This is a genomic window from Sphingomonas sp. Sphisp66 (assembly GCF_047324325.1).
In the GTDB taxonomy this organism is placed as follows: domain Bacteria; phylum Pseudomonadota; class Alphaproteobacteria; order Sphingomonadales; family Sphingomonadaceae; genus Sphingomonas.
In genome coordinates this window covers 58,049-114,870 of record NZ_CP168508.1, presented here as the reverse complement: position 1 = coordinate 114,870, position 56,822 = coordinate 58,049, and the positions used below count along the sequence as shown (strand labels likewise).

Below are 56,822 nucleotides of genomic sequence, written 5' to 3'. Positions count from 1 at the left end.
GGGGCATGTTCCAACCAAAAAGGGGATGTCCATGAAGCATATCGTCATGCTGTTGCCGCTGGTGCTGGCGGCCTGCAATTCCGGGCCGAATGTCACGGCGAAGAATGCCTCGGTCGAGGAAGTCTCGAACAAGGTCGCCGCCGCGGCGGCATCGGGCAGTTTCATTTCTCCCGGTGCGTGGGAGAGCAAGATCGTCGCCGATATCGACATGCCGAACATGGACAAGATGCCGGCAGAGACGGTGAAGGCGATGAAGGAGAAGATGCAGCAGGGCCAGACGGTCACCAGCTGCGTGACGCCGGAAGACGTCAAGTCGCCCAAGGCCGGCATGTTCGGCGGCGACCAGAGCTGCCGCTACGATCACTTCACCCTGGCCGGCGGCACCATCGATGCGAAGATGACCTGCACCCGCGAGGGCAAGAAGCAGGTGATGACGGTCAAGGGCAACTATACGGCCACCACCTATCACACCGAAGTGAAGACCGAGGGCGACGGCGCGAAGTTCTCGGCGACCGTGGATGCCAGGCGCACCGGCGAGTGCACGGGCAAGGAACAGGGCTGACAAAGCCAATGGGTCGCCGGGCGGCGGGGCCGGGAACGCTCGCCCCGCCCGCCCGTTTCCCGTCGAAACCCCTTGAGTCAGAGAGGAATTTCGATGGCCACCACGCGCAAGTCTTCCACCGGCACGCCGGCCAGGCGTCGCACCACCACCGCCGCCAAGCCCGCGGCGCGCAAGCCCAGGGCCAAGGCACCGGCGGCAAGCAAGGCTCCGGCGAACCGCACGGCGCATTCCGCCGGCGTCGCCTCGCTCGGCGCGCTCGCCGTGGCGGTGCTGGGTGCGGCGGCGTTCGGGGCATGGCGGCTGCTGCGCCGCCCGGCCGAGGGCACCGAGCCGACCGACCTGATGGGCGATACCCATCCCGACGGGTCGGAGCGCGCCCTCGACGCCTTCCGCCCCGATCCCACCGCCCCGGTCCCGGCGTCGGAGCGCGAGCAGTTCCGCCCCGCCCTCGCCACCGCGGGTCCGGGTGCGGAGTCTTTGTAATGGCTGCGAAACTTTCGGCCTCCCCGTGCATTCCCCAATGCGAGCGGGTCCATGGAGGAGGAGAGAGATGCGTATCCTGATTCTGGGCCTCGCCGCCGCGGCGACACTGGCCGGCTGTACCGATTATGGCGGCCGCCCCGGCAGCGGCTATGGCTATTCCAGCTATGACTATAACCGCCCGGATCCGTCCTATGGCGGCTATTATGCCGATCGCTACTATCGCGACGACCGCAGCTACCGCGAGTATCGGCTGAGCCGCAACGACCGGGTCTATCGGGGCCAGGACGGCCGCTATTATTGCCGCCGCTCGGATGGCACCACCGGCCTGGTGGTCGGCGCCGCGGCGGGTGGCGTGCTCGGCGCGATCATCGCTCCGGGTGGCTCCGAAGTGCTCGGCGCACTGATCGGCGCGGCGGCCGGCGGCGCGGTCGGCACCTCGGTCGACAAGGGCGAGATGCGCTGCCGCTAACCCGAACGGGGACCTTCAAGCCGGGGCCCTGATGCCCTAGATCAGGGGCCCGGCCATGAGGGAGAACCGAGACATGACGACCCGTACCGCCACTGCCCGCTACGAAGGCTTCGGCAAGGAAGGCAAGGGCCACATCACCACCCAGTCGGGGGTGATGACGGACCAGTTCTACGGCTTCAACACCCGGTTCGGCGACGAGCCCGGCACCAATCCCGAGGAACTGATCGCCGCGGCCCATGCCGGCTGCTTCACCATGGCGCTCAGCTTCGCCCTGGCCCGCGCCGGCTTCAGCGAAGGCAATATCGAGACCAGCGCCGCCGTGAAGCTCGAGCAGGACGGCGACGGCTTCACCATCACCCGCTCGGACCTGACCCTCAAGGCCAGCGTCCCCGGCCTGGCCCAGGAGCAATTCGAGGCGCTGGCCGCCGGCGCCCATGCCAATTGCCCGGTCTCCAAGCTGCTCAAGGCAGAGAGCAAGCTCGACGCCACCCTGCTCTGAGACACCCCACCCCATGGCGCTTGCAATGTAGGATTTCGCCTGCTTTGCCGGTGCCATGGGGCAAGCGGCAGTCTTTCGGACAAGCTTCTCCCCGGCGAAGGCCGGGGCCCAGACTTGCGAATTCTTGCGCAGATCGATGGCGCGCACGGCGTGCGGAAAGGCCTCCGAAGCCACCAGCCTTCGCCGCGAAAGAGAGCGAGAAGCCCCCCGAGCGCCCGACCAAACGCCACGCCCCAGAACGCAAAAGGGGCCCGGCATTGCTGCCAGGCCCCGTGTCGCCGGACTGCTGCCGTGGACCCGGACGGATCATCGGCATGGTTTCGGCGGCTCCTCCACTCGCGCCGGCAAGGGCATGCGAGCTTCGGGTCGGTCGTCGAGGCTGGCCGTTCTCCACTCACCCCGAAGGGGAGTTGCGGTTACCAGCCTCGGCGGCCCGCTTCGTCTCTCCGGCCGGGGGCCGGAAGTCGGAAGCCTTGCTGGATGCTTTTCTCCGCTCGATCCTTCCAGGTCCTTCCGCATCGCTTGCGCGCTGCATCCGGCTGGCCGGTCTCCCGGCGGTCCGTTTCCCCGCCCCCGAAGCCGGGCACTTGCGCACCCGTTTCCGCGAACCGGGACATCGTCCCTTTCCGTCCCGCCCTTCTCGCTTCGAACCGCACTTGCGTGCCGCTTTCCGCATCCGCTTCGAGCCGCGCTTGCGCGCTGCCTTCCGCTTCGTTTCCCGCTTCGCTTGCGCGCCGCGGTCCACCTTCGCTTCGCACGCCGCTTGCGCGTCATGCTCCGCTTTCCGGTCGAGCCGTGCTCCGCCGTCCCTCGAAACCTCGGCAGCGCCTGGGCGGCACTTCGGTTTCGCAACCTGCAGGAACTTCACATCCCCGAACCGTTCCCGATGCGGTTTCCCGAAGGCACCTGCACCGTTTCCGGCCCGTGTAAGCTTCTGATCTTGCTTTGGTTTCCCGCCGCTGGACCGTTCTGCTTACAGATATGATGGTGTCATCGAACCCGAGTCGCGCAAAGCAGGATTTTCACCTGCAAACCTGTGAAGACTGTGGATAACGTGGAGAACTAGGTAATAATCTTGCGGGGAGCCCAATCAGGAGGTGCCAATTCGAACCCGGCGAAATCGAAGCCCGGAACGACGATGCAGCTCACCAGCGCCCAGCCATGGGGCGCCTCGGTCGCCTGCCAGCGATTCGCCGGGACGAGGCACTGGGGCGCATAGCCGGCGATCACCTCGCCGCCAAGCCGGGTCGTCGCCGGATCCTGGTCCGCAGCGTCGGCGATGTGGAGGTCGAGCGGGCTGCCGGCATGCCAGAGCCACCATTCGTCGGCATCCACCCGGTGCCAGTGCGAGCGCTGGCCCTGTTCGAGGAGGAAATGGATCGCCGTGCCCTTCGACCGCCCGTCCCCGCCCGGTGCCGCGCGCCACGTCTCGCGGTACCAGCCGCCCTCGGGATGCGGCGCCAGGCCGAGCCGCTCGATGATCGCCCTTGCTTCGTCCATTGCTGCCTCCGGGATGAACGGCTTGTTGTTTTCGGTTAATGAAACCAGTGCGGATACGAAACGTTCATGGTCCGGTTTGCCCGAAACTGCATCATCAGGAGTGAGACATGCGTAAATTGATTCTGGCGCTCGGCGCCCTCGCCGTGGCGTTGCCCTCGGCCAGTGTCGTGCCGGTCGCGGCCAATGCCGCCCCCATCGCCAAGGCGGGTGCCGACGGCGCCTATTCGCAGGACCGCCGCTATCGCAAGCGCTATGCCTATCGCGAGTGGAAGGGCCGTGACGGTCGCCGCTATTGCCGCAAGCCCGACGGCACCACCGGCCTGGTGGTCGGCGGTGTGGCCGGCGCGCTGGTCGGCCGCACCATCGACACCCGTGGCGACCGCACCGTCGGCACGCTGCTCGGCGCCGCCGCCGGCGCAGTCGCAGGCCGCGAGATCGAGCGGAGCGGCGATCGCAAGTGCCGCTAAGCCCGGCATGAAGGCGGGCCGCCCGGCACCGCGCCGGGCGGGCCGCTTCTACCGGGAATGCGGACATTAACCCTTGCGCGCTATAGCGCTGGGCCATGCTCCGCCTGCTCGTCCTCTCGACGCTCTTCCCCGATGCGTCGCGGCCCAATTTCGGCATCTTCGTCGAGCGGCAGACGCTCTCGCTGGCCGCACGGGACGATGTCGAGGTGCGCGTCGTCGCCCCGCTCGGCCTGCCCCCCTTCCCACTCTCCCGCCTGTCCCGCTACGCCGCGCTCGCCGCCCTGCCCCGGCACGAGCAGTGGAAGGGCCTGACGGTCGACCGGCCCCGCTTCCTCAACCTGCCCGGCACCGGCGGCCGCTTCCATGCCCGCGCCCTGGCCACGGCGCTGACCCCGCTGCTCGAAGATATCCGCAGGGACTTCCCCTTCGACGTGATCTCCGCCGAGTTCTTCTTCCCCGACGGCCCCGCCGCGGTCGCGCTCGGCAAGCGCTTCGGGGTGCCCGTCTCGATCAAGGCGCGGGGGTCGGACATCCATGACTGGGGCAGGCGCAGGCATGTGGGCCCGCAGGTGATCGCCGCTGGCCAGGCTGCCCAAGGCGTGCTGGCGGTGAGCGAGGCGATGCGCGACGACATGATCGCCATAGGCATCCCGGGCGACAGGATCGAGGCGATCGCCACCGGCGTCGACCTCGCCCGCTTCGCGCCGCGCGACCGCGCTGCGACCAAGGCCGAGCTCGGGGTGACCGGCCCGCTGGTCCTCTCGGTCGGCGCGCTGATCCCGCTCAAGGGCCACGACATCGTCATCGACGCAGTCGCCACCCTGCCCGGCGTCGCGCTGTGGATCGCCGGCGAGGGCCCCGACCGCAAGCGGCTCGAAGCGCAGATCGAGCGGCTGGGCCTTGGCGAGCGGGTCCGGCTGCTCGGCTCTGTCCCGCCCGAGCGGGTCGCGGCTGCGCTGGCGGCAGCCGACGCGATGGCGCTGGCCTCGGAGCGGGAGGGGCTGGCCAATGCCTGGCTCGAAGCGCTGGCGAGCGGCACCCCCATCGTCATCCCCGATGTCGGCGGTGCCCGCCAGGTGGTGACCAGACCGGCGGCCGGCCGCGTCGTCCCGCGCACCGCACCTGCCTTTGCACGGGCGCTGGCCGAACTGATCGCCACGCCGCCCGCCCCCGCCGACACCCGCGCCGTCGCCGAGCCCTTCACCTGGGCCGCCAACAGCGCCCGGCTCCACGCCTTTCTCACCCGCCTCACGGGCCAGGGCGGAACCGCCTAGCCCCGCTCGCCGTTCGTTCCCGGGGCGGGACGGAGAGAAAGTCGATGAATCCCTTTCGCAACCTGACGCTGCCGCCTGCCGATGCGCCCCCGATTGTCTATTACATCCTGCCGCAGGAGGAGGCGCCGATCGGCCCCGGCGACCTGGAGATCGAGTTCGAATTCGATCCCGATCTCGACGCGGACGACGAATGATCCATTTCCGCGTTGACTAGCCCGCGCCGCTCCATGACATTCGTGACAGTCAGGTTACTTGCGGTGGAGACCGAGTGATGGCGGGCAAGAAGGACAAGAAGGCCAGCGAGCCGAAGACCGAGAAGAAGGGTTTCCTTCCCAAGAGCATCGGCGGGCTGAAGCTGCCCAAGGAGCTGCGCAAGCAGCTCGACGCGCTGGCCAAGCATCCGGTGGTCAACGACCTGCTCGCTGCCGGGCTGGTAGCGCTCGCCGCCAAGCTCAAGCCCGAAGCCAGGAAAGCCGAACCGGCCGAAGCCGCGCCGGCGCCCGCACCCCAGCCAGCCGCCGCCGAGGCGAAGCCGGTGGTGAAGCGTGCCCGCAAGGCGCCTGCGGCCGCCAAGCCCGCCGCCAGTGCTCCCGCCAAGACGGAAGCCAAGCCTGCCGCCAAGGCGCCTGCGAAAGCTGCTCCAGCAAAGGCCCCGGCCAAGCCCGCGGCTGCGAAGCCCGCCAAGGCCGCCCCGGCTAAGGCACCCGCTGCCAAAGCCGAGGCCAAGCCTGCGGGCCCCAAGGCCGCCGCGAAGCCCAAGGCTGCCCCTGCCAAGGCCCCCGCCAAGGCCGAAGCTGCCGTGGCGACGGTCGAGGCAGCCAAGCCTGCACCCAAGCCGCGCAAGCCTGCCACCGCCAAGGCCCCCGCTGCCCAGCCCCGCGCCACCACGCGCCGCACCAAGGCAACGCCGCCCAAGACGACGCGCTGATCCTCTGCTAGGCACCGGGCCCAACAGGGGGCAGATCGATGCAGGATAGGGAAACGCCGCACGCCGCCGCGCCGGCGCATGGGCTGGAGCGCATGGCGTTCTTTTCGGACGCGGTGTTCGCGATCGCGATCACGCTGCTGGTTATCGAGATCCACGTGCCCCATGTCGCGGCGCCCTATACCGACGAAGCGTTCCTGCAGGGGCTCGCCAAGCTCATCCCGAACTTCATCGGCTTCTTCGTGTCGTTCTTCGCGATCGGCCTGTTCTGGATCGGCCATCACCGCGCCTTTGCCTGCGCGCGCCACTGGAGCCCGAAGCTGTTCGGGCCCAATTTGCTGCTGCTCAGCGCGATCGCCGCGATGCCCTTCTTCACTGCCTTCGCGTCGGAATATTATGGCCACCGCGTGCCGGCCGCCTTCTATTGCGGCTGGATGGTGCTGATCTCGATCTTCAACATCCTGGTCCAGCGCATCCTCACCGCGCCGCCGGTGGTCGATGAACACATCCCTGCCGAGCAGCCCCGGATGATCCGCCTGCGCGGGCTGGCGGCGCTGCTGGGCTCGCTGACTGCGTTCGTGACGAGCCTGTTCGTGCCGCCGCTCGGCCAGGTCGCGCTGATCACCATCCCGCTCTGGCGTCTGCTGCTGGCGCGGGTCGTGCCGGCGCGCTGATCTCCAACCGCGCGCGCCGGGCGGACTCGCCAAAGTCCACGAAGTACACGCCAGAAGCGGGTTTTCGCGGCGCTTAAGTTGACACGGTTGCCGCGAGCGCGCCGCATCTCGCAGCTTTGTTGCGCGGACGGAGTCCTATCTTTCCTACTGCCTCAAAAAGCGGCCGGGCTCTGGGCTCGGCTGCGCGAGTGCAACAGGCGGAATCCTACATTGCAACCCGTGGCGCGGAGGACAGCAAAATATCCGTCATCCCGGCGAAAGGCGGGATCTCGTGCGGCTCTTGTCCCGCGTCCCGCGCCTTCGCCTGAGATCCCGGCTTTCGCCGGGATGACGGTGTGGTGGGATTCGTCGGCCGCGTGGCGAGGCCTCAGCGCGTCTTCGCCCAGGCGCGGTATTGCCGGGCGCTCAGGTCGACCAGGTCGCCCTGCACGACGTTCATGTCGATCAGGTGCAGGCCCCAGTCTTTGAGGATCGCGGTACCCACCTTGATGTCGCCGGGGATCGTGTCGGTGCGCGGATCGGCGGGGTCGGCGTTCACCGTCACCGCCAGATAGTTGAACCCGTCCTTGCTGACGCATTCGGTGGAGATCAGCCCGGGCAGGCTCACAAAGGGCGTCGTCACCGCGCCGCCGTCCTTGCTCCACGCCTCGGCCGGTCCCTGGACCAGCATGTTGCCGCCGGCATTGAGGTAGGCATGCGCCACCGCCTTGCCGCCGCCCAGCGCCGCGGGGTTGGTGCAGCCCGCCTCGACGCCCGGCCGGTCGCCCTTGGCGAAGCGGCTGCTCGGCGGCGGCGGGGAATCGGCGCGGAAGCTGGCATAGGTGACGATGCAGCCCGCCTGGTCGGCACTGCGGCACAGGGGGATCGTCCGGTACAGGCCGCCGACATCCTTGCCGATCGGGACCGGCACCGAGCTGCCGATCAGCATCGCCGAGACCAGCTGCTTCTGCGCCGGCGTGCCCTCGATCGCGCGGCCGAGCAGCTGGGTGAGGACCAGCGAGCCCTGGCTGTGCCCGATCAGCACCACGCCGCGGCCCTTGTTGTCATGGGCCAGATAATCGTCCCACGCCGCCTTCACGTCGTTGTACGCCATCTCGCGGTCGATCGCCGGCGTGCCGCCGCCCATGATGCTGCGCAGCGCGGTGAGCGTCACCTGGCGATAGACGGGCGCGAACACCCGGCAGTTCTTCGCGAAGCGCGCGACCTGGAACTGGGCGACGCGCTGCTCCTCGGCCCCGGGCACCAGGTCGCTGTTCGGCGTCGTGTCGAGCGAGATGGTGGGATAGACGTAGAAGCAGTCGAACCTGGGATCGGTCGCCGCCTTGAACGGCTCGACGCTGCGCTTGCCGTCGGCCGCGATCACCGTGGTCGAGAGATCGGCGGCGCAGGCATCCTGGCGGCCCGGACGGCACAGCCAGTTGGCGGTGTTGCGATAGTCGGGCGTGTCCGACGCAGCGGCCATGGCCAGCGCAAGCGCGAGAATCATCTGGTCCCTCCCTCTCTCTTTGAGGGGGAGCCTAGCCCTAAAATCCTCCCTCGCGAAGCGGGGGAGGGGGACCGCTTGCCAAAGGAAGTGGTGGAGGGGCCCCGGCCCCAGGCGACATTGCCCGCGGAGATGCCCCCTCCACCATTTGCTACGCAAATGGTCCCCCTCCCCCGGCTCCGCCGAGGGAGGATCTAGAGAAGGTCAATCCAGCGGGTAGAGGGCGCCGGCGATCCAGCGCAGTTCGGCGCGCAGTACGCCCCAGGCGCGGGCGGCGGCGCGGCTGTCCATTGCCTCGATCCCGATCCCCTTCGCGCCCAGCGCCGCGGTGAGCGCGCGCGGCGGGCGGACCAGCGTCTTGCCGGTGCCGAGCAGCAGGAATTCGGGCCGGGGATCGAGCCCCAGCACGGGTGCGAGATCGGCTTCGGTCAGCTCGGCGATCGGCGGCGGGGCCCAGCCATCGGCGCGCTCGGGGGTGATCAGCAGCCCCTCATACACGCCTTCGTCGACGCGGAAGCCGCGCCCGGAGAAGCCGGAGATGACCGGCCCCTCCGCGCTGGCGCGCTTCACTTCCATATTATGCGCCTTCGCGCGGACCCACGCGCTCGGCGCCGGTCGCCGCCGAGGGCTTCTCCTCGCGCGGACCCGGCTTCAGGCCCAGCGTGATCAGCAGCGACGACGAGACGTAGATCGACGAATAGGTGCCGACGACGATGCCGAGCATCATCGCCGCGGTGAAGCCGCGCAGCACCGGGCCGCCGAAGATCAGCAGCGAGGCGAGCGCGAGCATGATCGTCAGCGAGGTCATCACGGTACGCGGCAGCGTCTCGTTGACCGACAGGTCGATCAGCTCGCTCATCCCCATCTTGCGGTACTTGCGCATGTTCTCGCGGATACGATCGTCGATCACCATCTTGTCGTTGATCGAATAGCCGATGATCGTCAGCACCGCGGCGACGATGTTCAGGTCGAACACCATGCGGGTGAGCGCGAAGAAGCCGAGCGCCATCAGCACGTCGTGGATGATCGCCACCGCGGTCGACACGCCGAACTGCCATTCGTAGCGGAACCACGAGAAGATCGCGATGCCGACGATCGCCAGGATCACCGCCAGCACGCCCTTGTTCACCAGCTCGCCCGAGACCTTGCCCGAGACGGTGGAATAGGTGTTGAACTTCGCGCCGGGGAACTTGGCCGCCAGTGCCGCCTTCACCGTCTCCACCATCTTGTCGACGGCGTCGGGCGCAGTCGAATGGGGCACGGGCAGACGGATGGTCACCGTGTTGGCGCCGCCGAGCTGCTGGAGCGCAGCCTCGCCGAAGCCGAGTTCGTTCACCGTCTCACGTACCTGGTCGAGATGCGGCGGGCTCTGGAACTGCTCCTCGATGGAGACGCCGCCGACGAAGTCGACGCCCATGTTGAGCCCGCGCACGCCCACCAGCGCCACGGCGGCGATGGTGAGCAGCATGGTGATCGCGAAGGCGATGAAGCGGACGCGTACGAACCCGATGTTCGTGTTGTCCGGGATGATCTTGAGGAGCCGCATGCGCGTCGCTTCCGTTAAATGTGGATTTCGGTCGGCCGATTACGGCGCAACCAGATCGTGACGAGCATGCGGGTGAACACGACGGCGGTGAACACCGAAGTCGCGATACCGATCAGAAGCACGATCGCGAAACCGCGCACCGGGCCAGAACCGAGGATCACCATGATCAGGCCCGCAATGGCGTGGGTGACGTTCGCTTCGAAGATCGTGCGGCTGGCTTCCTTGTAGCCGAGCTCGACCGACTGGCTCACGCTGCGCCCGCGCCGCCGCTCTTCGCGGATGCGCTCGTTGATCAGCACGTTGGCGTCGACCGCGGTGCCGATGGTCAGCACGAAGCCGGCGATGCCCGGCAGCGTCAGCGTCGCGTTGATCAGGCCCATCACGGCCAGGATGATCAGCACGTTGATGGTCACCGCCAGCGTCGCATAGATGCCGAAGCGGCCATAGGTGAGGATCATGAAGGCGATCACGGCGACGATCGCGATGATCGAAGCGGTGATGCCGGCGCGGATCGAATCGGCGCCGAGCTCGGGGCTCACCGTCGATTCCTGCACGACCTTGAGCTCGACCGGCAGCTTGCCCGAGCGCAGCGCGATGGCCAGCTGGTTGGCGCTGTCGACGGTGAAGCCGCCGTTGATCACGGCGCTGCCGCCGAGGATCGGCTCGTTGATGTTCGGGGCCGAGATCACGACGCCGTCGATGATGATCGCGAACGGCTTGCCGCTGTTCTCCTGCGTCACCTTGGCGAAGCGCTTGGTGCCGGCGCCGTTGAGCTCGAGCGTGACGCCCGGGGCGCCGCTCTGCTGGTCGTAGCTCTGCTTGGCATCGACGAGCATGTCGCCGGTGATCATCACCTGGCGCTGCACGGCGACGTTGCCGCCCGCCTGATAGGGCATGATCACCGAGCCGGCCGGGGCCTCGCCGCGCTGGACGGCGTTCTGGTCCGCGGTGGTGTCGACCAGGCGGAACTCGAGCTTGGCGGTCTTGCCGACCAGCTCCTTGAGCGCCTTCGGATCCTGCAGGCCGGGCACCTGGACGACGATGCGGTTGCTGCCCTCGCGGATCACGGTCGGCTCGACCGTGCCGAGCGCGTTGATGCGCGTCTCGATGATCTCGCGCGCATCGCTCATCGCGGTGTCGATCGCTTCGGTGATCCCCGCATCGGTCGGCGTCAGCACGAAGCGGCTCGAATCGACCACGGCGACGTCCCACTGGCGCTGGCCGGTGTTGCCGACGCCGGTGCCGGTGATCGCGAGCAGCTTCTCGCGGGCGGCATCGACCTTGGACGGGTCGCGGAGCATGAAGCTGACCTTGCCGCCCTGGATCGAGATGTCGCCGATGTCGATCTTGGGATCGCGGCGCATTTCGGTGCGAACCTGCTCCTGCATCTGCGTGAGCTTGGCCTGGCGCACGTCATCGGTGTTCGCCTCGAACAGCAGGAAGCTGCCGCCGGCGAGGTCGAGGCCGAGGTTGATCGCGGGCTTGGGCACCCAGCTCGGCCAATGATCGCGCGCGCTCTTGGGGAAGAAGCTCGGCACCGACAGCGCGATCATGATCGCGATGCCGGTGAGGATCGTCGTGATCTTCCAGCGAGGAAAGTCGAGCATCAGTCGTTCGCGGGCTTGGCGCCGCCGGCGGGCAGCACGCTGGTGAGCGTGGCCTTGATCGCGCGGACCTTCACGTTCGGGGCGAGCTCGACCTCGACCTCGTTCTCGTCGACCTTGGTCACCTTGCCGACGAGGCCGCCGCCGGTGACGACCTGGTCGCCCTTCTTCACCGCGTTCACGGCGTTCTGAAGATCCTTCATCCGCTTCTGCTGCGGGCGAATCATCAGGAAGTAGAAGGCGATGAAAATGAGGACGAGCGGCGCTAGGCCGAGGATACCGCCCATCGGGCTGGCTTGTCCTGCCGCGCCTGCGGCCTGTGCATGTGCTGGCGTGATGAGCATGAGGTCCTGATGATGTCTTTTCGTGGGCGGTGGAATCCGCCTCCGTTCAAGCGCGGCGCGCTAACATGCGGCACAGGTCGGCGCAACTATTGTCGCCAATGGCTTGCATCCCGCGCCGGTCCGGCCTAGAGGCCGCTCCCTCGGTCGGGGCGTAGCGCAGCCTGGTAGCGCATCACACTGGGGGTGTGGGGGTCGCAGGTTCGAATCCTGTCGCCCCGACCATTACAACAAATCAAGCCAAGACAGCCCCTTAGGGGGCTCCCGCCCGGTCAGGCCCCATCTTGTTCAGGCATAGACCAGGCGGATAGGTCCCGGGCGCGGCACCTGCGCGGTGCGTGCGGCATAGATCGTGTAGCCGCAGAGCAGGCCGTACATCGCCAGCCCCTCCACCTGCCAGAAGGGCATCGTCGCCATGTTGAGCAGGAAGAAGGCGAAATGCGCCGCGAGCAGCTTGAACCGCTCGCCGCGCGCCGCGATCGCCGCGGTGAACATCACCGTCCAAAGCGCCAGCATCGCCGCCACGCCGAACCAGCCCAGCTCGTAGAGCGTGCCGACCAGGGTGTTGTGCGGATAGACCTTGAACAGCCCCTCCCAGCTTTCCGGCCCGAAGCCGAACAGGTGCTGGAGCGGGGTGCCGTCGGCCCAGGCATAGATGTAGCTGCTCCAGATCAGCGGGCGGGCCGACATCACCTGGCGCTCGAGATAGTCGAAGTCGCGCGGCGGCTTGATCAGCGCGGTGGGGTCCGAGAGGAAGGCGCCGAGATCGGCGAACTTGGCGCTGTAGAGCAGCACGCCGACCGAGACGAGCAGCAGCCCGCCCACCGCGGCGGTAACCGCCATCGGCACGCGCTGGTCGCGCCGCACGCTCAGCGTCAGCCCGCTCAGGAACACCGCCAGCGCCAGCGGGGCGAAGGCGAGGATCGTCGTGCGATAGCCGGCGAGCAGGATGCCGAGAAAGGTCGCGGTGAGGAACGCCACCCGAATCGGGCGCGGCGCCGACTTGGCGAAGCAGCCGACCAGGAAGCCGGTCATCATCGCGACCGAGAAGGCGGCCTCATGGTTGTAGCCGCCGATCCACACCAGCCCGTCACCATCCTCCGATCCCTTGGGCAGGTGCAGTGCCAGCGACAGCGCCTGGAAGACGAGCAGGGGCAGGAACGAGACCATCGCCCAACTGAGGAAGCGCGCGGCAGGGTCGATGCGCAGCGCCTGGAACACCGCGACGATGATCACGGTCATGTACGCATATTTCACGCCGGCATTGATGCCGCCCGCCGGATCGCCGTTGAGCACCGCGCTGACCAGCGCCAGCGCCACCAACGCATAGACCGGCAACAGCCATTTGAGCGCCAGGTTCGCCGGCCGCACGACGAAGAGCAGCCCGAAGCCGGTCACCCCGATCGAGAGCAGCGCGTTGCCTGACAGCCCCGCCGCGAACGGCTTGAACATGTAGAGGTGATAGGCGCCGGCGATGTAGCGCAACCACAAGGCCACCACCACGAAGGCGCCGGCCATGCTGCCCGCCCGCCGCGCCGCGATGACGAGGGGGACGAGCAGCAGCGCCGTGACCGGTAGCAATATGCCGAGCCCGAAGGCCGGGCCATAGGGCAGCGCCTGCGCGTTCACGACGCCGCCCGATCAATCGGCATAATAATGGCGATAGGCCTTCATGAAGTTGCCGCCATGCTCGTATCCGGCCCGCTCCTGCTCGCGCACATCGACCAGCGTCAGCACCGCGCCGAGCAGCTCGGCATGGACGTCGTAGAGCCGCCGGAGCGCCACCGATGCCGCCTTGGACGGCGTCCGGCGCCAGCGCACCAGCAACACCACGCCGTCGGCCATGCTGGCGATCACCCGCGCCTCGTCGACCGGCAGCACCGGCGGCGTGTCGAGGATCACCAGGTCGTAGCGCTCGCGCACCTGCTCGATCAGCTGGGCCAGCCTCGGGCTCTCGGCCAGGCTGATACCCTTCGAATCGAGCCGCTGCGGCAGCACGCAGGCATCGGACAGGCTGTCCTTGACGATCGCCTGCTCGAGTGTGGCGCTGCCCGCCAGCACTTCGTCGAGCCCCAGCTTCACATTGTCGGTGAACTGGCGGCTGGACGCGCGCCGGCGCGCATCGGCGTCGATCAGCAGCACCTTGCTGCCTGCCGCCGCCGCCGCCCGGGCCAGGCCCATCGCAGTGGTGGTCTTGCCCTCGCCCGGCACCGAGGAGGTGATCGCCACCACCCGGATCGGCTTGCTCGCCTCGGCGAACTGGATCGAGGTGCGCAAGGTCCGGAACGCCTCGGCAAAGGTCGATTGCGGCCGCTTGAGCAGCAGCTCCGCCGGCGGCGCCGGCGGGCCCGACTTGCGATAGCCCGGCAGCGTGTTCGCATCGGGGATCGAGGCGAGCGTCGGCAGGGCCAGCGTGTCCTCGATCGCGTCGCTGGTCTCCAGCCCGCGTTCGAGCAGCTGCAGCAGCACCACGAGCAGCACGCCGATGCCGAGGCCGCCGACCACGGCCATCGCCGCATAGATCAGCGCATTGGGCGAGCTCGGCGCACTGGGCACCCGCGCCCGGCTGACGATGTAGGAATCGCTGCGCTCCAGCCCCGACTGGGCGACGGTCTGGCGGTAGCGGTCGAGGAACGCCTGGTAGAGCGTCCGCGACGATTCGGCGTTGCGCTCCAGCTCGCCCAGCCGCACCGAGGCTTCATTGTCGCTGGCCAGCTTGCCCTGCGACTGCGCCACCGAGCCGGCGAGCGAAGCCGCGCGCTGGCTGGCGATGTTCGCCTGGATCGAGACGTTGGAGACGATGCGCTGCACTTCCGCGGCGATCGCCTGGTCGGCGACGCGGAGCTGGCTCTGCGCGCGGACCAGGTCCGGGTGACGCGGGCCATAGCGCTTCTCCAGCGCCACCACTTCGCGCGCCACTTCGGCCCGCTGCGAGCGCAGCTGGCTGACCACCGGCGAATCGAGCGAATCGCCCAGCTCCTCGCCGCTACGCCCGCCGCGCAGCTGGGCCCTGGCCGCCGAGAGGCGCGCCTGGGCCGCGGCATTTTCCGCCTTGGCCTGGGCGAGCTGGGTCGACAGGCCCGAAAGCTCCTGCTGGGTCACCGTGCTCGCATTGGAGACGGCGAACAGATTGTGCGCCGAGCGATAATCGGCGACCGCCCGCTCGGCACCCAGCACCTGGGCGCGCAGCTGCTGGAGCCGCTGCTCGAGGAACTTGCGCGCGCGCATCGTCGCATCGGCCTTGGAGCCGGCCTGGCCCGAGACATAGTCGTCGACGATCGCATTGGCGATCTGCGCCGCCTGCACCGGGGTGCTGCCTTCGAACGACACGCTGATCGCATAGGACAGGCCGTCGCGCTTGGCGGTCAGCCCGCCCAGCAAGGTGCCGATCGCGCGCTGGCGGCCGATCAGGTCGGGCTGTGCCGGTGCCGGCTGGCCCGGCACCACCGCCTTGTTGAACGCAGGATCGCGATCGAGGCGCAGGCGATCGACCACCCGCCCGATCAGCTCGGGCGAGCGCAGCGCCTGCACCTCGGTATCGACCGCGGCGGAATCGGGATCGGTGGTCGGCACCACCGAATCGACATTGATCACCCGCTCGGCCGTGCGCTCCAGCGCTACCTGCGCGGTGGCGAGGTAGCGCGGCTCGGCGACCAGATAGGCGGCCGCGGCGACTGCGATCGCCGCGACCATTGCCGCACAGAGTATCATCCATCGTCGGCGCAGCACCGCGCCGACATGGCGCAGGTCGATCAATGCACCGCGATCGACCTGCGGATCCGCCTCGATGCGGGGCGGCGGGCGCCTCGTGATTGCGTCCATATCACGCCGTGGCCATGAAGGCGCGCACCGCCGGCGCAAGGTCCGGCCGGGCGAGCGCAAGCGCGAGCGTCGCGGTCACGAAGCCGCTCTTGTCGCCGCAATCATAGCGCTTGCCCTGGAAGGTGACGCCGTGGAACGGCTGCTGGCCGATCATCCGCGCCAGCGCGTCGGTGAGCTGGATCTCGCCGCCGGCACCTTCCTCCTGGCTGCCCAATATCTCCATCACCTCGGGCTGGAGGATGTAGCGGCCGATGATGGCGAGCGTGGACGGTGCCACCTCCGGTGCCGGCTTCTCGACCAGGCCCAGCACCTCGGTGATCGCGCCGTTGCGCGCGCCCGGGGTGACGATGCCGTACTTGCGGGTGTCCTCGGGCGCGACTTCCTCGGTGCAGATCAGATTGCCGCCCACTTCCGAATAGGCGTCGATCATCTGCTTGAGGCAGCCGGGCTCGCCGACCATCAGGTCGTCGGGCAGCAGCACCGCGAAGGGCTCGTCACCGACGATCCTGCGCGCGCACCACACCGCATGGCCGAGGCCCAGAGGCTCCTGCTGGCGGATGATGGTGATGTCGCCCGGCGAGGTCCGCGTGCCATGCAGCACGTCGAGCGACTTGCCGCGCCGGGTCATCGTCTCTTCCAGCTCGAAGGCATGATCGAAATGGTCGTCGATCAGGCTCTTGCCGCGGCTGGTGATGAAGATGAACTGTTCGATGCCCGCCTCGCGCGCCTCGTCGACGGCGTACTGGATCAGCGGCCGGTCGACGACCGGAAGCATCTCCTTGGGCATGGATTTGGTCGCCGGAAGGAACCGGGTTCCGAGGCCACCAATGGGGAAAACCGCTTTGCGTACTCTTCGCATCTTCCACCCTTTCATGGGTGCTGGGTCCCCCCGGAAGACCAGCAACATCCATCAGGGCGAGCCGAACTCGCAGATACGCAACCCATACAGGTCAGTCGGATCCACAAACACGATCGCCAAGCCCTGACAAACAAACGCTGCGCCTTTCCGCTGCATTGCAGCAAGGGGCTGGCGTCGAAGCGTGTCCGAACTGCGTCCGGACCATCTCAAAGCTTTGGCGGCGTACCTGCGAAGGAGACGCCGCCCGGCACCGAGCCCTTGCCACGCGGGCGGACCAGCGGCGTGCCCGGCGGCACCTGGATGTCGTGCGAGCCGATGACGATGCGCGCGGGCCCGTCATGCACGTCGAAGATCGGCCAGGCCTTGTCGCTGCGGACCACCAGATGCTCGATATGGATCACCAGCGGCACGCGCAGGCCCTGCGCCGCCATGATCGCGAAATGATTGGTGTCGCCGATCCCGCCGATCTTCTGCGGGTTCACGCTGGTGAGCCGGGTGGCGCGGATGCTCGACCAGAGGCGAAAGTTGCGCGCGTTGCGGCCGCTGGTGCAGTCGTCGAGCAGGCTGTCGGTCGACTTCAGGTCGAACCCGCCATCGCTGTTGTCCCAGGCGGCGCACTGCTTGAACAGGATCCGGGCATTGCCGCGCTCGGTCGAGAAGCCATCGCCATTCCAGTATTTACTGTCGCCGCGCTTCCAGCGGAACCCGCGCATCGTGCAGCGATCGAGCCGGAAGTCGTGCGCGGTATCGGCGAAGGCGATGCCGACCGGCAAATCGTGCGCGCCGGTGGTCAGCGTGCCGCTGGCGGTGACGTCGGCGATCACTCCGTCATGGCTGCCATAGCGGATGCGGGCGAAGCTGCGGCGCAGATCGCTCGCCTTCGCGCCCTGGACGCGCAGCCCGACGATATCGGCGCCCGCCTCGCGCGGGACCGACGTGTTCTCGATCACCCGGTAGCCGCCGGCGACCTCGACGTCGGAGATCTGCACACCGCGCACCGAATCGCGGATCACGAACAGGCCGTTGCCGACATCGCGGGCATGCACGCCGCGATAGGCCGCGCCCGAATGGACGACATAGACGGGCTCGCCCTCGGCGGCGATCCGGACCAGGCGGGAAGTCATGCACTGGGCTAGTCAGGCGCCGGTCTGGGACGCCAGCCGCTTGCGGCGCGGCGTGGCGCCGCCGGGGTCAGTGCAGCGCGGGCGCCGCGCCGCCGAGATCATCGCCGCCCTCGCGCGGGGACGCGCGCGAGCGCGGCGCGCGGTAGACATGCCGCGCCTGGCTGAACCAGCGGAACCCGGCCTCGCCCTCGCCGATGTTGAGCGTCATCCCCGCCCTGCGCGCGCCGACCGCACCCGCGTCGATCGCGATCGCCGAGGAGAGCGTGCGCTCCAGCACATGCCGGCGCTCGGCCGCATCGCGCCCGAAATAATAGATGGCGAGCGGCGGCGGGCGGCGATGGATCGCGGCGATCGCGTCGCCGATCCCGGCATAGTTGCGCAGGGGCAGCACCGGCCCGGCAATCTCCTCGCGCATCACCAGCATGTCCTCGCTGGCGTGGCGGATGATGTGGAGCGGCATCCCGCCGCCGCGCGACTCGGCGGTCAGCACTTCGCCGCCCCGCGCCCGGGCATCGTCGAGCAGCCGCGTCACCCGTGCCTGCTCGGCTGCGGACAATGTCCCCGCCTCGCCCGGCTGCATGGCGGCGCGCCACAGCCAGTTGGCAACCGCCTCTTCCTGCTCCTCGGGCACCAGCAGATGATCGGGCGCGAGCGGTACGCGCCCGCCCTTCACCCGCTTGGCGGCGATCACCTGGCCGGCCGCCTTCCGCAAATCGGCCGAGCGTCCGACGATCACCGGCGACTTGCCCGAGCGGGGAATCGCGATCCCCTCGGCCTGGGGCTCGCTCGTCACCAGCAGGTCCGTTCCCGCAAGGTCGCCGGCCACCGCCAGCTCGAGCGGATCGAAGAATGCCGGGGCCAGCTCGGCGATCAGCCGGCCCAGCCGCGGCGCGGCATCGAAGCCCAGCGCGACCCGGTTCCCCGCGGCGAGCACGCTCGCCAGGATGCTCGCCGTGCGGAACAGCGGCAGCGCCGCCGGGGCCGCGATGCCGACCACCCCGATCGGCTGATATTCGACATAGTCGCCGCCCAGCCCCAGCCAGGCGCGCAGGCCCCGCCCGCCCTTGGGCCGCATCCAGGCGGCGACATTCGCCATCGCCTCGCGCAATGCCGCGAGCGCCGGCGCCACTTCGGTGCGCATCGCCGATTCGGCATCCTGATTCGGCTGGTCGCCGGCGAGCGCGGCGCAGAGTGCCGGCGCATGCTGCTCGATCATCAGGGCGGCACGCCGCAGCCGATCGCGGCGGATCGCCGGCAATACCGGCAGCTCGGCGAAAAACGCCGCGCGTTGCGCTTCGAGCATCCTCATCGTCCCACGGCTTGTCGCATTCGATCCTACTCCGCCGCCCATGCGTGGCAAGATCAGGCCGAAGCGTTTGCGATGGGCGGAGCCGAATTGCCACGCCGCCGTTCTAGCAGAGGCGCAAGCCATTCGTTGCGAAGGCGCAATATTTGTGCGCCGCAACCCAATCGACCGGTAAAATGAAGCACAATTCATTTCGCCGCCGATTTCCCTCAGCTCAAAGCTGGCAAGTTGACGGCACCACGACACAGGATGAGTGTTCGCAGGCGCAACAGAATTAGTATCGTCTCCGCGTATCAGGGAGCAGTGCGTAATGCGTATCGTTATGATCGGGTCCGGCTATGTCGGGCTGGTTTCGGGCGCGTGCTTTGCCGATTTCGGCCATCACGTGACCTGCGTCGACAAGGACGCGAACAAGATCGGCCGGCTCCGTGCCGGCGGAATCCCCATCTATGAGCCCGGGCTGGACGAGCTCGTCGCGCGCAACGTCGCGGCAGGCAATCTCGAATTCACCACCGAGCTTTCCGAAGCGGTCGGCGCGGCGGACGTCGTGTTCATCGCGGTCGGCACGCCCAGCCGGCGCGGCGACGGCCATGCCGACCTCTCCTATGTCCACGGCGCCGCCCGCGAGATCGCCGGCGCGCTGAACGGCTTCACCGTGATCGTCACCAAGTCGACCGTGCCCGTCGGCACCGGCGACGAGGTCGAGCGGATCGTCCGCGAGTGCAATCCGGCGGCCGAGTTCGCCGTTGCCTCGAACCCCGAATTCCTGCGCGAAGGCGCCGCGATCGAGGACTTCAAGCGCCCCGACCGCGTCGTCATCGGCATCGAGGACGACCGGGCCCGCGCACCGCTGGAGGCGGTCTATCGCCCGCTCTCGCTCAACAAGGCGCCGATCGTCTTCACCCGCCGGCGGACCAGCGAGCTGATCAAGTACGCCGCGAACGCCTTCCTCGCGATGAAGATCACCTACATCAACGAGATGGCGGACCTGTGCGAGGAAGTCGGCGCCGACGTCCAGGAAGTCGCGCGCGGCATCGGGCTCGACAACCGGATCGGGGCCAAGTTCCTCCATGCCGGCCCGGGCTATGGCGGCTCCTGCTTCCCCAAGGACACGCTGGCGCTGATGAAGACGGCGCAGGATCACGACGCGCCGCTGCGGCTGATCGAGGCGACGATCGCGGTCAACGACCAGCGCAAGCGCGCCATGGGCCGCAAGGTGCTGGCGGCGATGGACGGGCGCGTGCGCGGCCGGACGGTCGCGGTGCTCGGCCTCACCTTCAAGCCCAATACCGATGACATGCGCGACGCGCCGTCGATCGCGATCATCCAGGCGCTCCAGGACGCCGGTGCGAAGATCCGCGCCTATGATCCCGAGGGCATGTCCGCCGCCGAGGCGGTGCTGAAGGACGTGGAATACGCCACCTCGCCCTATGCCGCGGCCGAAGGGGCGGCGGCGACGGTGATCGTCACCGAGTGGGACGCCTTCCGCGCGCTCGACCTCAAGCGCCTCGCGACGACGATGGCCGAGCCGGTGCTGGTCGACCTGCGCAACATCTATCCGCCCGCCCAGGCGGAGGAAGCGGGCCTGCGCTATGTCAGCGTCGGCCGGCCGGGCAAGCGGGAAGACGCCGAAGCCGCGAACGACAGGCAGGCAGCGTGAGCGCCGGCGGCCCCGTCCTCGTGACGGGCGCCGCTGGCTTCATCGGCCATGCGGTGTCCGAGCAGCTCCTCGCACGCGGCGAGCGCGTGATCGGGCTCGACAATTTCACCGACTATTATGACGTGTCGCTGAAGGAGGCGCGGGTCGCGCGGCTGGTCGACAATTTCGACTTCCGCCTGGTCCGCGGCGACATCGCCAGCCCCGAGCTGCTCGCCGAGCTGGTGGCGGGGAACGGCGTGCGCCGGATCGTCCATCTCGCGGCACAGGCGGGGGTGCGCTACAGCATCGAGAATCCCTTCGCCTATGAGCACAGCAACCTGAAAGGGCATCTCGCGGTGCTCGAGGCGGCGCGCCAGGCGGGCAATGTCGAGCATCTCGTCTATGCCTCGTCCAGCTCGGTCTATGGCGAGCGGCCGCTGGGTGGCGAAGGTTTCCGCGAGGACGAGCCCTGCACCGCGCCGGTCTCGCTCTATGCGGCGACCAAGCGCAGCTGCGAGCTGATGAGTCAGAGCTATGCGACGCTCTACGGCTTGCGGATGAGCGGCCTGCGCTTCTTCACCGTCTATGGTCCCTGGGGCCGGCCCGACATGGCCTATTTCGGCTTCGCCCAGAAGATCCTGCTCGGCCAACCGATCGAGGTCTATGGCGAGGGCCGGATGGCGCGCGACTTCACCTATATCGACGACATCGTCGACGGGGTGGTCGGCGTGCTCGACAAGCCGCCGGCGGCGGGCGAGCACCGCTTGCTCAACATCGGCGACTGCGATCCCGTGGGCCTGATGGACATGATCGCCACGCTCGAGCGCGCGCTCGGCCGCCAGGCGGTCAAGCTGATGCGCCCGATGCAGCCGGGCGACGTGACCGCGACCTTCGCCGACATCTCGGCGATCCGCGCGCTCACCGGATACAGCCCCAAGGTCTCGCTCGCCCAGGGCATCGAGCGGTTCGTCGACTGGTATCTGAGCGAAATCGAACAGGGTGGAAGAGGGCCGATGGCAGCGGTGGCCTGAGCCGGGAAAACCGGCCGGGCGAGTACGGAGTATCGACATGCTGCAACGGACAAGTGCGTCTACCGGCGGTGCCGATGGCCCGCCGACCATCTGCGTGACGGGGTTGCGCGGCTTCCCCCATGTCATGGGCGGAATCGAGAGCCATTGCGAGGAGCTGCTGCCGCGGATCAAGGCGCTATGGCCCGATCACCGTTCGGTGGTGCTCGGCCGCGCACCCTATCTTCCCGAGGCCGTGAACGAGCATCGCGGCGTCGAGATCATCGGCATCCCCTGCCCGCGCCAACAGCATCTCGAGGCGATCGTCTCGACCTTCCTCGCGGTGCTTTCTGCCCGCAAGCGCCGCGCGGACCTGATCCACATCCATGCGATCGGCCCCGGCCTGCTCGCCCCCTTCGCCCGGCTGCTCGGGCTCAAGGTGATCGTGACGCATCACGGCACCGATTATCACCGCGCCAAATGGGGCAAGATCGCCCGCACCGCGCTGCGCAGCGGCGAGTGGCTGGCACTCAACTTCGCGCATAGAGTGATCGCCGTCTCGCCGTCGCTGGCGACGCAGCTCAAGCGCCAGTTCCCGGCCCGCGCCCAGACGATCAGCTACATCCCCAACGGCACTTCGGACCTGCCCGGCGATGCCGATCCCGATCTGGTGCTGGAGCGGATCGGCGTCGAGCGCGGCAAGTTCCTGCTCGCCGTCGCCCGGCTGGTGCCGGAAAAGGGCCTGCACGACCTGATCGAGGCGTTCGAGGCGTCGAACTCCAGCGCCAAGCTGGTCATCGCCGGCGCCACCGATCACGAAAGCGACTATGCCCGCGCGCTGCTCGAGCGCGCCGGCGACCGGGTGATCTTCGCCGGCGTCCAGTCACGCGCGACGCTCAAGTGCCTCTACGAGAACACCGCGCTGTTCGTGATGCCCAGCTATCACGAGGGCCTGCCGATCGCGGCGCTGGAAGCCGCGAGCTGCGGCGCACCGATGCTGCTGAGCGACATCCCCGCCAATCTCGACATCGCCCTGGACGCGCGAAACTATTTCCCGGCCGGCGACGTCGCGACGTTGACCGAGCGGCTCGATGCGGACTGCGCGGAGTTCCAGATCGACCGCGACACGGTGCGGGCGCGGTTCAGCTGGGACAAGGCGGCGGAGGACACGCTGGCGATATACCGCAGCGCGCTGGCGCCGGGCCGGGAGACGCCGCGTGCCTCGGGGCAGCCGGGTGTCGCTAAGGGCTAACCCCTCTCAAGAACGTCACCCCGGCCTTGTGCCGGGGTCCACAGCGCCGCACCGGAGACGCTAGAGCCTCTTGTCAAACGCTCGCCTCCCGGTGGACCCCGGCACAAGGCCGGGGTGACGATTGGAGACGGGGAGAGCCCTAGGCTCGCAACCGACCCAGCACCTCCGCCCGGCTCGCCGCATCGATCTTCCCGGAAACCGCAATCCCGCCAGCCCCCAGCACCGCCCGCGCGATCGCCGGCCGCCAGGCATCGCCGCGCCATTGCCAGCTGCGGATCCGCCAGCGACCCGGCCCTTCGGCCTCGACGACCAGGCTCGGACGCAGCGCAGCATCACCCTCCTGGGGCCGTGCGGTGCATGCACTTCCCGCTGCAAGTCCCGCAATCGCAACGATAAGTTCCCGACGGTCCACCGCAATAACCCTTCGGCTGATCAGCATAATCCCGGCTTAACCACGCTGCGACGCACCACGGCATCTAAATTGATCGATGTTAAGCATCGAACAACCACGGGGTCGCCGAGCCATGCCCAGCCTGTACATTTCGCCTGCCGGATCCGGAGACAAAAGCGGCCGGGACATCAACAACGCAGCGTCGATCGGTTCACTCAACACGCTGATCGGAAAGGCCGGTCCGGGCGGCGAAGTGCTGCTGCTCGCCGACCAGGGTGATTATGGCGTCACCGGCATCCTGGGCATCACGCGCGGCGGCACCGACGGCAATCCGGTGACCGTGCGCGGCATCGATTCCGCCGGCAATGCCATGGAGGCGCATTTCAGCGGCTCGCGCCCGACCGACTGGCAGGCGGGCGACGTCGCCGGCAACGAGCTGTTCAAGCTCGGCACCGGCGCCAGCAACCTGGTGTTCCGCGACCTGCAGATCGACAATGTCGGCACCGCCTTCCGCGTCACCGCCGACCTCAGCAACCTGCGCATCGAGGGCGTCGACGCCAGCAATGTCCGCCGCTTCTTCGAGGATTATTCGAGCGCGGCCTCGGGCACCGCGACGATCACCGGGCTCACCCTGCGCGACATCGACGTGAAGGGCTTCTCCAAGGCGGCGATCCGCCTCCAGTACGACACCAACAACGTGCTGATCGACAATGTCCGCGCCGACATGGCCGGGCAGCTCGGCGGCGACCTGCCCGAAGGCGTGCATCTCGACGGCACCGTCCACAACGTCACGCTCAACCAGGTGACCATGGAGAATGTCCAGAGCACCGCCGGCGCCTATTTCAACGGCGACGGCTTCGCGACCGAGCGCGGCGTCTATGACGTGCGCTTCATCGACACGGTCGCGCGCGGCAACAGCGATGGCGGATACGACCTCAAGTCGACGGGCACCGTGCTGGTCCGCGCGCTCAGCGAGGAGAATGGCCGCAACTTCCGGCTGTGGGGCGAGGCGACGCTGATCGATCCGACCGGCCGCAACCCGGTGCTGCGCGGCGGCATCTCCGAGCAGAACCAGCTCTGGCTCGACACCGCGGCCAACGTCACTGTGATCGGCGGCCATTTCGACGATGCCGGATCGCGCACCAAGGTGATCTCGTCGAACGGCAAGCTCACGCTGCAGGGCGTCGAGATCACCCGTTCGGAGCTGTCGATCCTGGCGACCCAGGCCAGCCTGCCCGGCCTCACCGGCGCCGCGACGATCCGCGAGACGCTGGCGGTCGATCAGGGCGCCGCCTCGCCCGGCGCGACCAGCTACATCGCGCTGCTTCCCCTGCCCGCCATCGCGACCGCGGACATCATGACCGGCACGTCGCGCGACGACATCTTCCTGGTCGACCATGCCGGCGACCGGATCACCGAAGCCGCCAATGCCGGCATCGACCGGGTCGAGACGACGCTCGCCAGCTACACGCTCGGCAGCAACATCGAGAATCTGATCCGCCGCGGCGCGGCCGACTTCACCGGCACCGGCAATGCGCTTGGCAACATGATGATCGGCGGCGCGGGCAGCGACACGCTGAACGGGCTCGACGGCAATGACGACATCGCCGGCAATTCGGGTGCCGACGTGCTGAGCGGCGGCAATGGCGAGGATCTGCTACAGGGCCAGGCCGGCGCCGACAGCCTGCTCGGCGGCTGGCAGTCGGACACGCTGATCGGCGGCACCGGCGCGGACCGGCTGGTCGGCGACCTCGAATGGCTGAGCAGCCAGGGCGCCAATGACCGGCTCGACGGCGGCGGCGATGCCGACCTGCTGATCGGCGACGCCGCCAACATCTATGGCAGCGGCAAGGGAGGCAACGACAAGCTGACCGGCGGCGCGGGCGACGACATATTGATCGGCGACGGCGACGTGATGAAGGACAATGCCAAGGGCGGCGCCGACACGCTGGAGGGCGGCGACGGCAATGACTGGCTCTATGGCGACGGCCGCGATTCGACCGGGACGGTGGCCGGCGGTGCCGACAAGCTCTATGGCGGCGACGGCCCCGATCACTTGATGGGCGGCGGCGGCAACGACCAGTTGTTCGGCGGCGCCGGCGCGGACTGGTTCGTCTTCGAACCGGGCTCGGGCGCCGACGAGATCGGCGACTTCGCCTCGGGCCAGGACCATATCGACCTCAGCGCCTTCGACATCGCCTATGAGCAGCTCAGTTTCACCACGAGCGCGGAGGGAATCCGTATCGGGGTGGGTTCCGAAAGCATCTTCCTGCGCGGCACCCAGAGCGTGAGCGCGAACGATTTCGTGTTCGGCTGACCTTCTTCTCCCTCTCCCCTCCGGGGAGAGGGGAAGTGCGGCACACTCTCCCCTCCTGCCCCTCTCCCCAAAGGGAAGAGGGTTATCAATCAAGGCGCCGCCAGTTCCTCCGGCACCGTCTGGCGCGACCGCATCGCGCTGCCGGTAGCCCGCCGGATCACCGCCTTGCCCAGCTTCTGCCCGGGCAGCTCGACCAGCTTGTAGGTCACGAACGCCAGCGCATAGGTGACCGGCACCACCACCGCGCCGGTCAGCACGAACCGCCCGGCCGCGCCGAGCCCGGTGCCGAAATGCCCGATCACCGCCGCCGCCACCGGCTGCAGGATCAGCAGGTGGATGAGATAGGTGCCGTAGCTGAGCTCGCCCAGCCAGTGGAACGGCCGGCTCCCGAGCAGCCGCGAGACCCCGTCGATCGCACCCAGCGACCGCAGATGGACCAGCGCGAAGAAGCCGAGCACCAGCAGCTCGCGCACCGCGAAGTGGAGCAGGTCCTGCTCGCCGCCGATCGGGATCGCCGCGAGCAGCACCGCCAGGCCGAGATGCATCCAGCTCCGCCCGCGCCCCTCGCCCGGATCGGCGGCGATCAGCATGCCGCACAGGAAGAGCTGGAGCTTGAGCGCCAGGAAGGACGGCATCGGCCAGTCGAGCCCGGCCGCGCCCGCGAGCAGCGCCACGACAACCCCGCCCGCCGCGGCGACCAGCGCCATCGGCATCCAGCCGATCCGCCGGGCGAGCAGCACCAGGAAGGGGAAGAGCGCGTAGAATTGCATCTCCAGCCCCAGGCTCCAGTCCGGCAGCGCGGTGCGGAAGGCATAGTCGGGCAGCAGCCCGAACACGAAGCTCAGATGCGCGGCGATATTGGCCAGGCTGGCATCGGTGTAGCGCTCGTGCGGCTGGAGCGCCTGCCCGAGGAAACTGTCGATCGCCACCCGGCTCTCATAGATGGCCGGCCCGGCGATCAGCGCCGCCGCCAGCGTGACGTAGAAGAGCGGGGCGAGCCGGAAGAAGCGCCGCGTCCAGAACGCCGTCCAGGTGCCCGGCGCGGTCCAGTCCTCGCTGCCGGCGCGCAGCTGATACTGGAACACCATCAGGAAGCCCGAGAGCAGGATGAACAGGTCGACGCCCAGGTCCGGCTTGCTGACCAGCGGCAGGCGGAAGCCGGTGAGGATCATCATGTGCCCGATCAGCACCCATAAAGCCGCCAGGCCGCGCAACCCGTCGAGACATTCGACTCGCCGAATGGCCATGATGCTTCTCCGAAATCGTCCCTGAACGCCCGGTTGTTAGCGGGGCATCCGGCCCCCGCGCGCCGCCTAAGCGGTCAGTTGCCCCGCCCGGACGACGGGGCGGTCGCGCACGTGGTGCATTGCAGCAAATCCGCGTGGTACGCCCTTGGGCAAGGGGGCCGGATTTCGCGCGGAAGCGCACGAGGGACGATGCCGGACAACAAGCGAATAGTCTTCGCGATCAATTCACTCGCCGGCGGCGGTGCCGAGCGCGTGCTCACCACCCTGCTCGGCGGATCGGCGCCGTGGCGCAACCGGTACGACGTGCACCTGGCGCTGCTCGACGACGAGCCGCGCGCCTATCCGGTGCCTGATTGGGTGGAGGTCCACCAGCTCGATGCGCGGCACAAATTGCTGCCCAGCCTCAAGCAGATGCGCGCGCTGGTCGACCGGCTCTCGCCCGATGCGACGCTGAGCTTCCTCACCCGCGCCAATGTCGCCAATGCCTGGGCGATGGCGGGGCGCGGCCGGCCCTGGCTGATCAGCGAGCGGGTCAACACCAGCGCGCATCTCGGCAAGGGGCGCGGGGCGATCACCGCCAAGGCGATGGTCCGCATCGCCTATCCCCGCGCCGCGCACGTCATCGCAGTGTCGGAGGGCGTGGTCGACGATCTCGCCGACAATTTCGGCGTCGCCCGCACCCGCATGTCGGCGATCGCCAACCCGATCGACCATGACCAGATCGCCGCGCTCGCCGCCGAGCCGCCGGCCTTCACCCCCGCCGACCCCTATATCGTCGCCGCCGGCCGGCTGGTACCCAACAAGAACATGGCGCTGCTGCTGCGCGCCTATGCCAGGGCCGATCCCGGCGCGCGCCTGGTGATCCTCGGCGAGGGCCCGGAACGCCCCGCGCTCGAGCGGCTGGCAGCCTCGCTCGGCATCGCCGGCCGGGTCGACATGCCGGGCTTCGTCGCCAATCCCTTCGCGCTGCTCGCCCGCGCCCAGGCCTATGCCATGCCCTCCAATGCCGAGGGTTTCCCCAATGGCCTCGTCGAGGCGATGGCCTGCGGCGTGCCGGTGGTCGCGACCAACTGCGCCTCGGGCCCGTCCGAAATTCTGGCGGACCGCCCCCGCAGCGCGGTGACCGGCGGGATCGATGTCGACGCCGGCGCATTGGTCCCCACCGATGATGTCGATGCTTTCGCTGCGGCGCTGCGCCGCGTGCTCGTCGAGCCGCGCCGCAGCGCTTGCGGCGCGCGCGCGCGCCCGCTCGCGAGCATATGGCGTCGAGCAGGCAGCCGCCAATTACTGGGCCAGGATCGAAGCCGCGCTCGCCGCGCCGTCCCGCCCGCAACCCGTTGACAATGTACGTCGCGTTCAGGGAGCAAATCGATGAAGTGGCACATGCAGATCGCGCTGGCGGGGGCGCTGGCGCTACTCGGCGGATGCGCCGGCCAGACCCCGCTAGCCGGCAGCGGCGACGCCCCGCCGCCCGCCGCCGCCTTCACTCTTTCGCCGGGCGACAAGGTGAAGGTCGCCACCTATGGCGAAGTCTCGCTCACCGGCGATTTCGAAGTCTCCCCCGGCGGCACCATCGCCTTCCCGCTGATCGGCGAGGTCAAGGCTGCGGGCATGCAGCCGGACCAGCTTTCCAAGGCGATCGAGACCCAGCTGCGCGAAGGCTATCTGCTCGAGCCCAAGGTCTCGGTGCAGGTCGCCAGCTTCCGCCCGGTCTACATCCTGGGCGAGGTCAACAAGCCCGGCGAATATCCCTATACCCAGGGCCTCACCATCCGCGGCGCGGTCGCCAAGGCGGACGGCTTCACCTACCGGGCCAATGAGAAGCGCGTCTTCCTCAAGCGCACGGGCGAGCCCGGCGAGCGCGCCTATCCGCTGACCGCCGATTTCGCGGTGCTGCCTGGCGACACGATCCGCTTCGGCGAGCGCTATTTCTGATGGAGATGGCCACCGCATCGCTCGCGCCCGAGCTGGCGCCCGAACTGGCACACACCGAGCCCTTGCCCGAAAGCGGCAAGCCCCATACGCGCGGCTGCCCGGTCAGCTTCGCCAAGCTGAAGGCGCTGCTCGCCGCCGACCTGTACCGCTATGCCGGCCGGGTCAGCACGGGCGCGTTCCTCAAGCACTATGCCTTCACCCCGGGCTATAAATACACGGTGCTGATGCGCACCGCCGGCTGGCTCAAGCTCAAGCCGGCCAAGGCCTTCGGCTTCTATCCGCTCGCCAAATGGCTGCTGCTGCGCGCCCGCTACAAATATGGCTTCGCCATCCCCGAGTACATGGAGATCGGCCCGGGGCTGTTCCTCAACCGGTTCGGCGGCTTCTATTTCCATGGCGACACCGTGCTGGGCAGCAACGTCAACATCACCCACGGCGTGGTGCTGGGATACATGAACCGCGGCGCCAAGCGCGGGGCGCCGGTGATCGGGGACCGGACCTTCCTCGGCTCCGGCGCCAAGGTGATCGGCGGGATCCAGGTCGGCGCGGAGGCGGCGATCGGCGCCAACGCAGTGGTGACCAAGGACGTGCCCGAGCGCGGGGTGGTCGGCGGCATCCCCGCCAAGCTGCTCTCGGACCAGGGCTCGGACGGATACATCAACCGCCTCGCCCCGCCCGAACTGCTCGCCGCCTGCGAGGGTGCGCTGCACGGCTGGCGCGAGGGTCAGCCGAACACGAAGTCCGCCTGATCGAGCGCGGTGGCGCCGCGCACGAAGATCGTGTCGGTGCCACCCAGCTGGATCGTCACCCCGGCGCTGCTGGTGGTGAAGCGCAGCTGCTCATAGGCGATGTCGAAGGCGCTGAGGTCGATCCGGTCGGCCTCGGCGCCGCCGCGGGTGAAGTCGGTGATCTCGTCGGCGCCCAATCCCGGCGCGAAGACGAAGCGGTCGCTCCCGCCGCCGCCGGTCAGCTTGTCGTTGCCGCCCTTCGCGCCGGCAGCCATGTTGATCGCATCACCGTACAGCACGTCATTACCGAGCCCGCCGAGCAGCGTGTCCGCCCCGCCGACCCCGGCGGCGGTCATGCTCATCCCGTCGCCGACCAGCACATCGTCGCCGTCGCCGCCGTCGAGCGTGTCCTTGGCGGCGAGCGAGGAGACCCATTCGCTGTCGCCGACCAGCAGGTCGTTGCCCGCGCCGCCATAGAGCCTGTCGGTCTGCTGCCCGCCATAGAGCCTGTCGTCGCCGTCCTCGCCGTAGAGCAGATCCTCGTTCTTGCCGCCGTCGAGCCGGTCGGCGCCGATCCCGCCCCATAGCGTGTCGTTGCCGTCATCGCCCGACAGCGTGTCGGCACCCGCCCCGCCGGCCAGCACATTGGCGCCCGCGCTGCCGAGCAGCGTGTCGTCATAGCCCGACCCTTGCGCATTCTCGATGCTGACGAGCTTGTCGCCGGTGGCGTCGCCGCCCGTCGCGGTCTGGCTGCGCAAATTGACCAGCACCCCGCCCAGCGACCCGGCATAGTCGACCGTGTCCGCCCCCGCCCCGCCGTCGAGCACGTCGCCGCCCGATCCGCCGCGCAGCATGTCCGCCCCGTCCCCGCCGGCCAGCCGGTCCTCGCCGCCGGCGCCGACCAGGAAATTGTCGAGCGCATTGCCGGTCAGCGTCGCGCCGACGGTGCCGGTATAGACCAGCTCCTCGATATTGGCGCCGAGCGTGTAGTTGTTCGCCGCGGTGCGGATGCGGTCGCGGCCCTCGCCCGCCGCCTCGACCACCTGGTCGCCCGCCTCGAAGACGACATAGAGGTCGTTGCCGGTGCCGCCGCGCAGCACGTCATTGCCGCTGCCGCCGTCGAGCTGATCGTCGCCCGCCCCGCCGACCAGCACGTCATCGCCGCCTCGCCCATAGAGCATGTCGCCGACCAGCACATTGTCGCTGCCGGTGATGCTGTCGGCATAGTTGGAGCCGATCACCGTCTCGATGTTGAAGAGCCGGTCGCCCTCGGCCTCGCCGCCCTGATTGACGTTGGTCGCCAGGTTGACGGTGATCGCAGTCGACTTGGTGTAATCGGCCTGATCGCGCCCCGCCCCGCCGTCGAGCAGGTCCGCGCCCGCGCCACCGACCAGCTTGTCGTCCCCGTCGAGCCCGTACAGCGCATCGCCCAGTCCCTTGCCGTATAGGCTGTTGTCGAGCGCATTGCCCGTGCCGGCCAGGGCACTGCTCCCGGTATAGCTGAGGTCCTCGACTCCCTCGGCGAGCGTCAGCATTGCAAGGCTGGTGCGGACGATGTCCGTCCCGCCGCCCAGCGCCTCGATCACCTGGTCGCCGGCATTGTCCACCACATAGCTGTCGTCACCGGCCCCGCCGATCATCAGGTCCGCGCCCGCGCCGCCATCGATCATGTCGCTGCCGCCGCCGCCCTCGATCCGGTTGGCGCCGGCATCGCCGGTCAGCGTGTCGGCAAAGCCGCTGCCGACCACCGCCTCGATACCCGAGATGCTGTCGCCCTGCGCATCGCCGCCCGACACCGCGCCGGTGGCCAGGTTGACCTTCACCGCCGCGGCGCTGCCCGAATAGACCAGGGTGTCGAACCCGCCCGCCCCGTCGATCCGGTCGCCGCCCGCGCCGCCGACCAGGATCTGGTCGCCGCCATCGCCGACCAGCGTGTCGGCGAAGCCCGTGCCGATGAACCGCTCCACGCCGTCGAACCGGTCGCCCTCGGCATCGCCGCCGCTGCTCGCGCCGGTCTGGAGGTTGATCGAGACCGCCACCGCATTGGTGCTGTAGTCGACCGTATCCACGCCATCGCCGCCGATCAGCATATCGGCACCCGCACCGCCCTGGAGCAGGTCGTCGCCGCCGCCCCCGTCGAGCCCGTCCGCGCCCGCCCCGCCGGTCAGCGCCTCGGCGATGCCCGTGCCCGACAGAATGTCGTCAAAGGCCGAGCCGGTCAGCCCCTCGATGCCGACCAGCCGGTCGCCCGCCGCATCGCCGGTGCTGGCCTGCACCGAAAAAGCGAGGTCGACCTGCACCGCCGCCGCCGAACCCGAATAATCCGCCGTATCGAAGCCCTCGCGCCCGTCGAGCAGGTCCGCGCCGGCACCGCCGGTCAGCCGGTTGCTGCCAGCATCGCCGTTCAGCACATCGTCGAACGCCGAGCCGATCAGGTCTTCGATCCCGACCAGGCTCGTCCCGCCCGAGGCGGTGCCCGCGGCCAGGTCCGCCGTCACCGCACTCGCGCTGCCGGCAAAGTCCGCCGCATCGACGCCCGCCCCGCCATCCAGCCGGTCCGCACCGCCATTGCCGACCAGCCGGTCGTTGCCCGCGCCACCCGACAGCGCATTGGCCGCGCCATCGCCGACCAGTATGTCGGCAAAGCTGGAGCCGACCAGGTTCTCGATCCCGGCCAGCACATCGCCCTGCGCATCGCCGCCGCTGCCGGTGCCGCCGAGCACGGCGGTCACCCCCCCACTGCTCGTCGCATAATCGGCGGTGTCGATCCCCGCGCCCCCGGTCAGCCTATCCGCGCCGGCACCGCCGACCAGGACATTGTCGAACGCGTCGCCGGTCAGCGCATCGTCGAAGCGCGAGCCGACCAGTCGCTCGATCCCCCCGAGACGGTCGCCCTGGGCATCGCCGCCCGCGCCGGTGCCGGCGACAAGATCGATCGTCACCGCCGCGCCGCTGGCCGAATAGTCCGCGCTGTCGAACCCGGTACCGCCGGTCAGCGTGTCGGCGCCGGCGCCCCCGACCAGCAGGTCGTCGCCGCCGCGCCCGTCGATCCGATCGTCGCCCGCGCCGCCACCGAACCAGTCGGCGCCTTCGCTGCCGGAGAGGATATCGGCAAAGGCCGATCCCTCCACCGCCTCGATCCCGATCAGCCGGTCGCCCGCCGCCTCGCCGCCGCTCGCCGCGCCATTGGCAAGATCGACCGTAACCCCGGCGGCGCTGCTGCCATAATCGACCCGGTCGATCCCGGCCCCGCCGTCGAGCAGGTCCGCGCCCGCGCCGCCATCGAGCATGTCGTCCCCGGCACCGCCCGAGATCACGTCGTCGCCATTCCCACCGAACAGCCGGTTCGCCCCCGCATCGCCCGCCAGCGTGTCGGTGAAGTTGGAGCCCTCGACATCCTCGAACCCGTCGAACAGATCGCCCGTGGCATCGCCGCCGCTGGCGGTAAGCCGGGTCAGGTCGACCCGCACCGCGGCGCTGCTCCCGGCATAGCTGAGCAGGTCGCGCCCCGCACCGCCGACGAGGATGTCGGCGCCCGCCCCGCCAGCCAGCACATCGTCGCCGGCATTGCCGACCAGCATGTCGTTGCCCGCACCGCCCAGCAGCACGTCCGCGCCCGCGCTGCCCCCGACCATGTCGTCGCCCGAAGTCCCGGCCGTCACCACCACACGCTGTCCGTCCAGGGTCAGCACCGATCCGGTGCCCTTCTTCGTCGTCACCGTGCCCGTGCCGGTGGCGAGGCCATAGTCGCGCACCGTCAGCGCGCCGTTCTTCTCGGCCAGGTTGAACAGGGTCGGCGAGCCGGGATCGGAGAAGAACGCCCCGTCGATCGTCGCGCTGGCGCCCTCGGCTAGCCAGATATGCTCGCGATTGCCCCCGGCGAGCGGCGCGCCGGCATCGAGGCTGACGATGTTGCTCAGCTGCGCGCCGGTGCCCCACAGCCGGATGTTGCGGCCATTGCCCGAGACGATCGCCCCGTCGACCACCACCCCGTTGCTCTTGAGGTCAAGCCCGCCATCGCTGTTGCCGGTGGCGATCACGTCGCGCAGCGTGATGTTGTAGGTGCCGCGCTCGGTCGCGAAGCCGTCGCCGTTGCGGTAATCATTCACCGTGTCGAGCGCGTTGCGCATCGCGACATGGTCGATCAGCACGTCGTGCGCGGTGCCGTCGATATGCACGCCGATCGCGAAATTGTCGCCGTCCTGGAACTGGCTGTCGCCGCGGACATCCTCGATCAGCACGTTGCTGCTGTTGTACTGGACGCGGATCGCGCCCTTGGAATAGCCGTCCACCGCGACGTCGCGGATCGTCAGCCCGGCGATGCTCGCGCTGGCGTTGGCGCCCGAGGCGATATCATCGAAGAAGCGCGCGACATTGCTCGCCGTGACATGCTCGATGACGAGGTTGCTCAGGTCCCCGCCGACGCGGATCGCCGTGCCGACATTCTCGAAGGCGAGGTCGCTGAAGCGCAGGTTGTTCGCCCCGCCGAGCAGGCGGAATACTTCCTCGCCCGCGGGGTTGGCCGGATCGAACGGCTCGGGCCGGGTGCCCGTGATCGTCGCCGCCATCGCATTGCCGGCGCCGTCCACCCCGCGGATCGTCACCGGCGCCGCGGCGGTGCCGCCCGCGACGATCGCCAGCGCCTCGGTCGGTGCGGCATAGGCGCCCTGGTCGGCGAGCATCAGCACCTGACCGCCCGGCCCGGCCGCCGCGATCAGCTTCGGCAGGTCCTTCAGCGTCGCGGCATTGGCCGCGCTGGAGCCGTCGCCCGAACCGCTGCCGGTCGGCGAGATGTAGAGTATGGGCATGGCCAGGGTCTCCTCATAGGCCCGAGAAGGTCACCCCCATTGAAATCCGGTCGTCCGCGAAGTTGCGTCCGGCGCTTGCCCCGCCGCTCGACTGGGTGCGCCGCTGCAGATCCAGCCGCAGCGCCATGCGCTTGCTGACCAGATAGGAAGCGCCGGCGCGCCAGGTCCAGCGATCGTCGCGCCGGTCGATGTCGTTGAAGTCGCGCTTCTCCAGCTCGCCGCCCACGCCCAGGATCAGGTTGCGCAGCAGCTCGTAATCGGCACGCAGCGTGAAGTTGGTGGCGAGATAGCCGGTCGCGCCATTGACCCCGGTCTCGCGGATGCCGCGATCGACCGTGCCGGTGATCGTCACCAGCGGCGTCAGGAAATAGGCAAGCTCGCCGCGCACCAGGAAGCCGGAGATGTCCTTGAACTGCGCCGGCTTGTAGTCCTGCTGGAGATAGCCGAGCCGCAGCGATCCGCGCGCCTTTCGCCCCAGTTCGAAGCTCGCGCCGCCCGCCAGCTCGAAGCCGCTGGAATCGCGTGCCGGCACCGGTCCGGTCCGCGCGCGATAGTCGCGCTGGTTGAGCGTGCCCGCGACGAAGAAGGCAATGCTCGGGCTCAGCGCATATTCGCCGATCGCCGTGCCCGTGTACGTCGTGTGGTCGCGGAAATCCTGGTCGATCGGCGCGCCGCCCGGCGTCACGCTGTCGGCATAGTTGCGGTTCTCGACGTCGAACACGCCGCGCACGCGCAGCCGGTTGAAGACATGGGTGTATGCCAGGTTCGCCCCGCTCAGCGTGAAGCGGATCGGGCGCGAGGCCTGGCTGGGGGAGTCGGGCGAAACGCGCTCCTGGCTGTAGCGCCCGTTGCGCAACGACACGTTCAGCGTGTCCGACCTGCTGATCGTGTAGAGCGCACCGGCGTTCACTGCATATTGAGTGGCGTTCTCGCTCGCACGATTGGCGTAGCGCAGCAGGTCGAGCTCGGCATCGAAGTTGAGCTTGAGCGTCGGCGATGGCCGCACCAGCGAGACCTTGGGGCGGATGCGGACATAGGCGTCGCCGATTCGGTCGCTCGGCTGGGCATAGAGATTGTCGTCATAGCCCGCGCCGATCGCGACGCGCGGCAGCAGCTCGAACGTGCCCACCCGGATCGGCTCGGGCGTATAGGCCGGGCGCCGCCGCTCGAGCACGCTGACGTTGCGGTCGCGCCCGAAGCTGTTCTCGGTCGAGACCGAGCCGAGCCCGTCGGTCGCATCCGACTGCTGGGCGAGCGCGGGCGCCGCGAAGCTGCCGGAGACCAGCAGCGCGAGGAAGGCGGCGCGCTTCACCGGCGGCCCAAAGTCACGAGGATCGGGCGATGGTCCGATCCGGTCGCGGGGAGCGCCTGTGCCGATACCAGGCCCCAGTCGGGCCCGGCATAGAGCTGGTCGATCGGCAGCACGGGAACGAGGCGCGGCCAGCTCGGCAGCGCCCGGGTCATGCGGGTGAGGGGTTCGAAGGCGCGGTCCTGCTCGCGCATCGCGGCCGCCCATGGAGTGAGGTTCATGTCGCCTGCAACGATGAGGGGGTCGCGATTGATCCGTGCCAGCGCCTGCGCGACCGATTGCCGGTCGACCGCCTGGTCGCTCGAGGTCGGCCGCGGATAGTGGAGGGTGATCACGGTGAAGGGCCGGCCGTCCGGCCCGGTGATCCGCGCCCACAGCACCGGCGGGCCGAACTTGCGGCCCTTGGCATCCTCGAGGAAATAGTCGCTGTCGGCGATCGGCCAGCGCGAGAAGATGGCGAGGTCGCAGCCCCGCGGGCATTTCGTGCCATAGGGGAAGTGCTGGCGCAGCGCCGCGAGCATCGGACGGAAGCCGAGGTCGACTTCCTGCAGCATCACCACGTCGGGCCGGGCGTCGAGGATCGCCTGGGCGGTGCCGGCCGGGTCCGGATTGCCGTGCCAGACATTGTGGGTCAGCACCCGCACCTGGGTCATGCCCGACCGCGCCCGGGGCTGGTCGCGCAGCAGCTCGGGCACCATGCCGATCGCCACCGGCGCCAGCGCCACGAGAGCCCCCGCGATCACCCAGCCGCCCGGGCGCCAGCGCAGCGCCAGGCCGAGCAGGATTGCCAGCCCGAACAGCGGCAGGAACGAGGCGATGACGTCGAGCATCGGGTCCATGCCGCCCGCCAGCGACAGCCACGCCGCGATGCCGCCCCCGCCGATCAGCAGGGTGCCCAGGGCCCGGACCAGCCTCACGCGCGGGCGAGCAGCCGATTGCGCAGGGCATGGCCGGATTGCCGGATCGATGCGGGGATCAGCTTGGCGGCGAGCAGCAGCGCCGCGGTGCCCGTCCCCTCGGGCAAATAGATGTCGCCCAGCCTGATCGCGGTCCGCCCCGGATATTTCATCGCGTAGCGGGCATAATGCGCGATCTCCTGGTTCACCAGCCGCCGGAGCAGGCCCGCCTCGCGCCCGCTGGCCCCGGCCAGGATGGTCCGCGCGGTCTCGACCAGGCAGGGCAGGTCGAGCGTGGTGGTCGACTTGCTGACCTTGTTGTCGCTGTCGCGGTGGAACACCGCGGTGACGCGCGGATCGTAGCGCAGCGTGCCTTGGGCGAGCACGCGCAGCCAGAGGTCCTTGTCGCCGCCGCGCACCGCCCGGCCTTCGGGGAATAGCCCGGCCTCGAACAGCGCGTCGCGGCGGATCGCGATCGCCCCGGTCCACATCGGGCATTCGCGCACCGCCAGCCAGGCCGAGAGGAAGCCGGCGAGATCGAGCGTGCGCGGCAGCTCCAGCGCCTGTGAGATGCGCTGCGGCTGGGTGCGGTCCTCGAACACATGGTCGAAGCGCGTCGCCGCCGCATGGACCTGCGGGTCCGCTGCGATCCCCTCGGCCAGCACGGCGAGGTGATCGGGCTGCCACAGATCATCGGCGTCGAGGAAGGCGATCCAGTCGCCGCTCGCGGCATGGATGCCCAGATTGCGCCCGGCATAGCCGCCCGGCCCCGGCGTCGGCAGGTCGAGCAGTTTGATCCGCTCGTGCCCGATCGCCGCGACAAGCTCGCGCCCGCCATCGGTCGAGCAATTGTCGATTACCAGTACCTCGTGTGGCGGGAAGCTCTGGTCGAGCGCGCTCTCGATCGCGGCGCGGACATGCGCGGCCTTGTTGTAGAGCGGCATGACCACGGAGAAATGTGGGACGGTCATCAGTCGCGTGCTGCCTTTCTGCCCCCGGCGAGTTGCAGGAATTCGCCCACCGCCACCCCGGCAAGCTCCAGCGTCAGAAGCATCACCGCCAGCCGGCGGCGCATCGTCAGTTCGCGCGAGATCGCCGCGCGGCGCAGCCGCCGCACGGTATCGACCGCGGTGATCCCCAGGACATGGACGAGCCGCGGGCGCCGCGCGGTGCGGTCCCAGCGCCCGCCGCTCAACCGCCGGCGCTTGTGGACCAGCTCGGCCCGGCTCGCCCGCACCGGATGGCGCACGACCATCGCAGGGACATAGACGAGCGGATGGCCGGCCTCCTTGATGCGCAGCGCCATCTGGCGGTCCCCGCCCGACTTGAGGCCCGCATCGAACCCGCCCAGCTCCTTGAGCAGCGCCGTCTCGCTCGCCCAGTTCGCCGTCGCGCAATTGCCGCGCGCGGCATGCGCCTGGGGGAAGGAGAAGAGCCGCTCATAATCGCCGAACACCTCGCGCTCCTGCGCGATCTCGTCGAACAGCTCGATCTTGCCGGCGAGCACACCGAAGCCCGGATTGGCCGCGGCGGCGCGCAGCACCTGCTCCAGCCAGTCGGGCGCCGGCTCGCAATCGGCATCGGTGAAAGCAGTGACCGGCGCGCGGACATGCCCGATCGCCAGGTTGCGCGCGGCATAGGAGCCGGGCCGCTTCTCCTCGAGCAGCTCGACGCCCGGATAGCGCCGCGCGATATCCGCCGTGGCGTCGCTCGACCCATTGTCGACGACGATGATCTGATATGCGTCACGCGGGAGCGTCTGGCGCGCAAGCGCATCCAGGCAGCGGCCGAGCACCGCTTCGCCGTTCCACACGGGTATGACGACTGCGACTTGAAACATAGATACGCCTGTCCAGTGCTAGTCGCGGCTCAGTCAGCCCGCCGCACTGCCCGGGTCAACCGCATGCCGCGCCTGCGAAAGACGAGCCGCCCCTTTGGCCGGGTGACCGGAGCCCGGGGCGCCTTCGCTCTCGAATAATTGCCCGCTACCAAGGATCACGCCGGACCAATCGTTGTTGTTGCACCGCACAAGCGATGCAGTGACCGTGAGCAGGAGGCGTGTACCCGTGCGTGAATTCCAGCCCGAATCGGGCCCCGAATCGAGCATCGCCACCGACATCACGGTGGTCTCGCTCGAAACCGCCACCGCCCGTCGGGCGGCATTTGCTGCGCGTGCGGCGGGCACGTCGCTCGCCTGGCGCTTCTTCGACGCGTGCACGGGTCCTGCCCAGGGCATGACGATCGACGAGCCCGCGATCCGCCGCAACAAGGGCCGGGCGATGAGCAAGGGCGAGATCGGCTGCTATGCCAGCCATTTCTCGATCTGGCGCGACATGGTCGCGCTCGGCGTGCCCCAGGCGATCGTGCTCGAGGACGATACGCTGGTCGACTGGGCCTATCTCGAGCCGCTCGCCGCCACCGATCTCCACGCCCAGGGCATCGACTATCTGCGCCTCTACGCCAAGCGCCCGACCTGGCAGCGCGTGGTGAAGCAGGACTTCCTCCAGCACTCGCGCACCATCGTCGAGCTGGTCGGCCCCGCCTATGGCACCCAGGGCTATGCGATCACGCTCGAGGGCGCGCGCCGGCTGGTCGCGCATTGCCGCACCGTCCGCCGGCCGATCGACGACGAGATGGACCGCAGTTGGGCGCACGGCCTGCCCAATCTCGCGCTGTTCCCCGCGCCGATCCTCGAGGCGGCGATCGTCTCCGATATCGGCCCTTCGCGCTTCGGCCCGAAGAGCGACCCGCTCTATCATTCGGTCAAGCAGAAGGCCTGGCGCCATATCGAGCGCACGCGGATGCGCATGCTGAAAGCGAGGCGCCTGCTTGAACGCTGAGACTCCCGCGCGCTTCGACGACGGCCTGCGCGCGCGCAGCCGCAGCTCGATCGGCTGGACGATCACGCGCTTCCTGTCGGACCAGCTCTTCTCCTTCATCGTCTTCGTCATCCTCGCGCGCCTGCTCACCCGCGCGGACATCGGCGCGTTCGCAGTGATGGCGGTGACCGCCGAGGCCTTCCGCATCATCGCCACTGCCGGGCTGGTCCAGACGATCGCCCGCAAGCGCGAGCTCACCCCCCAGTTCCTCGACACCATCTATCGCTCGCAGCAGGGCTTCTCCTTCCTCTCTGCCGCGCTGATCGTCGCGCTCGCCCAGCCGATCGCCGACCTGATGGGCGCGCCGGCCATCGCCCTGCCGCTCGCGGTGATGAGCCTGGTGCTGCCGATCTCCTCGTTCGGCGGCACCCACCTTGCGCTGCGCCTGCGCGAGTTCGGCCACCGCACCACTGCGTTGCGCTCGGTCGTCGGCGGGCTGATCGGCGGCACCTGCGCGGTGGTCGCCGCCTTTGCCGGGCTCGGGCTGTGGAGCCTGGTCATCCAGCGCCTCGTCACCGAGATCGCCGGCGTGTTCCTGTCGCGCGCCTCCTATGACTGGAAGCCGGGCTGGAAGTTCGAGATGCCGATCCTGCGCGGTAATCTGATGCTCAACGCCAGCCTGATCTATGTCCAGCTGGTCTTCCTCGCGACCGTGCGCGTGCAGGAGATGGCGATCGGCGCGGGCATCGGCCTCGCCGCGGTCGGCGTCTACCGTACCGCCTGGCGCACCGTCGAGCTGATCGGCCGTGGCGCGATCCAGCCCTTCACCCAGGTCGCGGTGCAGACCCTCGCCCGGGTCAAGGACGAGCCCGCCGAGCTGCGCCAGGCCTATCGCTGGATGATCGCCCAGGCCTCGGCGATCTCCTTTCCGGCCCTGGTCGGCTTCGGCGCGCTGGCGCCCGTCGCAATCCCCACCGTGTTCGGCGCGAAATGGGACGAGGCCGGGCAACTCGCCCAGATCTTCGCGTTCATGGCCGTGCCCTTCACGCTCAACTTCTTCGCCTCGCCCTCGCTCAGCGTCCTCGGCGCCTCGCGCAGCCTGATGTCGCTGTCGACCACCCAGCTCGTCCTCGGCGTGATCCTGACGCTGGCGGCGCTGCCCTACGGCCTGCTCGCCGTCGCCATCTCCTATGTCGGGCGCGCGTACCTGACCCTGCCGATGCAGATCCTGCTGCTCCGCCGCGCCTCGGGCATCCGTCCGGTCGATACCTGGCGCGCGGTCGGCGCCCCGCTCGTCGCCTCGACGCTGATGGGCGTGGCGCTGGCGGTCGCGATGCGGCTGCTCGACACCCATCTCTCGGGCTGGAGCGTGCTGCTCCTGCTCAGCGGATCGGGCGCGCTTTTCTACGGGATCGTGCTGCTCGCCATCTCGCGGCCGTGGCGCGGCCGCCTCCTGACCCTGTCCAGACGCCTCAGAAAGGGCCGGATATGACCATCAAGACCGCCGACCAGCTTGTCGGCGAACTCGCCCAGCGTTTCGCCCAGGTCCTCGATTCCGTACTGCCCCCGGGCAAGCTCGCTTTGGTCGACTTCCCCGATCACTCCAATGTCGGCGATTCGGCCATCTGGCTGGGCGAGATGGCCTATCTGCGCCAGCGCGGCCGGTTGCCCGCTTATTATTCCGCGATCGCCGATTTCGACGACCAGGCCTGCCGCGCCGCGATCGGCAATGACGGCACGATCCTGATCCATGGCGGCGGCAACATGGGCACGCTCTGGCCCAAGCACGAAGCCTTCCGCCTGCACCTGTTGCGCACCCATCGCGGCCGGCCGATCGTCCAGATGCCCGAGTCGATCCACTATGCCGACCCCGCCGCGGCGAAGGAGATGGCCGAGGCGATCCGCGATCACGGCGCCTTCACCCTGCTCGTCCGCGATGCCCGCTCGCTCGCCTTTGCCCGCGAACATTTCGACTGCGAGATCCATCTCTGCCCCGATGCCGCGCTGATGCTCGGCCGCCAGCAGCGCGGCCCCGCCACCGTGCCGGTCTTCGCGCTGCTGCGCACCGATCATGAGCGCTCCGCCGACGATGCCGCGGTGCCCGCCGGGGTGGCCGTCGACGACTGGCTGGAGGAGGACGGCGCCCAGAAGCGCTTCCTCCGCCTCTCGCTCAAGCTCGGCCGGCTGGTCACCCGCGATCCGATGGCCCAGCGCCTCGCCCGCCAGCGCCGCCTTGCCGAATGGCGCTTCCAGCGCGGGCTGGCGATGCTGTCCTCGGGCGAGCTGGTCGTCACCGACCGGCTCCACGCGCACATCCTCTCGCTGCTGCTCGATATCCCGCATGTGCTGCTCGACAACAGCTATGGCAAGGTCGCCGGCTTCGCCGACCAGTGGACCGGCGACTATGCCGGCCTGCTGCGCGCCACCAGCCGCGCCGAGGCCTTCGCCACCGCGCTGGCCTGCCGCACCCCGCAGATGGTCACCGGCTAGGGCGGTCCGACATTCAGCGCCAGCATGCCTTGACCTTATCCTCCCCCGCCAGGGGGAGGGGGACCAGCGAAGCCGGTGGAGGGGGAGGTAGGCGACCAACTATCGACTTCGCTTGCCTCCCCCTCCGTCGCGCTATGCGCGCCACCTCCCCCTGGCGGGGGAGGATAGATTGGATATCGAGATCACTCAGGGGGCCCGTCGATAGGAAGAGGCGCCCGTGCAGCAGGACCTGAGCTTCGAGCCGCACAACCCCGCGCCGGACAACGGGCTCGCCGCCCTCGCGCTGATCCTCGCGATGCACCGCGTCGCCGCCGATCCGGCCGAGCTGCGCCACGATCTCGGCCATGCCGATCCGGCGGGTACCGACGACCTGCTTCGCCTCGCCCGGCGCATCCCCGGCGTCCGCGCCCGCGCCACCCGAGGCGATTTCGAACGCCTCCGCCGCCTGCCGCTGCCGGTGCTGGCCAGCGGCGCGGAGGGCTGGTTCGTCATCGGCCGGGTCGGCGAGGATGCCGTCGCGGTCCAGCGCCCCGGCGCCGAGATCGAGCGCTGGGATCGCGCCGCGCTCGAGGCGCGCTGGTCGGGCCAGCTGCTCCTCGTCACCACCCGCGATTCCGCCCAGGTCGCCGCCCAGCGCTTCGACTTCACCTGGTTCATCCCCCAGATCGTCAAATATCGCCGGCTGATCGGCGAGGTGCTGCTGATCACCCTGGCGCTCAACCTGCTCGGCCTCGCCGCCCCGCTCTTCTTCCAGAACGTCGTCGACAAGGCCCTCGCGCACAACAGCCTCGCCACGCTTCAGGTGCTCGCGCTCGGGCTGGTGCTGGTCTCGCTCTGGGAAGTCGCGTTCGGCTGGCTGCGCACGCGGCTCTATTCGGAGACCAGCCAGAAGCTCGACGTCGAGCTGGGCAGCCGGCTCTTCCGCCACCTGCTCCGCCTGCCACTCGCCTATTTCGAGAACCGCCGCGTCGGCGACACCGTCACCCGCGTCCGCGAGCTGGAGACGGTCCGCGAGTTCATGACCAATGCCTCGCTCACCGTGCTGGTCGATCCGCTGTTCACGATCGTCTTCCTCGTCGCGATGTGGCTCTATTCGCCGACGCTGTTCGTGATCGTCGCGCTCACCTTGCCCGCCTATGTGATCGTCTCGCTCGCCGTCACCGGCCCCTTGCGCCGCCGCCTCGACGAGAAGTTCGCCCGCGGCGCCGCCAACAATGCGCTGCTGGTCGAGAGCGTCTCGGGCATGCAGACGCTCAAGGCCGCCGCGGTCGAGCCGCAATGGCAGGATCGCTGGGAGCGCCAGCTCGCCGCCTACAGCGCCGCCAACCAGCGGGTGATCAACCTCGGCAATTCGGGCAGCCAGGCGGTCCAGCTGATCTCCAAGCTCAGCCTCGCCGCGATCCTGTTCTTCGGCGCCCAGGCGGTGATCGCCGGCACGCTCACCGTGGGCGGGCTGGTCGCGTTCAACATGTTCGCCCAGCGCGTCTCCGGCCCCGTCATCCGCATGGCGCAGCTCTGGCAGGACTTCCAGCAGGTCCGCCTCTCGGTCCAGCGGATGGGCGACATCCTCAACACCGGTACCGAGCCCGGCGCCGGATCGCGCACCACGCTCCCCGCGCTCGCCGGCCATGTCCGCTTCGAGAATGTCCGCTTCCGCTATGCCGCAGACGGCCCCTGGACGCTCGATGAGATCAGCCTCGACCTGCCCGCCGGCACCACGCTCGGCATCGCCGGCGCCTCGGGTTCGGGCAAGTCGACCCTGACCAAGCTGCTCCAACGGCTCTACCTTCCTGCCGCCGGCCGGGTGCTGGTCGATGGCGTCGACATCGCCCAGATCGATCCCGCCTGGCTCCGCCGCCAGATCGGCGTGGTGCTGCAGGAGAACATCCTGTTCAACCGCTCGATCCGCGAGAATATCGCACTCGCCGATCCGGCCATGCCGATCGAGCGGGTGATGACCGCCGCCCGCCTCGCCGGCGCACACGACTTCATCCTCGCGCTGCCTCAGGGCTATGACACGATCGTCGAGGAGCGCGGCGTCAATTTCTCGGGCGGCCAGCGCCAGCGCCTCGCCATCGCCCGCGCGCTGATCACCAACCCGCGCATCCTGATCCTCGACGAGGCGACCAGCGCGCTCGATGCCGAGAGCGAGGAGATCGTTCAGCGCAATCTCAAGGCGATCGCCGCCGGCCGTACCGTGCTGATCATCGCCCACCGCCTCTCCGCGATCCGCCAGTGCGACCGTATCCTGACGATGGACAGGGGCCATATCGTCGAGAGCGGCACGCACGAAGAGCTGCTCCATCTCGGCGGGCGCTATGCCGCGCTCCATCATCGCCAGATCGGCGTGCAGGCGGGGGCGGCGGCATGAACGCGGTCACCCGGCACTGGACCGCGGTGCGCGACGCGCTCGACAATGAGCGGGCGCGCTCGCGCTCGGTTTTGCGCACCGAGGAAACCGACTTCCTCCCCGCGGCGCTGGAGGTGGTCGAGCGCCCGGTCTCGCCGACGGCGCGGGTCACGGCCTGGGTGCTGCTCGGGCTGCTCGTCGTCGCCCTGCTCTGGCTGTTCCTCGGCCGGGTCGATGTCGTCGCCTCGGCGCCGGGCAGGCTGGTCCCCGCCGATGACGTCAAGCTGATCCAGCCCGGCTCGGGCGGGATCGTCCGCGCGATCCTGGTCCGCGACGGCCAGAGCGTGCGCGCCGGCCAGCCGCTGGTCGAGCTCGATCCCACCGTCTCCGATGCCGATGCCGCCCAGGCGGGCAAGGCGCTGGAGACCGCCCAGCTCGATGCGGCGCGGCTGCGCGCGATCCTCTCCGCCCTCGACGGCCAGGGGCTGCGCTTCACGCCTCCCGCCGGCACCACGGCCGAGGTCGCCGCCACCCAGGCCGCGCTCGCCCGCGCCCAGCTCGCCGAGATCCAGGCCGGCAGCCAGACGCGTGCCGCCGACACCGAATCCGCGCGTGCCGCCCGGGCCGAGGCGCAGATCCAGGCGGCCAAGCTCAGCGAGACGCTCCCGCTGCTCGACGAGCAGATCGCGGCGAACGAGACGCTGCTGGCTAAGGGCTATGTCTCGAAGCTCAAGGTGATCGAGATGCGCCGCCAGCGCCTCGGCCTTGCGCGCGCGCGCAAGGCCGAGGCGCAGATCGCGGTGGCCGGCGGCAATTCGAGCCAGTCGACCGCCGAGGCGCGCGCCCGCATCCTCGCCGACCTCGCCAAGGCAGAGAGCGACGCCCGGCTCCGCCAGGAAGAGCTGACCAAGGCCACGAAACGCTCGAGCCTCCAGCGCCTCGTCAGCCCGGTCGACGGCACCGTCACCCAGCTCGCGGTGCACACGGTCGGCGGGGTGGTCGAGGCGGCCAAGCCGATCATGGTGATCGTGCCGGCGCGCGGGAAGCTGGTCGCCGAAGTGTCGATCGCCAACAAGGATGTCGGCTTCGTCGGCACCGGACAGCCGGTCGCGCTCAAGGTCGAGGCCTTTCCCTTCACCCGATACGGCGCGGTGCCGGGCAGGCTCGAGCAGATCAGCTCGGACGCGGTGCAGGACGAGAAACAGGGGCTGATCTACACCGCCCGCGTAACGCTGGACCGCGCCACGATCCGGCGCGACGGCGCCAACGTGCCGCTCACCCCCGGCATGGCGGTAACCGCCGACATCCGCACCGGCCGCCGCTCGCTGGCGAGCTACCTGCTAAGCCCGATCGACGAGATCCGCACGACGGCGGGGCGGGAGCGCTGACCGCTTCTCCCTCTCCCCTTCAGGGGAGAGGGCCGGGGAGAGGGGCAGTGTGTCCCAATCCAGAGACACCGAAGCACGCGGCGAAGTCATGCCCCTCTCCCCACAAGCGGGGAGAGGGAGAAGTTGCAAAATAGGATTCCCCCTGCTTCCCTCACCCGGCCTGGCAACAACCCGGCCGCTCTTTGACCCCGTAGGAAAGATAGGACCACCGCCACGCAACGATCTTGCGGGATGCAGCCCGTTCCCGGGAAAACAGGGAAAATAGCGCCCGCGAAAACCCGCTCCTGGCATGAACTTAGTGAACTTTGCCGAGTCGCCCCGGCCCGCGCCGTAGGACGCTTCAGTACGCGTTGTGATGCATCAGCACCTGCGCGGTCCGCACCAGGATCGAGATGTCGCGGACCAGCGACCAGCCATGCTGATATTCCAGGTCCGCCTCGAGCCGGTTGAGGATGTCGCGCTTGGTGTTGGTCGCGCCGCGGAAGCCGCGGATCTGGGCCAGGCCGGTGATGCCGGGCTTGAGCGCGTGGCGGTGCCAATATTGCCGGTCGACCCGCCAGAACAGCTCGTCCCCCGCGGTCGATCCCAGCGCGTGCGGGCGCGGGCCGACCAGGCTCATCTCGCCGAACAGCACGTTGATCAGCTGGGGCAGCTCGTCGATGCTGGTCATCCGGATGAGGCGTCCGACCCGGGTGATCCGGTCGTCGTCACGGCTCGCAGAGCGCGCGCCGGTCGCGTCGCTGGTCTCCACCCGCATGCTGCGGAACTTGAGGATCTGGAAGATCCGGTTGCCGCGCCCCATCCGCTCCTGGCGGAAGAAGACCGGTCCCGGCGAATCGAGCTTGATCGCGATCGCCACCATCACCAGCACCGGCAGCAGCATCAGCAGCGCCGGGATGGTGACGGCCAGATCGAGCGCGCGCTTCTTCACCCGGTTGGCACGGTTGAGCGGCCCCCAGGAGACGACCACCGTGGTCACCCCGTCGCGCTGCCGCGTGGTGAGCGGGCCGAGCTCGGCGATCTCGGGCATCACGATCTCGCCGACGATGTTCACGCCCTTCAGCGCGCGTGCCCATTCGGCCTTGTGATCGGGCGTGCAGACGATGACCACCCGGTCGTAATCCTGCAGCACCGTGCCCAGCCGGTCGAGCATGTACGGATCGTCGAGATCGGTGCGCAGGCCCGACGCACGCGCGTCGACGATCTCGCGGTTGAGATAGCCATCGGGCAGGTTCGCGCCGTCGACGATCACCAGCTCGGCGGTCAGCTTGCCGAAGGTCTTGCTGACGACATGGCAGATCAGCAGCCGCTGAGAGAGCAGCAGGGTCAGCGCCGTGACCATGCCCATGCCGAGCGCGAAGCGCGGCACCTTGCCGGTCACCTTGAGCGAGAAGGCGACGAGCAGGAAGACGAGCAAGGTCGTCGCGAAGGAAAGCAGCGCCTGGCGGCAGCTCTTGCTCGGCTTGGTCAGGCAGCGCGGATTATAGGCCTGGTTCTGGAAGGCGATGGCGGCATGGACGAACAGCGCGCCGGCCATCGCGGTCCACAGTCCGTCGGAGATGGTCCGCGGCTCCTCGACCACCAGCGCGACGGCGAAGCCGAACGCCAGCGCCACCGCGTCCGCCGCCATCAGCCACAGGCAGAGCCATATCTTGGCGTTGCGCCGCGCCGCCTTGGCCAGCGGCGTGCGGATAGGTACCCCCTGGATCGCCAAGTCGATCTTGGTCATGGGATGCAACACTCCCTAAGCTCAGATACGCGAGCTTGCTGCGACGCAACATGACTTCGAGGTTAGGTTATGCAAGCCGCCAGCGCGGGCACGTGCCGGATACGAGATGATCCGTTCGTCGCAGTGCGCAAGTGCGATAAGCCGTGACGCGCGGTGCCCCGGCGCGCTAGGGGAAAAGGCATGATCGCCCGTCTCCGCGCCGCCCCCGCCCGCGCACGGCTGCTGCTCTTCGCCTTCGGGGACTTCGCGTTCAATCTCTACTGGCAGAGCATCATGCTCTTCCTGCTCTTCTACTATACCGAGGCGCTCGGCCTGCCGGTGGCGACCGCCGCAGCGGTCTACACCATCGCCTCGGTCTGGGACGGGCTCGCCAATTTCCTCGCCGGTGCCGTGGCGGACCGGCGCGAGCCCGGGCGCGGCTATGGCCGGTTCCTGATGCTGGGCAGCGTGCCGCTCGGCCTCGCCTTCGTGCTGACCTATGCGCCGCCGCTCGCCGCGGGCTGGTGGCGCATCGCGACGATCTTCATCGGCCATCTGCTGTTCCGCACCGCCTATGCTGCGGTCAACGTTCCCTATCTGGCGATGAGCGTGCGGGTGAGCAGCGACAGCCGCGACCGCGCCTTCCTCGCCGGCATGCGGATGCTGTTCGGCACGATGGCGGCGGTGCTGGTCGCCCGCGGCACGCTGCCGCTCGGCGCATTGCTCAGCGGCAGCCAGGTCGCGGCCCAGGCCTATCTCTGGGCGGCGATCCTGTTCGCCATCCTCGGCACTGCGATCCTGATGCTGGTCGGTGCCACCTATCGCGAGCAGGTCGTGCCGCTCCGCACCCAGCCACCCTCGATCGTCGCGAGCCTGCGCAGCCTCGCCGCCAACCGCGCCTTCGTCACCCTAAACCTCGCGATGATGGCGATGATCGTCGCGGCGACGATCCTCAACAAGTCGGTGCTGTACTATTTCAAGTATTTCGTCGGCGACGACGTGGCCGGGCAGAGCGCGCTCGCCTGGATGGGCGTGGTCGGCGCGGCGGCGGTGCCGCTATGGATGCTGCTCCAGCGCGTCCTGGGCACGCGCGGGCTGTGGTTCCTCGCCGCCTGCGCCTGCATGGCCGGGCTGAGCCTGTTCGTGATGGTGCATATCGACAAGGCGGGGCCGATGCAGCTGTTCCTCGTCGCGATGCAGGCAGTGATCGTCGGGCTGCACTTCGCCTATTGGGCGATGCTGCCCAACACGGTCGAATATGGCGAGCGCGCCACCGGGCTGCGGGTCGAGGGCGCGGTGTTCGGCATGGCCGCCCTGCTCCAGCGCATCGCGATCGGCCTCGCCACCGCGCTGCTCGCTACCGGATTCGACGCGGCCGGCTTCGTCGCCAATGTCCGGCAGAGCGAGGCGACGCTCGCGACAATGCGCTTCACCATCGCGGTGGTGCCGCTGGCCTTCCTCGCCCTGTCCTGCCTGCTGATGCTGCTCAACCCGCTCGGCAAGGGCGAGCATGCCAAGATCGTGAAGGACCTGGAGGAGCGGGAAGCTCCCTGAAATCCTCCCCCGGCTTTGCCGAGGGAGGAATGGATCAGGCGACCAGCGTGAACTGCGCGTGCACGCCGTCCGCCTCGGCCGACGGCGCGATCCAGACGTCGAACAGGCCCGGCTCGACGGTCGGCTTGTCGTCGCGGCCGATGAACAGCAGCTGCGAGCGCTTGAGCTTGAACGTCACCGTCTCGCTCGCGCCGGCGGCCAGGGCCAGCTTGCGGAAGGCCTTGAGCTCGCGCACCGGCCGGGTGACGCTCGCCACCCGGTCGCGGATATAGAGCTGCACCACTTCCTCGATCGCACGCGACCCGGAATTGGTGATCTTCGCCGCCACCGTGATCTCGCCGTCCCAGGGCAGCGTCGCCGGCACCGCCAGGTCCGAATAGCCCACCTTGCCATAGGTCAGGCCGTGCCCGAACGGGAACAAGGCCGAGTTCGGGATGCCGCGATAATGCGCCTTGTACGGCTGCAGCGCGCCTTCCGGGTTCGGGCGGCCGGTCGCCTTGTGGTTGTAGTAATAGGGCTGCTGGCCCGGCGAACGCGGGAAGCTGCACGGCAGGCGACCCGCCGGGCTGTAATCACCGAACAGCACGTCGGCGGTGGCGTTGCCGCCTTCCGAGCCGAGGAACCAGGTGACGAGGATCGCCGGCGCATTCAGCACCGCGCCGTCCAGCGCCAGCGCGCGGCCGTTCTTGAGCACCACGACGACCGGCTTGCCGGTCTTCGCCACCGCCTCGGCCAGCGCCATCTGCGGTGCGGGGATGACGATCTCGGCGCGCGACTGCGCCTCGCCCGACATGTTCTCGCTCTCGCCGATCGCCAGGATCACCACGTCCGCCGCGTTGGCCGCAGCCACCGCCGCCTCGATCCCGCCGGCCAGCGGCTCTTCGACCTTCGAGCCGAGCGTCACGCTCACCGCACTCTTGTCGGCCACCGCGCCGCGCACGCCCGTCGCCAGGTCGATCGCCAGGGCATTGTCGCCATAGACCACCCAAGGACCGTTGATGTCGTGCTTGCCTTCGGCGAACGGGCCGATGATCGCGATCTTCTTGCCGCTCTTGGGCAAGGGCAGCAGGTCACCGTCATTCTTGAGCAGCACGATCGACTTGCGCCCGGCCTCGCGGGACAGCGCGATCGCCTGCTTGGTGCGCGAGCGCGCCTTTTCGCGCTTGGCGTCGATACGGCGGAACGGGTCCTCGAACAGGCCGAGCCGCGCCTTCATCGCCAGCACCTTGCGCACCGATTCATCGACGAGGCTGATCGGCACCTCGCCCTTGGCGACAAGGTCGGGCAGGTGATCGCGATAATAGCCGCTGGTCATGCTCATATCGACGCCGGCCAGGAAGGCGAGCTTGGCCGCCTCGCGCGCATCCGCGGCGAAGCCATGGTCGATCATCTCCATGTCGCCCGTGTAATCGGACACCACAAAGCCTTCGAAACCCCATTCGTCGCGCAGGATCTTGCGCATCAGCCATTCGTTTCCGGTCGAAGGCACGCCGGAAATCTCGTTGAACGAGGCCATGGCCGAAAGCGCGCCTTCGTCGAACGCAGTCTTGAACGGCGGGAGGTAGACTTCGCGCAGCGTCCGCTCGGACACGTCGACGGTCGAGTAATCGAGGCCCGCCTCGGCCGCGCCATAGGCGGCGAAATGCTTGGCGCAGGCCAGCATCGAATCGATCGCCTTCAGGTCCTTGCCCTGGAAGCCGCGAACCCGCGCCGCCGCGATCAGCTCGCCGAGCAGCACGTCCTCGCCGGCGCCTTCCATCGTGCGGCCCCAGCGCTGGTCGCGCGCGATGTCGACCATCGGCGCGAAGGTCCAGTCGATGCCTGCCGCCGCGCCTTCATACGAGGCCATGCGCGCGGTGCGCTCGGCGAGATCGGGATCGAAGGCCGCCGCCTCGCCCACCGGCACCGGGAAGATCGTGCGGTGGCCATGGATCACGTCGGCGGCGAAGAGCAGCGGGATCTTGAGGCGCGACTTGGTCATCGCCACGGTCTGCATGCGACGCGCCATCTCGGCGCCATTGCCGTTGAACACGCCGGTCAGCCGCCCCTTCTCGACCTCGGCCAGCTGCTCCTCGAAGCTCGGGCCGTTGGTCGGCGGGTTGAGCGCGGTGGCGACGCCGCCGCCCCAGGCCGCGGGCAGGATGGTCAGCTGGCCGGCCTTCTCCTCGACCGTCATCTTCTGGATAAGCGCATCGATGAAGGCGGGCACCGGCAGGCGCCCCGCCGCCTGCAGCATCGCGCGCGCCGGGCTCGCAGCCCAGGCCGCGACTGCGCCCGCTCCCATCAGAGCCGCGCGCCGCGAAATCCTGGTGTCGAACATTGCTACTCCTCTCCTGAACACCCCGCGGCCAACCACCCGCGAGCATTGTCTTCCAGATATCCGCCACGAAACTTTTTTGCTTGTCGCGACGAACCGTAACCGGTTACATAACTCGGACACGGCTTGTATTGCAATCGCCGAAGCGGTCTGAAACGCAGGAAACATGCGTTCCCATGTCCGGGGACCGGGGGAGAAGGGAAGAAATGGGCGAGGCCACCATCCGCGATGTCGCACGCCGCGCCGAAGTTTCGGTCGCGTCGGTGTCGCGCGCCCTGAACGGCCTCGACAATGTCCGCGCCGAAACCCGCGAGAAGGTGATCAAGGCAGCGAACGAGCTCGGCTATGTCCCCCATGCCGGCGCGCGCAGCCTCAGCCTCGCCCGCGCCCATGCGATCGGCGTCGTCCTGCCCGACCTGCACGGCGAGTTCTTCTCCGAATGCGTGCGCGGCATGGACCGGGAAGCCAGCCGGCGCGGCTATCTGCTGCTGCTCTCCAACATGCATGACGACAGCGACCAGGCGGCGGTGGCGCTGCGCGCGATGCGCGGCCGGGTCGACGGGCTGCTGGTGATGGCGCCGCACATCGCGCCCGAGACGCTCGAGCATGCCCTGCCGCCCGCGATCCCCTCGGTGCTGCTCAACAGCCATGCCGAGCTCGCCGGCCGCCCGGCGCTGCGCTTCGACAATCGCGCAGGTGCCGAGGCGATGGTCGAGCATCTCGTCGCCAATGGCTATCGCCACATCGTCCATATCGCCGGGCCCGAGGGCAATCTCGACGCCGCCCAGCGCGCCGAGGGCTATCTCGCTGCCTGCGCTCGCCATGCCTTGCCCCCGCGCATCATCGCCGGCGACTTCAACGAGGAGGCCGGAGAGGCCGCCGCGCGCGCGATCCTGGCGAGCGGCACGCTTACCGACGCGGTGTTCGCCGCCAACGACATGATGGCCATAGGCTGCCTCCACACACTGCGCAGCGCCGGCACCGCCGTGCCCGAGCAGATCGCCGTGGCCGGCTTCGACGACGTCCCCCTCGCCCGCTATCTCTCGCTCAGCACGGTCCGCGTTAACATCGCCGAGATGGGCGCCCGCGCCGTCGCCCGGCTGATCGACCTGCTCGAAGGCAAGGACCTCAAGCGCGACAGCGAGACCTTCACCCCCGAGCTGGTGATGCGCGCCACCACGGCGCCGCGCACCGCTCACCAGGACGGAGCCGCGCATGCGTGACCGCGGCTCCGTTTCTTTTTGGCCCTGGACTGTAACCGGTTCCAAGACTCCACCTGCTTTGGGTACACCCCGCCTCGGGGGCGGCGCCCTGCGTGCCGCCCCCAATTTTTCGATCCTGGGGGTGGAACCGCTTCGCTTTCTCTCGTGTATGAGGCTTTGGACATGATCGACCGGCGCGCGCTCCTTTCGCGGTCTTCGCTGCTGCTTGCCGCTTCGGCCCTGCCCGGCGCGGCCGCGGCCCAGTCGCGCGGCAAGGGCGCCGCGGTCCGCACGCTGCCGCCCTTCTACGAGGACATCGAATACCGCACCTTCCGCTGGTTCTGGGAGACGGCGCGGCGCGACAACGGCCTCGTTCCCGATCGCTACCCCTCGCCCAGCTTCTGCTCGATCGCCTCGGTCGGCTTCGCGCTCACTGCCTATCCGGTCGGCGTCGAGCGCGGCTGGATCACCCGGGCCGAGGCACGCGACCTCACCCTCACCACCCTGCGCTTCTTCTGGGAGGCGCCGCAGGGACCCGAGCCGAGCGGCAGGATCGGCCATGCCGGCTTCTTCTACCACTTCATCGACATGATCAGCGGCGAGCGTTTCGGGAAGACCGAGCTCTCCAGCGTCGATACCACCCTGCTGCTGATGGGCGTGCTGTTCGCCGGCCAATATTATGACCGGGCGGATGCCAAGGAGCGCGAGATCCGCGACCTGGCGCAGAAGCTCTATGCCCGGGCCGACTGGAACTTCTTCCGCGCCGACGGCCGCAAGCCGGTGTCGATGGGCTGGCATCCCGAGCGCGGCCTGATCCCGAGCAGCTGGAACGGCTACAACGAAGGGATGTTCGTCTACATCCTCGGCCTCGGCGCCCCGGTGCACGCGCTGCCGGCGGACAGCTGGGACGTATGGACCGCCACCTATCCCCATTCGTGGCGCGGCGAGGGCCAGACCCGCCACATCGCCTTCGCCCCGCTGTTCGGCCACCAGTACAGCCAGATCTGGATCGACTTCCGCGGCATCCGTGACGCGGTTATGCGCGACGCCGGCATGGACTATTTCGAGAACAGCCGCCGCGCCACCTATGCCGCCCGCGCCTATTGCATCGCCAACCCCCAGGGCTGGGACGGCTGGTCGAAGGACATATGGGGCCTCACCGCCTGTGACGGCCCGGGCGACTTCAAGATTACGTTCAAGGGCAAGCCGACCGAGTTCTTCAGCTATTCGGCGCGCGGCCCCCTGGGTCAGCCAGACGGCCGCGACGACGGCACCCTCGCCCCCACCGCAGCGCTCGGCGCGCTGCCTTTCGCGCCCGAGATCGTCATCCCCGCCGCCGAGGCGATGCGCCGCGAGCATGGCGAGCTGCTCTACGGCAAGTACGGCTTCTTCGATTCGTTCAACCCGAGCTTCCGCTGGACCGACAGGAAGCTTTCCAACGGCCGCGTCGATCCGGCCAAGGGCTGGTACGACACCGACTATATCGGCATCGACCAAGGCCCGATCCTGCTCCAGGCGGCGAACTACCGCAGCGATTTCGTCTGGAAGCGGATGCGGTCCTGCGCGCCGATCCGGAAGGGCCTGAAACTGGCCGGCTTCACCGGCGGCTGGCTGGCCTAGCTCCGGCTTCCGCCCGGCGAACGGAATGGCTAAGGCTCGGGCATGACCGACACGCCCGAGACCGCCGCCCCCGAGGCGCCGCCGCGCCCCGCCCTCGCCTATCGCCATACGCCGGGTACCGGCCCGACGGTGATGTTCCTGTGCGGCTATGCCTCGGACATGAACGGCACCAAGGCGCTGCACCTGGAGGCGTGGGCCCGGGCGAATGGCCGCGCCTTCCTGCGCTTCGACTATTCGGGTTGCGGCGAGAGCGAAGGCAATTTCGAGGACGAGACGCTCGCGACCTGGCGCGACGATGCGCTGCGGATGATCGACGAAGTGGTGAAGGGGCCGGTGGTGCTGGTCGGCTCGTCGATGGGCGGCTGGATCATGGCGATGATCGCCAAGGCGCGCCCGGAAGTCGTCGCCGGCATGGTCGGCATCGCCGCCGCGCCCGACTTCACCGACTGGGGCTTCACCATGGAGCAGAAGCTGGCGCTGCTCCAGAACGGCCGGATCGAGCAGCCCAACGACTATGGCGATACGCCCACCGTCACCACCCGTGCCTTCTGGGCATCGGGCGAGGCGAACCGCGTGCTGGTCCAGCCGATCGCCTGGGGCGGGCCGGTGCGGCTGCTCCAGGGCCAGAAGGACAAGGAAGTGCCCTGGGAGCATGCCCCGCGCCTCGCCGCGGCGATCCGTTCAGACATGGTGCAGACTCTGCTGGTCAAGGACGCGGAACATCGTTTCTCGCGCGAACAGGACCTCGCCCTGATCGTGCGCGCGCTCAAGGAAGTGCTCGCCCTATGCTCCCGTTCCTGATCCTCGCCCTCCAGACCGTCCCCGTCCCAGCCGCGACCCCGCCCGCAGCGCCGGGCAAGGAGCCGCCGCGCTTCACCCAGTGCATGGACCTGGCGACCGGCGATCCGGCCAAGGCGATCACCGATGCAGTGCAATGGCGGTCCGAAGGCGGCGGCGTGCTGGCGCGCCAGTGCCTGGGCGTCGCCTATGCCAATCAGGGCAAATGGGCCGCGGCGGCAGGCGCGTTCGAGGATGCCGCGCGCGAGGCGGAGACCGGCAAGGACCCGCGCGCGCCCAATTACTGGGCCTCGGCCGGCAATGCCTGGATCGCGGCGGGCGAGCCTGCCAAGGGCCGTGCGGCGATCGACGCGGCGCTGGCCACCGGCACGCTCGCCGGGCTCGACCTCGGCGAGGCGCATCTCGACCGGGCACGAGCGATGGTCGCGCTCGGCGACATGGATACCGCGCGCAGCGATATCGACAAGGCGCTGACCTATGCCGACAAGGACCCGCTCGCCTGGCTGCTCTCGGCGACGCTGGCGCGGCGCGCGAGTGATCTGCCGCGCGCGGCGAACGACATCACCCAGGCGCTGAAGCTGTCGGGCGACGACCCCTCGGTTCAGCTCGAAGCGGGCAACATCGCCGCGGCGAGCGGCAACGAGGCCGACGCGCGCACCGCCTGGACCCGCGCGATCGAGCTGGCCCCGGGCACGGGCATCGCCAGCTCAGCCCGCAAGGCGCTCGAGCAATTCTCCGCGACGGAGAAATGATCCTTCAAACCCCTCCCCTTCAGGGGAGGGGCAAGGGGTGGGGGATGTCTCACCGAGACAGTCCCCCGTGGCACGCCCGCTGAAGAAGACGGGCTTTGGTAGGGGTGGCGCTCGCCGCCGGCGCTCCCTATCTCGCGGCCCATGCGCTATCTCCACACGATGATCCGCGTGACGGATCCCGACGCCACCATCGCCTTTTTCGAGCTGCTCGGCCTCAAGCAGGTCCGGCGGATGGACAGCGAGAAGGGGCGGTTCTCGCTGATCTTCCTCGCCGCCGACGAGGACAGCAAGGGCGAGGGCAAGCGCGCCGATGCCGAGGTGGAGCTGACCTGGAACTGGCCGGCCGAGGACGGCAGCCCCGCCGAAGTCTATACCGGCGGGCGCAATTTCGGGCACCTCGCCTACCGCGTCGACAATATCTACGAGACCTGCCAGCGCCTGCGCGACGGCGGCGTGACGATCAACCGCCCGCCGCGCGACGGCCACATGGCGTTCGTCCGCACCCCCGACAACATCTCGATCGAGCTGCTCCAGGCGGGCGAGCCGCTCGCCCCGGCCGAGCCCTGGGCCTCGATGCCCAATACAGGCGAGTGGTAGGGTTCCTCCAGGCGCTCGGGGCCTCGGCCCCGATCGTGCAGGCGCCCATGGCCGGCGCCGGCGGCCCGAAGCTGGCGATCGCGGCGATCCGGGGCGGCGCAGTGGGCTCGCTCCCCTGCGCGCTGCTCACGCCTGAGCAGCTCGTCGGCCAGGTCGCCGAGGTGCGGGCCGCCGTCCGTGGCCCGCTCAACCTCAATTTCTTCTGCCACCCTCTGCCCGAGCCCGCGCCCGACGAGAGCGCCTGGCGGGCCCTGCTCGCGCCCTATTATGCCGAGGAGGGCGTGCAGCCCGGCCCGCCGCCGCCGCTGCGCCGGCCGTTCGATGCGGCGCTCTGCGAAGCGGTCGAAAAGGCGCGGCCCGAGATCGTCAGCTTCCATTTCGGCCTGCCCGAGGAATCGCTGCTCGCGCGGGTGCGCGGCACCGGCGCGCTGGTGTTCGGCAACGCGACCACGGCTGAAGAGATGCACTGGCTCGCCCGGCGCGGCGTCGATGCGGTGATCGCGCAGGGCGCCGAGGCGGGCGGACATTCGGGCTGGTTCCTGGGCAACCGGCACGCACCGACGCCGCTGGCTGAGCTGCTCGTCGAAAAGATCCCGGTGCCGGTGATCGCCGCCGGCGGGATCGTCGATGGCGCGGACATCGTCCGGGCGCTGGCAGCAGGCGCGCGCGCGGTCCAGATCGGCACCGCCTTCCTCGCCACGCCGGAAAGCAGCATCTCGGCGCCGTTCCGCGCGCTGCTCGGCACCGAGGCGGCGACCCG

The 56,822-nt window shown here is 69.1% G+C and carries 47 protein-coding genes and 1 tRNA gene (1 of these 48 cut by a window edge); 29 read left to right on the top strand and 19 right to left on the bottom strand.

Features of this window, described 5'->3' with window-relative positions; genetic code table 11:
* Positions 1-31: 31 nt before the first annotated feature.
* From ACEN8G_RS00520 to ACEN8G_RS00505, 4 genes are all read left to right on the top strand, one after another.
* A complete protein-coding gene (locus ACEN8G_RS00520; protein WP_413418539.1) occupies positions 32-562 on the top strand; it encodes a DUF3617 domain-containing protein in 531 nt (176 codons plus the stop codon).
* A gap of 93 nt (positions 563-655) precedes the next feature.
* The gene (locus ACEN8G_RS00515; RefSeq protein ID WP_413418541.1) at positions 656-1,045 is read left to right on the top strand and encodes a hypothetical protein; all 390 of its coding nucleotides are present in this window, start codon (positions 656-658) and stop codon (positions 1,043-1,045) included.
* Between the two features lie 67 nt (positions 1,046-1,112).
* Positions 1,113-1,514, top strand: a complete 402-nt coding sequence (locus ACEN8G_RS00510) for a glycine zipper 2TM domain-containing protein (protein WP_307119708.1) — start codon at positions 1,113-1,115, stop codon at positions 1,512-1,514.
* 73 nt (positions 1,515-1,587) lie between these two features.
* Positions 1,588-2,013 carry an OsmC family protein gene (locus ACEN8G_RS00505; protein ID WP_413418543.1) on the top strand — a complete coding sequence of 142 codons (426 nt, stop codon included), beginning with the start codon at positions 1,588-1,590 and terminating at the stop codon, positions 2,011-2,013.
* 1,062 nt (positions 2,014-3,075) lie between these two features.
* Here the strand turns inward: ACEN8G_RS00505 and ACEN8G_RS00500 are convergent.
* Positions 3,076-3,513 (bottom strand): cupin domain-containing protein, encoded by a 438-nt coding sequence (locus ACEN8G_RS00500; protein ID WP_413418545.1) that lies wholly within the window; start codon positions 3,511-3,513, stop codon positions 3,076-3,078.
* Between the two features lie 107 nt (positions 3,514-3,620).
* Here ACEN8G_RS00500 and ACEN8G_RS00495 point away from each other — a divergent pair, with 107 nt between their 5' ends.
* The 5 genes from ACEN8G_RS00495 (at position 3,621) to ACEN8G_RS00475 (ending at position 6,853) form a co-directional block, all read left to right on the top strand.
* Positions 3,621-3,980, top strand: a complete 360-nt coding sequence (locus tag ACEN8G_RS00495; RefSeq protein WP_307119705.1) for a glycine zipper 2TM domain-containing protein — start codon at positions 3,621-3,623, stop codon at positions 3,978-3,980.
* 95 nt (positions 3,981-4,075) lie between these two features.
* A complete protein-coding gene (locus ACEN8G_RS00490; protein WP_413417311.1) occupies positions 4,076-5,254 on the top strand; it encodes a glycosyltransferase in 1,179 nt (392 codons plus the stop codon).
* Positions 5,255-5,298: 44 nt separating this feature from the next.
* Positions 5,299-5,448, top strand: a complete 150-nt coding sequence (locus ACEN8G_RS00485; protein WP_413417313.1) for a hypothetical protein — start codon at positions 5,299-5,301, stop codon at positions 5,446-5,448.
* 77 nt (positions 5,449-5,525) lie between these two features.
* The gene (locus ACEN8G_RS00480; RefSeq protein WP_413417315.1) at positions 5,526-6,182 is read left to right on the top strand and encodes a hypothetical protein; all 657 of its coding nucleotides are present in this window, start codon (positions 5,526-5,528) and stop codon (positions 6,180-6,182) included.
* Between the two features lie 38 nt (positions 6,183-6,220).
* A complete protein-coding gene (locus ACEN8G_RS00475; protein ID WP_413417317.1) occupies positions 6,221-6,853 on the top strand; it encodes a TMEM175 family protein in 633 nt (210 codons plus the stop codon).
* Positions 6,854-7,220: 367 nt separating this feature from the next.
* On the opposite strand, the gene ACEN8G_RS00470 is transcribed toward ACEN8G_RS00475, so the two are convergent.
* The 5 genes from ACEN8G_RS00470 to yajC form a co-directional block, all read right to left on the bottom strand.
* Positions 7,221-8,339, bottom strand: a complete 1,119-nt coding sequence (locus ACEN8G_RS00470) for a DUF3089 domain-containing protein (protein WP_413417319.1) — start codon at positions 8,337-8,339, stop codon at positions 7,221-7,223.
* 201 nt (positions 8,340-8,540) lie between these two features.
* Positions 8,541-8,912: an Mth938-like domain-containing protein gene (locus ACEN8G_RS00465; RefSeq protein ID WP_413417321.1), complete on the bottom strand. Its 372-nt coding sequence runs from the start codon at positions 8,910-8,912 to the stop codon at positions 8,541-8,543.
* Between the two features lies 1 nt (position 8,913).
* Positions 8,914-9,882, bottom strand: a complete 969-nt coding sequence (gene secF / locus ACEN8G_RS00460) for a protein translocase subunit SecF (RefSeq protein ID WP_413417323.1) — start codon at positions 9,880-9,882, stop codon at positions 8,914-8,916.
* Between the two features lie 14 nt (positions 9,883-9,896).
* Positions 9,897-11,489, bottom strand: coding sequence for a protein translocase subunit SecD (gene secD / locus ACEN8G_RS00455; protein ID WP_413417325.1), 1,593 nt, complete (start codon positions 11,487-11,489; stop codon positions 9,897-9,899).
* Positions 11,489-11,830, bottom strand: a complete 342-nt coding sequence (gene yajC / locus ACEN8G_RS00450) for a preprotein translocase subunit YajC (RefSeq protein ID WP_413417327.1) — start codon at positions 11,828-11,830, stop codon at positions 11,489-11,491. The genes secD and yajC overlap by 1 nt, the downstream gene beginning before the upstream one ends.
* Before the next feature lie 145 nt (positions 11,831-11,975).
* Here yajC and ACEN8G_RS00445 point away from each other — a divergent pair.
* Positions 11,976-12,052, top strand: a tRNA-Pro gene (locus ACEN8G_RS00445).
* A gap of 63 nt (positions 12,053-12,115) precedes the next feature.
* On the opposite strand, the gene ACEN8G_RS00440 is transcribed toward ACEN8G_RS00445, so the two are convergent.
* The 5 genes from ACEN8G_RS00440 to ACEN8G_RS00420 form a co-directional block, all read right to left on the bottom strand.
* Positions 12,116-13,456, bottom strand: coding sequence for a hypothetical protein (locus tag ACEN8G_RS00440; RefSeq protein ID WP_413417329.1), 1,341 nt, complete (start codon positions 13,454-13,456; stop codon positions 12,116-12,118).
* Between the two features lie 12 nt (positions 13,457-13,468).
* Positions 13,469-15,649: a GumC family protein gene (locus tag ACEN8G_RS00435; protein WP_413417331.1), complete on the bottom strand. Its 2,181-nt coding sequence runs from the start codon at positions 15,647-15,649 to the stop codon at positions 13,469-13,471.
* Between the two features lies 1 nt (position 15,650).
* Positions 15,651-16,508: a UTP--glucose-1-phosphate uridylyltransferase gene (locus ACEN8G_RS00430; protein ID WP_413417333.1), complete on the bottom strand. Its 858-nt coding sequence runs from the start codon at positions 16,506-16,508 to the stop codon at positions 15,651-15,653.
* 206 nt (positions 16,509-16,714) lie between these two features.
* On the bottom strand, positions 16,715-17,632 hold the full coding sequence (locus ACEN8G_RS00425) for a hypothetical protein (protein WP_413417335.1): 918 nt from the start codon (positions 17,630-17,632) through the stop codon (positions 16,715-16,717).
* Positions 17,633-17,699: 67 nt separating this feature from the next.
* Positions 17,700-18,935, bottom strand: coding sequence for an aldehyde dehydrogenase family protein (locus ACEN8G_RS00420; RefSeq protein WP_413740709.1), 1,236 nt, complete (start codon positions 18,933-18,935; stop codon positions 17,700-17,702).
* Between the two features lie 313 nt (positions 18,936-19,248).
* On the opposite strand from ACEN8G_RS00420, the gene ACEN8G_RS00415 reads away from it, so the two are divergent.
* The 4 genes from ACEN8G_RS00415 (at position 19,249) to ACEN8G_RS00400 (ending at position 25,544) form a co-directional block, all read left to right on the top strand.
* Complete coding sequence (locus ACEN8G_RS00415; protein WP_413417811.1) at positions 19,249-20,598, top strand: UDP-glucose dehydrogenase family protein; 1,350 nt, start codon at positions 19,249-19,251, stop codon at positions 20,596-20,598.
* The gene (locus tag ACEN8G_RS00410; RefSeq protein WP_413417813.1) at positions 20,595-21,608 is read left to right on the top strand and encodes an NAD-dependent epimerase/dehydratase family protein; all 1,014 of its coding nucleotides are present in this window, start codon (positions 20,595-20,597) and stop codon (positions 21,606-21,608) included. The genes ACEN8G_RS00415 and ACEN8G_RS00410 overlap by 4 nt, the downstream gene beginning before the upstream one ends.
* Before the next feature lie 37 nt (positions 21,609-21,645).
* Positions 21,646-22,836: a glycosyltransferase family 4 protein gene (locus ACEN8G_RS00405; protein ID WP_413417815.1), complete on the top strand. Its 1,191-nt coding sequence runs from the start codon at positions 21,646-21,648 to the stop codon at positions 22,834-22,836.
* Positions 22,837-23,360: 524 nt separating this feature from the next.
* The gene (locus tag ACEN8G_RS00400; RefSeq protein ID WP_413417817.1) at positions 23,361-25,544 is read left to right on the top strand and encodes a calcium-binding protein; all 2,184 of its coding nucleotides are present in this window, start codon (positions 23,361-23,363) and stop codon (positions 25,542-25,544) included.
* Positions 25,545-25,633: 89 nt separating this feature from the next.
* On the opposite strand, the gene ACEN8G_RS00395 is transcribed toward ACEN8G_RS00400, so the two are convergent.
* Complete coding sequence (locus tag ACEN8G_RS00395) at positions 25,634-26,791, bottom strand: acyltransferase family protein (protein WP_413417819.1); 1,158 nt, start codon at positions 26,789-26,791, stop codon at positions 25,634-25,636.
* Positions 26,792-26,980: 189 nt separating this feature from the next.
* Here ACEN8G_RS00395 and ACEN8G_RS00390 point away from each other — a divergent pair, with 189 nt between their 5' ends.
* From ACEN8G_RS00390 to ACEN8G_RS00380, 3 genes are read left to right on the top strand one after another with little or no spacing between them, the layout of a single operon-like run.
* Entirely contained in the window at positions 26,981-28,132 is a 1,152-nt protein-coding gene (locus ACEN8G_RS00390) for a glycosyltransferase (protein ID WP_413740708.1), read from the top strand.
* 30 nt (positions 28,133-28,162) lie between these two features.
* Positions 28,163-28,726, top strand: coding sequence for a polysaccharide biosynthesis/export family protein (locus ACEN8G_RS00385; RefSeq protein ID WP_413417823.1), 564 nt, complete (start codon positions 28,163-28,165; stop codon positions 28,724-28,726).
* Complete coding sequence (locus tag ACEN8G_RS00380; RefSeq protein WP_413417825.1) at positions 28,726-29,475, top strand: serine acetyltransferase; 750 nt, start codon at positions 28,726-28,728, stop codon at positions 29,473-29,475. Before ACEN8G_RS00385 ends, ACEN8G_RS00380 begins: the two co-directional genes overlap by 1 nt.
* Here the strand turns inward: ACEN8G_RS00380 and ACEN8G_RS00375 are convergent.
* The 5 genes from ACEN8G_RS00375 to ACEN8G_RS00355 are packed head-to-tail and all read right to left on the bottom strand — an operon-like array spanning position 29,451 to position 38,307.
* Entirely contained in the window at positions 29,451-34,262 is a 4,812-nt protein-coding gene (locus ACEN8G_RS00375; RefSeq protein ID WP_413740707.1) for a hypothetical protein, read from the bottom strand. The two genes, ACEN8G_RS00380 and ACEN8G_RS00375, sit on opposite strands and share 25 nt — an antisense overlap.
* A gap of 13 nt (positions 34,263-34,275) precedes the next feature.
* A complete protein-coding gene (locus ACEN8G_RS00370; protein ID WP_413415672.1) occupies positions 34,276-35,574 on the bottom strand; it encodes an outer membrane beta-barrel protein in 1,299 nt (432 codons plus the stop codon).
* Positions 35,571-36,488 (bottom strand): endonuclease/exonuclease/phosphatase family protein, encoded by a 918-nt coding sequence (locus ACEN8G_RS00365; RefSeq protein ID WP_413415673.1) that lies wholly within the window; start codon positions 36,486-36,488, stop codon positions 35,571-35,573. The genes ACEN8G_RS00370 and ACEN8G_RS00365 overlap by 4 nt, the downstream gene beginning before the upstream one ends.
* Positions 36,485-37,438, bottom strand: a complete 954-nt coding sequence (locus ACEN8G_RS00360) for a glycosyltransferase family 2 protein (protein WP_413415674.1) — start codon at positions 37,436-37,438, stop codon at positions 36,485-36,487. Before ACEN8G_RS00360 ends, ACEN8G_RS00365 begins: the two co-directional genes overlap by 4 nt.
* On the bottom strand, positions 37,438-38,307 hold the full coding sequence (locus ACEN8G_RS00355) for a glycosyltransferase (protein WP_413415675.1): 870 nt from the start codon (positions 38,305-38,307) through the stop codon (positions 37,438-37,440). The genes ACEN8G_RS00360 and ACEN8G_RS00355 overlap by 1 nt, the downstream gene beginning before the upstream one ends.
* 226 nt (positions 38,308-38,533) lie before the next feature.
* Between ACEN8G_RS00355 and ACEN8G_RS00350 the strand changes: the two genes are divergently transcribed.
* From ACEN8G_RS00350 to ACEN8G_RS00330, 5 genes are all read left to right on the top strand, one after another.
* Positions 38,534-39,307, top strand: coding sequence for a glycosyltransferase family 25 protein (locus ACEN8G_RS00350; protein WP_413415676.1), 774 nt, complete (start codon positions 38,534-38,536; stop codon positions 39,305-39,307).
* Positions 39,297-40,778 carry a lipopolysaccharide biosynthesis protein gene (locus tag ACEN8G_RS00345; RefSeq protein ID WP_413415677.1) on the top strand — a complete coding sequence of 494 codons (1,482 nt, stop codon included), beginning with the start codon at positions 39,297-39,299 and terminating at the stop codon, positions 40,776-40,778. Before ACEN8G_RS00350 ends, ACEN8G_RS00345 begins: the two co-directional genes overlap by 11 nt.
* Positions 40,775-41,776, top strand: coding sequence for a polysaccharide pyruvyl transferase family protein (locus ACEN8G_RS00340; protein ID WP_413415678.1), 1,002 nt, complete (start codon positions 40,775-40,777; stop codon positions 41,774-41,776). Before ACEN8G_RS00345 ends, ACEN8G_RS00340 begins: the two co-directional genes overlap by 4 nt.
* Positions 41,777-41,993: 217 nt before the next feature.
* Complete coding sequence (locus ACEN8G_RS00335; protein WP_413415679.1) at positions 41,994-44,147, top strand: type I secretion system permease/ATPase; 2,154 nt, start codon at positions 41,994-41,996, stop codon at positions 44,145-44,147.
* Positions 44,144-45,514, top strand: a complete 1,371-nt coding sequence (locus ACEN8G_RS00330) for an HlyD family type I secretion periplasmic adaptor subunit (protein ID WP_413740706.1) — start codon at positions 44,144-44,146, stop codon at positions 45,512-45,514. The genes ACEN8G_RS00335 and ACEN8G_RS00330 overlap by 4 nt, the downstream gene beginning before the upstream one ends.
* Before the next feature lie 340 nt (positions 45,515-45,854).
* On the opposite strand, the gene ACEN8G_RS00325 is transcribed toward ACEN8G_RS00330, so the two are convergent.
* Entirely contained in the window at positions 45,855-47,243 is a 1,389-nt protein-coding gene (locus ACEN8G_RS00325; protein WP_413415681.1) for an exopolysaccharide biosynthesis polyprenyl glycosylphosphotransferase, read from the bottom strand.
* Positions 47,244-47,423: 180 nt separating this feature from the next.
* On the opposite strand from ACEN8G_RS00325, the gene ACEN8G_RS00320 reads away from it, so the two are divergent.
* A complete protein-coding gene (locus ACEN8G_RS00320) occupies positions 47,424-48,776 on the top strand; it encodes an MFS transporter (RefSeq protein WP_413415683.1) in 1,353 nt (450 codons plus the stop codon).
* Between the two features lie 34 nt (positions 48,777-48,810).
* Here the strand turns inward: ACEN8G_RS00320 and ACEN8G_RS00315 are convergent, their stop codons facing one another.
* Positions 48,811-51,096, bottom strand: coding sequence for a glycoside hydrolase family 3 N-terminal domain-containing protein (locus ACEN8G_RS00315; protein ID WP_413415684.1), 2,286 nt, complete (start codon positions 51,094-51,096; stop codon positions 48,811-48,813).
* A 203-nt stretch (positions 51,097-51,299) separates the two neighbouring features.
* Between ACEN8G_RS00315 and ACEN8G_RS00310 the strand changes: the two genes are divergently transcribed.
* The 6 genes from ACEN8G_RS00310 to ACEN8G_RS00285 form a co-directional block, all read left to right on the top strand.
* Entirely contained in the window at positions 51,300-52,316 is a 1,017-nt protein-coding gene (locus tag ACEN8G_RS00310) for a LacI family DNA-binding transcriptional regulator (protein ID WP_413415685.1), read from the top strand.
* 162 nt (positions 52,317-52,478) lie between these two features.
* Positions 52,479-53,915: a glucoamylase family protein gene (locus ACEN8G_RS00305; protein WP_413415686.1), complete on the top strand. Its 1,437-nt coding sequence runs from the start codon at positions 52,479-52,481 to the stop codon at positions 53,913-53,915.
* 42 nt (positions 53,916-53,957) lie between these two features.
* Positions 53,958-54,716, top strand: a complete 759-nt coding sequence (locus tag ACEN8G_RS00300) for an alpha/beta hydrolase (protein ID WP_413415688.1) — start codon at positions 53,958-53,960, stop codon at positions 54,714-54,716.
* Positions 54,701-55,465, top strand: coding sequence for a tetratricopeptide repeat protein (locus ACEN8G_RS00295; protein WP_413415689.1), 765 nt, complete (start codon positions 54,701-54,703; stop codon positions 55,463-55,465). The genes ACEN8G_RS00300 and ACEN8G_RS00295 overlap by 16 nt, the downstream gene beginning before the upstream one ends.
* A gap of 141 nt (positions 55,466-55,606) precedes the next feature.
* The gene (locus ACEN8G_RS00290; RefSeq protein WP_413415690.1) at positions 55,607-56,062 is read left to right on the top strand and encodes a VOC family protein; all 456 of its coding nucleotides are present in this window, start codon (positions 55,607-55,609) and stop codon (positions 56,060-56,062) included.
* Positions 56,056-56,822, top strand: partial view of an NAD(P)H-dependent flavin oxidoreductase gene (locus ACEN8G_RS00285; protein WP_413415691.1) — the 5' portion only. 268 nt of this gene lie beyond the right edge of the window; only the first 767 of its 1,035 coding nucleotides appear in the window; it begins with the start codon at positions 56,056-56,058; its stop codon lies off the right edge, out of view. The genes ACEN8G_RS00290 and ACEN8G_RS00285 overlap by 7 nt, the downstream gene beginning before the upstream one ends.

What these genes read in the sequence shown, in the direction of transcription:
- ACEN8G_RS00385 (WP_413417823.1), top strand. Translation starts at nt 28,163, where the DNA reads ATGAAGTGGCACATGCAGATCGCGCTGGCGGGGGCGCTGGCGCTACTC.
- secF (WP_413417323.1), bottom strand. Translation starts at nt 9,882, where the DNA reads ATGCGGCTCCTCAAGATCATCCCGGACAACACGAACATCGGGTTCGTA.
- ACEN8G_RS00330 (WP_413740706.1), top strand. Translation starts at nt 44,144, where the DNA reads ATGAACGCGGTCACCCGGCACTGGACCGCGGTGCGCGACGCGCTCGAC.
- ACEN8G_RS00400 (WP_413417817.1), top strand. Translation starts at nt 23,361, where the DNA reads ATGCCCAGCCTGTACATTTCGCCTGCCGGATCCGGAGACAAAAGCGGC.
- ACEN8G_RS00415 (WP_413417811.1), top strand. Translation starts at nt 19,249, where the DNA reads ATGCGTATCGTTATGATCGGGTCCGGCTATGTCGGGCTGGTTTCGGGC.
- ACEN8G_RS00480 (WP_413417315.1), top strand. Translation starts at nt 5,526, where the DNA reads ATGGCGGGCAAGAAGGACAAGAAGGCCAGCGAGCCGAAGACCGAGAAG.
- ACEN8G_RS00435 (WP_413417331.1), bottom strand. Translation starts at nt 15,649, where the DNA reads ATGGACGCAATCACGAGGCGCCCGCCGCCCCGCATCGAGGCGGATCCG.
- ACEN8G_RS00315 (WP_413415684.1), bottom strand. Translation starts at nt 51,096, where the DNA reads ATGTTCGACACCAGGATTTCGCGGCGCGCGGCTCTGATGGGAGCGGGC.
- ACEN8G_RS00390 (WP_413740708.1), top strand. Translation starts at nt 26,981, where the DNA reads ATGCCGGACAACAAGCGAATAGTCTTCGCGATCAATTCACTCGCCGGC.
- ACEN8G_RS00430 (WP_413417333.1), bottom strand. Translation starts at nt 16,508, where the DNA reads ATGCGAAGAGTACGCAAAGCGGTTTTCCCCATTGGTGGCCTCGGAACC.
- ACEN8G_RS00490 (WP_413417311.1), top strand. Translation starts at nt 4,076, where the DNA reads ATGCTCCGCCTGCTCGTCCTCTCGACGCTCTTCCCCGATGCGTCGCGG.
- ACEN8G_RS00395 (WP_413417819.1), bottom strand. Translation starts at nt 26,791, where the DNA reads ATGGCCATTCGGCGAGTCGAATGTCTCGACGGGTTGCGCGGCCTGGCG.
- ACEN8G_RS00465 (WP_413417321.1), bottom strand. Translation starts at nt 8,912, where the DNA reads ATGGAAGTGAAGCGCGCCAGCGCGGAGGGGCCGGTCATCTCCGGCTTC.
- ACEN8G_RS00305 (WP_413415686.1), top strand. Translation starts at nt 52,479, where the DNA reads ATGATCGACCGGCGCGCGCTCCTTTCGCGGTCTTCGCTGCTGCTTGCC.
- ACEN8G_RS00470 (WP_413417319.1), bottom strand. Translation starts at nt 8,339, where the DNA reads ATGATTCTCGCGCTTGCGCTGGCCATGGCCGCTGCGTCGGACACGCCC.
- ACEN8G_RS00375 (WP_413740707.1), bottom strand. Translation starts at nt 34,262, where the DNA reads ATGCCCATACTCTACATCTCGCCGACCGGCAGCGGTTCGGGCGACGGC.
- ACEN8G_RS00485 (WP_413417313.1), top strand. Translation starts at nt 5,299, where the DNA reads ATGAATCCCTTTCGCAACCTGACGCTGCCGCCTGCCGATGCGCCCCCG.
- ACEN8G_RS00295 (WP_413415689.1), top strand. Translation starts at nt 54,701, where the DNA reads ATGCTCCCGTTCCTGATCCTCGCCCTCCAGACCGTCCCCGTCCCAGCC.
- ACEN8G_RS00500 (WP_413418545.1), bottom strand. Translation starts at nt 3,513, where the DNA reads ATGGACGAAGCAAGGGCGATCATCGAGCGGCTCGGCCTGGCGCCGCAT.
- ACEN8G_RS00475 (WP_413417317.1), top strand. Translation starts at nt 6,221, where the DNA reads ATGCAGGATAGGGAAACGCCGCACGCCGCCGCGCCGGCGCATGGGCTG.
- ACEN8G_RS00515 (WP_413418541.1), top strand. Translation starts at nt 656, where the DNA reads ATGGCCACCACGCGCAAGTCTTCCACCGGCACGCCGGCCAGGCGTCGC.
- ACEN8G_RS00425 (WP_413417335.1), bottom strand. Translation starts at nt 17,632, where the DNA reads ATGACTTCCCGCCTGGTCCGGATCGCCGCCGAGGGCGAGCCCGTCTAT.
- ACEN8G_RS00300 (WP_413415688.1), top strand. Translation starts at nt 53,958, where the DNA reads ATGACCGACACGCCCGAGACCGCCGCCCCCGAGGCGCCGCCGCGCCCC.
- ACEN8G_RS00320 (WP_413415683.1), top strand. Translation starts at nt 47,424, where the DNA reads ATGATCGCCCGTCTCCGCGCCGCCCCCGCCCGCGCACGGCTGCTGCTC.
- ACEN8G_RS00355 (WP_413415675.1), bottom strand. Translation starts at nt 38,307, where the DNA reads ATGTTTCAAGTCGCAGTCGTCATACCCGTGTGGAACGGCGAAGCGGTG.
- ACEN8G_RS00495 (WP_307119705.1), top strand. Translation starts at nt 3,621, where the DNA reads ATGCGTAAATTGATTCTGGCGCTCGGCGCCCTCGCCGTGGCGTTGCCC.
- secD (WP_413417325.1), bottom strand. Translation starts at nt 11,489, where the DNA reads ATGCTCGACTTTCCTCGCTGGAAGATCACGACGATCCTCACCGGCATC.
- ACEN8G_RS00325 (WP_413415681.1), bottom strand. Translation starts at nt 47,243, where the DNA reads ATGACCAAGATCGACTTGGCGATCCAGGGGGTACCTATCCGCACGCCG.
- ACEN8G_RS00420 (WP_413740709.1), bottom strand. Translation starts at nt 18,935, where the DNA reads ATGCTCGAAGCGCAACGCGCGGCGTTTTTCGCCGAGCTGCCGGTATTG.
- ACEN8G_RS00290 (WP_413415690.1), top strand. Translation starts at nt 55,607, where the DNA reads ATGCGCTATCTCCACACGATGATCCGCGTGACGGATCCCGACGCCACC.
- ACEN8G_RS00380 (WP_413417825.1), top strand. Translation starts at nt 28,726, where the DNA reads ATGGAGATGGCCACCGCATCGCTCGCGCCCGAGCTGGCGCCCGAACTG.
- yajC (WP_413417327.1), bottom strand. Translation starts at nt 11,830, where the DNA reads ATGCTCATCACGCCAGCACATGCACAGGCCGCAGGCGCGGCAGGACAA.
- ACEN8G_RS00405 (WP_413417815.1), top strand. Translation starts at nt 21,646, where the DNA reads ATGCTGCAACGGACAAGTGCGTCTACCGGCGGTGCCGATGGCCCGCCG.
- ACEN8G_RS00340 (WP_413415678.1), top strand. Translation starts at nt 40,775, where the DNA reads ATGACCATCAAGACCGCCGACCAGCTTGTCGGCGAACTCGCCCAGCGT.
- ACEN8G_RS00520 (WP_413418539.1), top strand. Translation starts at nt 32, where the DNA reads ATGAAGCATATCGTCATGCTGTTGCCGCTGGTGCTGGCGGCCTGCAAT.
- ACEN8G_RS00360 (WP_413415674.1), bottom strand. Translation starts at nt 37,438, where the DNA reads ATGACCGTCCCACATTTCTCCGTGGTCATGCCGCTCTACAACAAGGCC.
- ACEN8G_RS00510 (WP_307119708.1), top strand. Translation starts at nt 1,113, where the DNA reads ATGCGTATCCTGATTCTGGGCCTCGCCGCCGCGGCGACACTGGCCGGC.
- ACEN8G_RS00505 (WP_413418543.1), top strand. Translation starts at nt 1,588, where the DNA reads ATGACGACCCGTACCGCCACTGCCCGCTACGAAGGCTTCGGCAAGGAA.
- ACEN8G_RS00310 (WP_413415685.1), top strand. Translation starts at nt 51,300, where the DNA reads ATGGGCGAGGCCACCATCCGCGATGTCGCACGCCGCGCCGAAGTTTCG.